Here is a 57,418-nt window from a genome sequence, read left to right as displayed (position 1 = left end):
TAGAACTGAAATTGGTGAAAGAGCATTGCCGACTGGAGCCTGATTTCAGTGCGGATGACACCCTGCTAGGCGCATATATTGGTGCGGCGAAAAAGCATGTGGAGAGGTACACCCGCCGCACGCTTTACGCCAGCGAATCCGACCCCGGTTACGATACCGACGAAGATCACCTGTTGCTGGAGGACGACGTGCGCACCGCGATGTTACTGCTTATCGGTCATTGGTACGCGAACCGTGAGGCCGTGATAGTTGGCGCGTCGGCATCAAAATTGCCGCTGGCTGTTGAGTCTTTACTCCAACCCTATCGGATTTATGGCTTATGAAATCATTACGCGCAGGTTCGCTGGAGTTTCGCATCAAGCTTCTGCGCCCCGTTACGATTCGCGATATGCAGACCGGCGCACCGGTCAAATCCTTTGAATTTGTCGCCGAGGTCTGGGCGGATGCGGAGCCGATCTCCAACCGAAAAATTCGCACGGGTGAACAGGGGCAGGTGGTGGAGACCATGCTGTTCACGCTGCGGCCACGGGACGAAATTACCGTTGATTGGCAGGTGGTCTTTCAACAGCGAACCTTTACCGTTCGTGCGCCTGACCGTTCGCAGCGAGACCGGCTGTTAATTACGGCGGAGGCTGATATTCGTCATGATCGAGTATGAAATCAAAGCGTCACTTGAGGCGCTAACGAGTCTGCCAGCATACCCGCTGCTATTGCCTGACCCGGAACAGGACGGCGTGACGTATCAGAAGGTCAGCAACCCGAAAGTTGATACCGGGCTAGCCAGCACGGCACTGATCCAGGGGCGCTTTCAGGTCGCGCTTTATGTCATCGGCGATTACGCGCGCCTCATTGAAATGGATAAGGCTATTTGCGCCGCCTGGGAGAGCATTCAGCACGGGCATATTGGGCGCTGGCCCGTTCAGACAGTGACACGCGGCACGATGCAACAGGGAGCAACCACCCTCACCAACAACAGCGTTCAGTACCGGCTGGTGCGTGATTACGTCATCTGTTACCCGGAGGACGCCACATGATCAGCATAAACGTTACGGGCCTTGATTCTCTGGAGCGCCAGCTAAAGGCGATGGGGGATGAAGCGGTCAAGGTATTGCGAGATGCCGGGCGAGCGGCACTGGAGCCGGTGCTGGAAGACATGAAACTGCATGCCGGTTTTGATGAGAGCAGCACCGGAGCGCACATGCGAGACGATATAAAAATCCGCAGTACGAGCCGCATGAACGATCCTCGTTATTTGACGGTAATGACATTCAAGGTCGGCCCGAGCAAGAAGCATCACATGAAGGCGCTGGCGCAGGAATTCGGCACGGTTAAGCAGGTTGCCGAACCGTTTATCCGCCCGGCACTCGATTACAACAAAACCCGCGTATTACGCATCCTGGCGGCAGAACTCCGCTACGGCATCGAAAACCGGTAGCGACCGCTGCCACAATCATTAAGTGAGGGAAATTATGGCTGATAAAACGTCGCCAGAGTACGCCATGCTTCCGGCTGGCACGGTTGTTAAGTGGGGCGCTGTCGGCGCAGCACCGACGGCCATGAAGGCGCTGGTTAACTGTAAGGCTGTGGGCGAGATGGGGCAGACCGGCAGTTTTGTCGATTGCACGACCCTTATCGACACCACAAAGCAATTTATCTCCGACCTGCCGGAAGGCGCGGAGAAGTCGATCGGGTTTATCGACGATCCATCCAATACCGATTTTGCGGCGTTCCTGACCGCAGCGGACAACCGCGAAACCGTTCAGTTCTATGTTGAGTTGCCGAACGGCCGCACCTCCACCTCGATCCTCTCGCTGTCCGGCTGGAAGATGAACGAAATCACCGCTCCGGCGAGTGAAGTCATTCAGATCACGGTGCAAGGCAAGCAGAACAGCAACACCTGGGGAGCTGTAGCCCCAAAGGTGTGATCAGCGTGACTACCCAGCCGAAGAGCGCTGATCTGGCAGTCGGGGGCAATTTGTCCCTGACTGTTGCGGCTACCTCCAGTAACGGCAAGCCCGTTAAATACCAATGGCAGAAAAACGGCACTGATATCAGCGGCGCAACCTCTGCCACCTATACCAAAAACTCAGTTGTGGCCGCCGATGCTGGCGCTTATCGCGTGGTGTTGTCTGCCGAGCGGTCAGACACTGTCAACAGCGCAACCGCAACCGTAACGATTAAATAAGGACATGGCATGACCCAGAAGAAAATCAACCTCAAAACCGCGCTGCTTCAACCCACCAATACGGCGGTGACGCACACACTGTTTGGCGTGCCGGTACATATCCGCCGCCTGACGGTATGTGAACTGATGGATTACGACGAAGGTCTTGGAAAGGCACAGGCAGATAGTGATCAAAAGGCAGCAACACTGCTCGGCGCTCAGTTGATCCTCTCTGCGCTGGTTGACGAGCAGGGTAAATCAGTACCTGCGTCTGATTTGCCTTCACCGGCAGAACTGCTTGCCGCTCATGATAACGCGGCGTTATTTGATGCAATCCGCGCTATCCAGAGCCACAGCTACGGCACGCTGGAGGAAGCCGAAAAAAACTGACCCACTCACCGTGGCTATGGCTGATCTATCAGTTGGCCGATCGCTTCGGTGAGCCTGACGTAAGAAAGATTGCAGCCCTCCCGGCCTCCATTATCCAGCACTGGGAGGCGTTCTATTCGCTGGTGGATAAGGCAACGTCCGATACTGCTACCCCACCCCCTGTCAATCTGTCAGCCCCTGTCGCATCTGATGTTGATGAACAGTGTGCTGCCGTTATGCGAGCGCTCATGTAATGGCCGATGTAGCTACTCTGACGGTAGCGCTGCACCTGAATTCCGCCAGTTTTAAATCTCAAATTGTCGATTCATTCAGAACGGCAGAAACCGCGTCAAAAAACTTCACGGGTAAGGCGCAGCAGGAAAGCCAGAAAACCACCGAAGCACTGACCCAGATAGGCAATCAGGCGAAGCGCACCGGCGGTCAGCTTAACTCGTTGAGTGGTGCGCTCAGCGCCAGTCAGGGCGGCTTCGAAGGGCTGCGAAGTGTGATCAGTGGCCTGGCCGGTGGGAGTAACATCGCAGTCAGCACGCTGGCCAATACGTTAATCCCGACGCTCGATCGCACTTTCATCGGCTTTAAGGGGCTGACCAGCGGCTGGGAAGCCCAACGCGAAGCGGCGAAAGCTGCTGCCCTTGAGTTTAACAAGGCGGCGCAGGGCCAGATTGAACAGGCGCAATCTGCACGCCAGCAAGCTCAGGCGCAGTTTGACGCGGCTAAGCGTACCCGTGAACAGGCTCAAGCATCCCGTGAGCAGGCTCAGGAAATGTCGCGCTTCTATGCGGCAAAAAATCAGGAAAACCAGCTCTACGGCCTTTCGGTCAGCTATCAAAAAGAGTATGCCGACATTCACCGCAAGGTGCGCGAGGCTGATCTTGCCGAGGTCAGCGCCAAGGAAAAAATGGCGCAGGCATCAAAAGCGGTGCTGGCGGCAGATATTGCCGAAGCCCAGGGCAAAACCAACCTGCTTTCCTCCCTGAACCAAATCAGCGCGGCCAACAAGGAGGTTTCCTTTACGGCGCGTGCGGCAGCGGTCAGCACTAACTTGATGAAAAGTGCGCTGGCTCTGCTGGGTGGCCCGGTAGGCTTAAGCATCATGGCGGCGGTTGCCGGTGCCACGGCATTGTATACCGCGTTCCAAAAAGGGGAGGCAGAGACCAAGGCATATACCGCAGCGCTTCAAAAGTCAGGGCTTCAGGCCATTATGACGGTGAATGATCTGCGCATGCTGACGATGACGCTCGGCGGAACAGAGAATGCGGTTAAGGCTGTCACCAGCGCCGCCGGCGCAGGATTCGGTGGCAATATGCTGTCGGACATCGCTGAAACTGGCACCCGGATGAACGAGCTGGGTATGTCATCCGATGATCTTGTTGCGACGCTATCAAGCCTGAGCGGTGAACCTCTAAAGGCAATGGAGGCGTTGACAAATCAGGGCGTTCAGCTCAACACCACGTTTATCGATCACATCGCCACGCTGTCCAGGCAGGGCAAAACCAGTGAAGCGACGGCGTTACTTCAGCAGAAATACCTTGATGATGTGAAAGCCAAAGTCACCGAGCAGGAGAACAGCGTCAGCGGTTTGGCGTCTATCTGGAAGTCGCTGAAAAATGAAGTGGCGTCCGCGTTCGATATCATCGGTCAGGCACACATGAAAACCGGCCAGGCGCAGGCACTGGCACAGGGCGTTAAGCTGGATATCAGCAACGATACCGCTAACGAGGTGAAGAAAACCAACGAAGAGCTGTACAAGCGGCGGCAGCAGGAACAGGAAGCCGCCCGGAAAGAGTTAAAGCTACAGAATGAAGTCTCCGCCGCGATTAAGGCGGGGGCTGATCCTAAAAAGGAACAGGCCCACCTAACGGGTATTGTGTCGGCGCAGTTTAAGGCCGGAAAACTGACGGCAGACGAATACGCGCAGGCGCTGAAAGGCATTAACAAGCAGTATGGCGCAAAGTCCAAAGGGGCTGCGTATAGCGATAGTGAAGGCGTAAGACGTCTGCAACAGTTGCAGCAACAATCCTCAGTGCTGCGCGCGCAGGCGCAAGATACCGACAAACTGACCGAATCGCAGAAAAAGCTGGTGGCCTTCGATCAGGAGATTGCAGGGCTTCAGGGTAAGAAGCTGACCGCCGGTCAAAAAAGCTTGTTGTCCATGCAAGACCAGATCAGGGCGCAATTAACCGAAAATGTGGCGCTGGAAAAGGCAAACCGCGAAAGGGAGATTGGCAAAAAACTGTTGGAACAAACCCGCAGTCTGGTGATGGAAACGGCCGCGAAACAGCAGGAGTACGCCAACCGTAATGCGCAGATGACCATGTCCACTGATGCCTACGATCAGATGGTGGCTGAGCAGCAAATCCGGCAGTCGTTCCAGCAACACCGCTTGCAGCTGGATAAGGAAGTGACGGACAAAACGTCCGAGCAGTACATGCAACAGACGGCCATTCTCGCCAGTGAGCAGCAACGCCAACTGGATATCGTGCGAAATGCCGCGCAGGAAAAAGCGGCTATCGAGGGCGATTACACCGCAGGGCTGAAAAAGGGAATGATGGACTGGTCAGCCAATGCCGGTAACGTTTATGGGCAGGTGAAAGACGCTACCACCCGAACATTTGACGGTATGACCGGCATGCTGACCAACTTCGTCACCACAGCCAAAGCCAGCTTTAACGACTTCGCCAAGTCTGTCCTGACCGATCTCGCCAGCATGATGATCAAGATGGCGATGTTCAACGCACTGAAAGCCGGAATGAACTTCTTTGCCCCCTCCGGCAATGACCCAGGGCAAGTACCGATGTTTGCCAACGCCAAAGGCGGCGTTTATTCGTCGCCGTCACTGAGTGCATACAGCGGGCAGATCGTCAGCAATCCCACCATGTTTGCGTTCGCCAAGGGTGCTGGCCTGATGGGCGAGGCTGGCCCAGAGGCGATCATGCCGCTCAAGCGTGGGGCAGACGGTTCGCTGGGTGTGCGGGCTAATGGGGTGATGGGTAACCAAACCCTGATCAACGTTGATATTACGCTTAACTCTGATGGTTCCAACCAGGTGCAGGCGACGAGCGGATTTGAATCTGCGGGTAATGATATCGCGAACTATGTCGATCAGCGCTTCCGTGTGTTGCTGAATAAGAGTCTGAGCCAGGGCGGAACACTTAACCGCGCAATCAAGGGGAGTCGATGAAATTAGAAACGTTCAATTTCCCGGCGCGGATTGGCACTACTGGTGAGATAGAGCCAGTGGTGAGAACGACGCAATTCGGAGACGGTTATGCGCAGAGTACCGGCGACGGTATCAACGCTGAGAAGGAAAGCTGGCCGCTTGTGTTTCTCGGCGTCTGGGATGAGATAAAGCCCATCGTTCAGTTTCTCCGCGAACATAAAGGATACCGTTCCTTTAAATGGAAAAACCCGATGTTTGAGCTTGGTCTCTATCAGGCTGGTAAATTCAGCGTGCAGGCCAGCGGCGCTTACTATTCCCTTTCCGTTACGTTTACCCGCGCCTACCATCCATAGGACAGAAAATGTCGATTATCACCGATCACCAGCGCCTTGAGCCTGGGAGTAAAGTGCGCCTGTTCGTCGTGGACGGCACAAAATTTAACGGGCCAGAGCTGTATTTCCACAGCCATACAATCCCCCACTCTGAAGATGAACTGGAAGCTGCCGGTGATGACCCCGGTAAGCTGCTGGCGAAGTCTATTTGGTGGCAGGGGCAGGAATACAAGCCGTGGCCTGTGAAGATAGAAGGGCTTGAGGTGACCAGCGACGGTTCAGCGCCAAGCCCTACACTGACCGTCAGTAATATCGACGGCACGATCGCCTCACTTTGCCTTTACTACCAGAACATGGCCAAGGCAAAGGTGACGATCCGGGACACCTACGCGCATTATCTTGATGCCCGTAATTTTCCCGAGGGCAACCCGGAAGCCGATCCTTCTCAGGAAGATATCGACGTTTGGTATATCGATCATAAGCTGAACGGCAACAACAAAGAAATTCAGTTTGCTCTGTCTTCACCCGCTGACCTTGAAGGGCTAATGATCCCGACGCGGCAAATCCACGGCCTCTGCACCTGGTGCATGCGTGGTCAGTATCGCGGTGCGTCGTGTGGGTACACCGGCAACAAATATTTTGATGCTGACGGCAATCCGACCGATGACCCGTCTAAGGATGAATGCTCTGGCCTGCTCTCTACGGGGTGCGAGCCGCGTTGGGGGAAAGGTAATCCGCTGCCGTTCGGCGGGTTTCCAGGCTCCGCATTGCTCAAGAGGTAATCATGCGAAAGCACATTATCAATGCGATCATGGCACACGCTGAAGCAGAGTATCCACGGGAATGCTGCGGGCTGGTGGTGCAGAACGGCAGGCGACAGCGTTATGTGCCGTGCCGTAATTTGGCCCCCGAGCCAACGGAACAATTCTGCATGGCACCTGAGGACTACGCCGAGGCAGAGGATAGCGGCGATATTGTCGCTATCGTTCATAGCCACCCGGATGCAACGACACAACCAAGCCACCTTGATCTTGCACAATGTGACTTGTCACAGCTGCCGTGGATTATCGCCAGCTGGCCGGAGGGCGATATTCGGCAGGTGATGCCCACGAATGGCATAAAACCGCTGTTGGGCCGCCCATTCGTGCATGGGTTCTGGGACTGTTACGCAATAGTGCGAGACTGGTATGCACTGGAGCGCAATATCTCACTCCCCAATTTTGAACGGGATGACGGCTGGTGGGAACGGGGTGAAAACCTCTACATGAAACATTACGGCGAGGCAGGGTTTGTACCGGCATCCGGTGAAATGCAGGTCGGCGACGTAATCATTATGCAGGTGCGCGCTGATGAACCGAATCACGCAGCGGTTTACCTGGGGGATGGCGTGATGATCCACCACATGTACGGACACATGAGCCAGCGCGTGCCGTATGGCGGTTACTGGCTGGCGCGGACGATCATCACTCTGCGGTACGATGGTAATCTGCTATCATCTTGAATCCTACATAAGAAGGGATTTCAAAATGCGGAAAATCATTTTAGCCATTGTTGCCACAGCTATTTTTTCTGGTTGTACAACTGGACAATTAGAAAATCAAAAACCTATCTTCTCATCGCATAGTAATAAGAGTCCAGAAAAATACACGAAATGCTTGGCACCCAAATGGCAGGATATAAACTCAACAGCCAGTGTAATAGAAACCGAAAATGGGTTTAGAATAACCACCCAAGGTTTAGGTGCATTATCTATGGCTACAATCGAGCCAGATGGTGCTGGCGGTTCAAATGTGAATGTATATGCGGTTTCCAGAGGGTTTAATAATCTTTGGGAAAGAGATGCCAAGGGGTGTTTGTAAAAAACGATAGCCCGCAGAACGCGGGTTATTATATTGCGGGGCTAACTATGCATAGTGAAAATAAGTATAGAACTGTAAGGCTGTACGGTGTGCTTGGCTCTAAATTTGGGCGTGTACATAGGCTGGTAATTGATACACCAAGAGAGGCGATAAAAGCGTTATCAGTTACCATTCCTGGCTTTGAGAGATTTTTACAAAGTGCAAGAGGCAGAGGGTTAACGTTTGCCGTATTTAATGGTAAAAGGAATATCGGCCTTGATGAAATTAAGTTCATAGGAAGTGAAGATATCCGAATAGCACCCGTGATTATAGGCAGTAAAAAAGCTGGTGTTTTCCAGACAATATTGGGAGCCGTATTAGTTGCTGTAGGGGCTATCGCGCAGTTTGGTTATGGGCAACCATGGGGAGCAAACGTAATGATGATGGGCGGAGCCATGATGCTGGGCGGTGTTGTCCAAATGCTTTCACCCATGCAAAACGGATTAGCCCGAAGGGAAGACCCGGACAATAAACCCAGCTACGCATTCGGAGGGCCGGTTAACACCATTGCTCAGGGAAACCCTGTTCCAATTGGCTACGGTAAGCGTCGCATTGGTGGTGCCATCATTTCAGCTGGTATCTATGCGGAGGATCAGCAATAATATGTCAGTAAATATAGTCATCTCATTATCAATGAATAATAAAACCATTGCCTTTTAAATTAGAAGGCAATGGCATTTTATTATTTTAAGAAAGGCTCTGCTTTATCTTGAGAGAAGATGACTTTAACAGGTGGCTGCATTAATTCATTTATGGCATATTTAATTGTTGGTTTTCCTCCCATTGTTATTTTATCTAGTTCGGAATTGATTTTTTCTCTTAATGCTTCGCTAAACTTCCCCTCTCCGCTTTGCTCGTCAAGCAACTCTACAATACTATGTAATAGGAAGTTAGCAGCAGTTTTTATCTTGTTGTTTTCTCTTTTTAACTCTTCAATCTGACGAGTCATGTTTTGTATTTGTCTTTCCAATTTAGTCTCCGCTCACAGAGTTAATCAGCCATCCCTCTGATTTAAAACGCTCATGCTTCTACATGGGCGGGCTGAGTCATTACAAGATAGTACCTTAAATTTATCAGTAAACCCTGATATTTGATCAGTGTATTCACTACGCCGCTTATCGCGGCTTTTTTTCATTGGTGCGATATGAGAAATGTAACGATAAAAGGTCGAAAAGGTGGAAGTAGCAACACTACAACCCCAACCGAATCGCCAGATTCCCTGCAATCCACCTCTTACGCAAAAATCCTTTTGGCGCTGGGTGAGGGGGAATGGGAGGGAGGACTGGACGGCACAAACATTTTTCTTGATGGCACGCCAATTGTTGCCGCTGATGGTACTCAAAACTTTCCAGGCGTGAAGTGGGAATTTCGCCCTGGCACACCCGATCAGGAATACATTCAAGGCATGCCTGATGTAGAGAATGAAATCACTGTCGGCACAGAGTTAACCAGTCAGACCCCGTGGGTTCGCTCATTGACGAACACCCAGCTGTCCGCTTTTCGTTTGCGCTTCTCATGGCAGCAGTTGCAGCAGCAGTTGGATAACGGTGATGTAGTAGGCTACCGGATCGAATATGCGATCGACGTTGCGACGGATGGCGGAGCGTATCAGGAGATGCTGAAGACCGCTATCGACGGCAAGACAACAACGAAGTATGAGCGCAGCCACCGCATCGACCTACCCAAAGCGATGACCGGCTGGCAGGTGCGTGTGCGGCGTCTGACCGCGAATAGCACCAGCAACCGCATCGCCGATAAAATGGTTACGGAGTCGATTACCGAGCTGATTGATGTGAAGTTGCGTTACCCAGAAACCGCATTGCTGTTTGTGCAGTTTGACGCAAAGCAGTTCCAGAACATCCCTGCGGTATCGTGTGAGCCAAAAATGGGCATCGTTCGGGTACCGACAACCTACGACCCGATCACCCGTTCATATACCGGCACATGGGACGGATCGTTCAAGTGGGCCTGGACAAATAACCCAGCGTGGGTTTTCTACGATCTTCTGATTAATGACCGATACAGCATCGGCGAGCGTATCAAAGCCGAAAATTTGGTGATGACGAAATTTGACTTGTACGCCATTGCTCAGTATTGCGATCAGTTGGTGCCTGATGGGCGAGGTGGTGATGGACTGGAGCCGCGTTTCTTGTGTGATGCCTATATCCAGTCGCAGGAAGAAGCCTGGACGGTTCTGCGTGATTTCGCCAACATCTTTCGTGGCATGACTTATTGGGCAAAGAACAGCATGAACGCGCTGGCCGATATGCCGCGCGATCTGGATTACACCTACACCCGCGCCAACGTGAAGGATGGGGAGTTTCGAGACTCCAGTGCCAGCGAGAAAACGCACTACAGCATGGCGATGGTCAGTTGGGCTGACCCCGCAAACGGCTATCAGGACGCAGTGGCGCCGGTGTTTGAAAATGCACTTATCCGCCGCTACAACATCAAGCAGGCTGACATTACGGCGATCGGTTGCACCCGCGAAACCGAAGCTATCCGCCGTGGCCGCTGGTTGCTGCTGACCAATGATAAAGATCGGGTGATTAATTTTACCGTAGGTATGGACGGTAACATTCCGTTGCCTGGTTATATCATCGGTGTGGCAGATGAAACGCTGGCTGGCAGACCGTTGGGCGGTCGCATCAGCGCTGTTTCTGGCCGCAATATTACCCTGGATCGGGAGTCATCGGCGGCAGTGGGTGAGCGCCTGATCGTTAACCTCCCATCGGGTAAGTCGCAAGCTCGCACGATTCAAGCGGTAAACGGGCGTATTGTTACGGTGACGACTGAATATAGCGAAGCGCCTGTGGCTGAATGCGTCTGGGCTGTTGATGCCTCCGATCTGGCGATTCAGCTATTCCGTGTTACCGGTGTTACAGAAAATGAAGATGGCGTGTCGTTTGATATTACAGCCATAGAGCATGACCCGAACAAATATGCGCGTATCGATACCGGCGCTCGCATCGAGGATCGCCCGATCACGGTCATCCCTCCGGGCGTGCAACCTCCGCCGAAGAATGTGGCAATCAGCAGCTTCTCAACTATCAACCAGAACATCGCGGTAACCACCCTGCGTGTAACCTGGGAACCGGCTGAGAGCGCTATTGCCTACGAGGCAGAATGGCGACGAGATAACGGAAATTGGATACCGGCAGCAAGAACATCAACGCAGGGGTTCGAAGTACCTGGCATTTATGCTGGCCGGTATCAGGCCCGCGTGCGCGCCATTAATGCGGCAGAGATTTCCAGTATCTGGGCGAATGCCCCGGAAACCTACCTGAAGGGGAAGGAAGGCAAGCCGCCGGTGCCGGTTGGCTTCAAGGCATCGCCTTTGTTATGGGGTATCCAGCTCGATTGGGGATTCCCTGACGGGGCCGAAGACACGCTGAAAACCGAAATTCAGTATGCGGACAACGCCGGCGGGAATAATGCGATGTTGCTGGCCGATATCCCATACCCTCTGCATACCCACACCATGACCGGCTTGAAGGCGGGACAGGAGTTCTGGTTCCGTGCCCGCCTGCAAGACCGCACCGGTAATCAGGGCGACTGGACAGGCTGGATTAAGGGACAATCCAACGCTAACGCCGGTGACTACCTAGAGAGCATCGGCGATGGTTTCCTGACGGATAAGGACGGTGACCGCCTCACTGGCGACATTGACACAAACATTGAGGCCATCATTCAGAACGCGCTGGCCAACAATGCGACGGTGGATCACCAGTATGCGCAGTTAGGCATGGTGCGTGCTGACATCCTCATCGTGAAAACCACGATAGCGGAAGTCGATCACGCCCTAGCAGAACTGTCCACGCAGGTACAGGCGCAGATTGACGACGTGACAGCGGTACTGGAGGACAAGCTGACGGCAACAGTTGATGCCGACGGCGCAACGGCAATCCACACGCTGAAAGCCGGTGTGAGGGTTAACGGCGTGTTCTACAACGCGGGCATGTCGATCGCCGTGCTGGCAGAAACCGGCAAACCCGTCATCACCCGTATCGGGTTCAACGCCAATCAGTTCGTGTTGATGAGCGGCAGCGGCGACACGCAATACTCGCCGTTTGCTGTGATTAACGGCCAGGTGTTTATCAGCGATGCGTTCATTCAGAACGCCTCTATCACGTCGGCAAAAATTGCGGATGCGGCAATCACAAACGCCAAAATCAGCGGCTTTATTCAGTCCGACAATTTCAGCGCAACTAGCGGCTGGCGGATGGATAAAAGCGGCGCAGGGGCTGGACAAATCCAGATTAACGGCGGCGACGGTAACGGGCGCATGGAGATACGCGGCGACCAGATCAATGTTTATGACGCTGGCGGTAATCTGCGGGTGAGAATGGGGAGGTTGTAGCGTGGCGTTTGGCCTATGGATGAATGGCAAAGAGCTGGCGGCGGTTAATAGCATTTCACTATTAGCCAACGATAAAGAACCCTGGGCGGATGGCAATAAACAAAAGATTTATACTCCGCCTGATTACGTCGCTGGGAACCCGGTATTTCTGGTTGGTCAGACCGGGTATATATTCGGCAGTCAGACAACCCCCCCGTCTTACGGTGGGGTTACTGGATGGCGAACCGATGGGAGTAGGATAATTGTTGATTTTACCAATGCAAATCAGCCGGCCTTCTTTACCGAGTTCAGCATATACCAGGTTCAACCGCCACAATCAGTTTCCGGCACGTATGGAATAATGATTCAAAACTCGGTGGACTGGATGAGCATTACCAGTTCGTCCAGGCTGGGTTTTGTTGCCTGGAAAGGGGAAGTGACGATTAACGGAAAATGGACATTGCCAGTCGTTCAAAATGATAACACCAAGGTTGTCTTTGTACGTTGCGATGACCCCGGCGTTTCTATTTACCATGCTGTGCAATATAACGAATTAACGGTATCGCGTGATAATGGTTCGGGGGAAGCGGTGTTAACCACTGCCAATGTGAAAGTGGTCATTATGAACAGCGGTTATTACCCACCGACACCACGCGGTTACGGAATGGTGATTAAGAACGCCGCCGGTAATAATACATTCACCAGCGATACAGAGCCGTTAGTCTGGGATGGTCGCTCGGTTAATGTCGGCAGGAACCCAGAGGATTTGGTCGATACGGGGATAGCCAGGCCAATGATCCCCCTGGCCGTTAATGCATTTATGCGCGGCGATTCTCAAGGTAGCGGCGGGGTTTATAACTACTACAGCTGCGGCTATCGGTTTAACGGCAGCGCCGTCCAATTCTGGCGTTCTGAATCAGGGAGAAAAATACAGACCCAGTGGAATACATCAAACCGATGGTACTCGTCACAGATGCCGCTCATGGTTATAAACGCAGACCATTACTTCTAACAACCGGCCACTGAGCCGGTTTTTTTATGCAACGATTTAGGAGAGCATCATGCCCGCAGGCACTCTTACCCTAACGAACAACTCCGCCGTAGTGAAAGGGACGGGGACGGCATTCAATACCGAGCTGAAAGCCGGTGATTTCATCGTGAGCGTTGTCGGCGGCGTCACCTATACGCTACCGGTGAAAATCGTTGATAGCGCCACACAGGCGACGCTGATTAAAGCCTATGACGGCCCAACGCAGGCGGGCGCGGCATGGTATGCCGTACCGCGCGACGCGATGAACACCATCACCGCTCAGCTGGCCGCAGAGACGGCGAAAGCGCTACGCGGATTGAACCTTGATAAAAACAACTGGCAACAGGTATTCAGCGGCACTGGAAACATTACGGTGACGTTACCTGACGGCAGCACGTTTACCGGCCCTGCATGGAACAGTTTCATATCTGAATTGAATTTGAAGGCGGATAAAACAGAGGTCAATAAAAAGGCCAATAAAAGCGACCTCGGTAACTCGGCTTCTCGTGATGTTGGCGTGAAGGAAGGAACTGTTGCTGCGGGAGACGACGCCCGGATTACTAAATCTCTAAAAGCAGGGGAGTTCAATAGTGTAGAGCTTTATAACCAAGGCGCCAGGTCGCAGCAGAATATCGATTTTTATCAGTGGAATGGTGCCGGTACATCGCTAAAATCACGAATAGGATTATCGTCTGATGCTACTGGCTTTACATATATGGCGTTTATGGCCAACCGACCTGTGGCCGGATCATCGATGGATATCGCATTTTCCATTAATGGGAACACAAAAGTTGTTACAACGGAAAGCGAATATACTCTGGCGGAACATGGCGCGCGAGTTTATTCCCCAAGAAATCCGGGCGGCTCTTGCGATATAAAGTTCAAGGAAAATGTTGTACCTGCCCCGGATAATTACGCACTTTCCATTGTGGAAAAAATGAATTTTGTAAGCTTTGAATATACGCAAGATGCTCCGAACGCGCCTGATAAAATGAGTTCAAGTTGTGGCCTTATTGCGCAAGAGTTGGAGTTAATCTCTGATGAGCTTACAAGAAAGACAATTGGCAGTGATTCATACAAATATCCAGATGTTCAAAATCTTTTGAATCTTGCACTTAAGGCTATTCAAGAGCAGGGGAGATTAATCTCCCGCCTTAAAGATGACTTGAGTTTACTGAAGGAGAAATAAATAATGGTATTAATCAGCGGCGTACTAAAGGGACCTTACGGCGATTCACGTTCTGGCGTAACGATTACGATGCGCTCAATGAAAACTTCTTCCACGGTGTTGAATTTAGCGAAGTCTCAATCTGTCACCGATGATACGGGCCGGTACTCATTAAATGTTGAACCAGGCTCCTATGAAGTCATTGTGTCAGTTTATGGCGCACAGCCTGAACGTGTAGGCACAATAGAGGTTTATACTGACTCCCTACCCGGTACACTCAATGATTTCCTGCGCCGTCCAGGTGAAAGTGATGTTACCCCTGAAATTGTTCAAACTGTCGATGCTATGCGTGTTGACGCAGCAAAGTCTGCGGCAGCAGCCAAGGTGAGCGAAGAGAATTCAGAACGAAATGTACTGCCTGTTACATCAGCAGGATTTGGTGTTGGTCCTCGCAGTGCAGATGACATTTTTTCACCCAAGAACATTTCATCCATCGGCCGGTTTACTGGGACGACAACTAACGCACCGTCTACAGTGCTAGGCTCATTCGTTGCACTACCAATGGACGGTGGCCCAACTTGCGGATATATCGGCCTCACATTGAATCGGGGGCTGTATGTTGGCCGTTCCAACAGCACATCAAACAAAACCATTGAATGGAAAAAAGTTTTCACTGAAGAGTACGGGCCAAAGGTTACAGATATTCCGACGTTGAAGGACTGGGGTATCAGCTTAGGTGGTACTGCTGCGAATAAAGGAAACTTCAATGCGCAAATGCAAAGTCGCAGGGGGTATGTTGCTACCGATCCGATCGGTAATCCCTTCCGAGATACCGGAACTTATTTTCTTGATACGCGCTCTTGGGCTGTAACGCAGACGGGCAGCGATGACAGCTATCGAACTGTGCAGACCTGTTACGGGTATGGGGCAAGTGGTGCGCAGGTAGGTAAAATTGCTGTTCGTAGTTGGAACGGCACGACGTTTACCCCTTGGTTTTGGATGTGGTCTGAGGCGAACACCACGGTAGACAGCAACGGTTTCATCAAAAAAGCCTCTCCGATCGCTAGGCTGTCCGGCACCCCAGAAGCGATGCAAGACGACTATTTGTCCGGTGGCTTTACTCCATCCGGATTTGTGGCTGTCAACGGTGAGGCGGAAGGAGTATCCGCTGATCGTATTTCAGTGGGCGTTTACAAAGTCACCGGCGCATTAGGTTTTGCGGAAGAGGGCTGGAACATCGAAGTACCCCAGGACGTGAACGGTAACCGCTTGTGCTTTGTCGCAGCTAACACCGGCAAGGATGGCACAATCTATGTGAAGGTCAGCAAGCGCCGCTTTGACATCGACACTGCCGCAATTGTGGCCGGGGAGCCGATGGATATTCCTGCAGGACGTTGGATCGATCTGCGCCTGGAAATGCCTGTGAGCGAGGTTGAAGAAGCGCCGGAAGCACTCGAGGAAACCGCGGCTCTTGAAAATGTGAACGTTGACCCTATCTAAAATTCGCTGCCCCGACGTCGGCCTCGTAGTGTTCAGTCAGGTTGAACATCGGCAGGGGCAGCACCTATCACTTGTAAAGCACATCAAAATTAAAAGCTATGGCCGCATCAACGGCTTTACCCTGAGTCTGAAACGGCACATCTGATACGAGCGGCCAGCGCCCTTTATGCCACACATAAAGCCAGTACTGGCCTTCCTCGTCTTCGCGAATTGCGAACATCGGAGGGCTGTTCTGCTGTGGTTCTGGGTATCTGTCGTTCTCATTGAGAACGAAAATCTGCCGCCCGGCTAGGGTGATGCTACCCATAGATGTCACCTCTATATCTGGGTACATATACAGAATTATCTGGATGGATTATGCGTTTTGGCAAGTTGGACAACACAATGATTAAGCGATTTTGTGTTGCGGGGTAGGTATCGATAGGAGGATGACGATAAAATTAAAGGAACGCAAACAATAACACATTAAAGCAACTTGCTGATTAACAAGAGAATTAAATCAATGCTCGCACATGTCGCAGTTGATGCATTTCTTGGTAATCAGCAGTGCCATTGTCAGTTATCTTTCCATCGGTGTGCTCGGGCTGGCGCGCAATCTATCATAGAATCGCCGCGCAACGGGCACTTTTTCGTCATCTTACCGCTTAGGGTAACTCAGGCGGATCGTCAGCCAACTGATCGAAATCAACCATTCTCTGCCCGTCAAACACCCAGCGTTTATCTGCATCTGCGATACGTATCGTAGGCATCACTTCGGGATGGGCAATCCGTATTCCCGCCTCTTGGGCAAACAACCCGATAAAATCGAACGCGCTTAAGGGATCATCAATGATCTGGTGCTGTTGGTCGCGATCGCTCAGCACCAGCAACGGCACCTGGTAATTCTGCCGGGTATCGCCGCTGTGGCGTAAAGAACGCCCACCGCCGATATCCTTGTGGGAAAGGCCGTGATCGGAGAAATAGAACAGTTTAAACGGTGTGCCGGTCTGTTTCAGGCTGTGATAAACCTGCTCGATAAAACGGTCGGTCTTGCGGTAGGTAGAGAGATAGCAGGCCAGTTCCTTATTCGGCGACTCGACGCTCGGCGGTTCGCCGTTAAGCCGCTCGCAAAAGTCGGCGTGCGAGCCCATCAGATGCAGCACATACAGATTGCCTTGTCCCTGGCGACGCAATAATGGGTCAAATATCGGCAGCAGCGCATCGTCATCGGTATTGCGCGATTGGAAGTCGCCTTTCTTCAGGAAATAATGGCTATCGCTGAACATGGCGATTTTTGATACCGGCGTATCGAATTGTCCGAACATGCCCTGATTGGACAGCCAGTGGGTTTTGAGACCGGCGGCTTTTGCCAGGGTGATGATATTATCTCCGATGGCAATGTTGTGGCCGTTGCTCAAAGCCAGCGTGCGAGGAAGCGATTCGAACGTATTTGGCGCAGTGGAAATATAATTGCTGTAAAATCGTCCATTGGCATTATCCAGAAACGGCGTAGTGGACACCGGATAATCAAATAAGGACATATGATCATTGCGCATACTTTCGCCGACGATAATGACATAGTTTTCATTCGTCGGTGCGCCTGCGGTTATTGACCAAGTATCTGGTGTTGTAGCACCGGCACTTAATTCATCAACCTGCTGTTGGTATTGATGGTAAGCCGAGTAGAGGGATAAAAAGAAGTCAGGCAATTTAAGATTCGCCACACCGCCATTGAAGGCTCTGGCGATAATGATAACCATCAGCAGGGCTAGTAAGGGAAGTATAGTTTTTTTTGAAATGGCTTGCCGCCAAATAAATAGGCCGAGAATGGCCAGCATAACCAGAATGGCGGCGGGCAGCAGATAACAACTGGCCGGCAGGGTCTGCAAAAACTCCCTCGCTTCTATGAGGTTGGTTTGCAACAGGGCGGACATCACGGCAGCGGAAGGGGTACCGTAAATGGCCCCGACCGGCGCATACAGCGCGCACAGCAGAATAAACGGAATAATCAGGCCGTATCGGGTAAGCGAATGGATAGATAATAATAGCAAAGTAAGCGCAATAAAAAGAATATCAATACCTTTTCCACCGCTGTATCCCATCGCCTTGATTAGAATCAATGCAGTAATGACATAGAGCAAAAAGGTACGCAGAATCGGATGCATCACGGAATGCCGTAACTTATCTAAAATAAAAGTGTGTGTATTCATAATGGTATCGTTAAATAATGCTGTCCATGCACGCCCAATTATTGATCGATAATTGAGTAGGTCATCGCCCGCACATTATTTTTCGAATGCAGAGAAGGGAAATAATTGAACTGGCGGCGTTTTATCGGCCGCCATTATACGCGTCAAACCAACTTTTTCATTAACTGTTCGCTGTGCTTGATGCGATCGCGGGCATGATCGAGATCGTGCTGGATCAATGCCATAAACAGCAGGTCGGTGAGGGCGAACTGGGCGGTGCTGGAGGAGATGGCCGCGCTGCGGGTATGGGGCTCTTCGGCGATGGTATAGAGACAGTGGTCCGCGCGCTGCTGCAGACCATTGGGCGAGAAGCTGGTCAGCGCCAACACCCTGGCGCCGGCCTGGCGCGCCTCTTCCGCTGCCAGATTGATTTCACGCCGTTCGCCGCTGAAGGAGATAGCCAGCAGCAGATCGCGTTTGTCCAGCGCCTGCACCGCCGCCAGCTGGACGTGCATGTCCGCTTCGGCCACCGCCATCACGCCGATTTTCAGCAGCTTGAAGGAAAAATCCTTGGCCACCAGCCCGGAGGCGCCGATGCCGATCAGCATCACCCGGCGCGCCTGGCGCAGCATGTCCAGCGCCTGATGCAGCCGTTCTTCGCTGTTGATGTCCAGCGTCGCGCGCAGCGCCGCCTGCTTTTCCGCCAATAGCTTTTCACCGACGGTTTTCAGCGTGTCGCTGCTGAGGATGTGGTTGTGGACGGTCACTACCGGTTCGGCCTGCGGCTGGGCCAGCGTTTCGCTCAGCGCCAGCTTCAGCGCCGGGAAACCTTTATAGCCCAGTTTTTGGGCGAACTTGACCACGCTCGACTGGCTGATGCCGGCCAACTGGGCCAGCTTTTGCGAGCTGAGATGGCGCGCCTGCTCGGCGTTATTCAGCAGAAAGTCCGCCAGCTTGCGGTCGTTTTGCGCCAGTGTCGGATACATCTGGCGAATGCGCAGAAGGGTACTCATTGTTCTTTCCCTGGAAACCAGCGGCCATTTTGCCATGCAGAGGGCGAAAACGCGCGGTGAAAATTTTTGTGAGCTCGTCGTTAAAATAGCAAATAGCGCTCGCTTTGTTGAATAAAATATTCAAATATTGATTTAATTTTGTGAATTAAAAATTCAAAGGTGAACAGATGAACTTAGGCGCACTGGTATCGGAAACCCGCAACCCGGCCACTATGGGGCTGGATGAGATGTCGACGTTGGACATGGTCCGCTGCTTTAACCAGGAAGACCGCAAGGTGCCGGAGGCGATTGAAAAAGTGCTGCCGGCGATTGCGCAGGCGGTCGATTTGGCCGCGGCGGCGCTGAAGGCCGGCGGCCGGCTGATTTATTTGGGCGCCGGCACCAGCGGCCGCCTGGGCGTATTGGATGCCTCCGAGTGCCCGCCGACCTTCGGCGTGCCGCACGGCGTGGTGGTGGGGCTGATCGCCGGCGGACCGGGCGCGCTGCTCAAAGCGGTGGAGGGGGCGGAAGACGACGAGGCCCTGGGCGAAGCCGATCTCCGGGCGCTGAACCTCACCGCCGTCGATATGGTGGTGGGGTTGGCGGCCTCGGGGCGCACGCCCTACGTGATCGGCGCCCTGCGCTATGCGCGCGGGCTGGGCTGCCCGACGGCGGCCATCTCCTGCAACCCGGATTCGCCGATTGCGCACGAAGCGCAGGTGGCGATTTCGCCGGTGGTGGGGCCAGAGGCGCTGACCGGTTCGACGCGCCTGAAATCCGGCACCGCGCAGAAACTGGTGCTCAACATGCTGTCGACCGGCGCGATGGTCAAGCTGGGTAAGGTCTACCAGAACCTGATGGTGGACGTGAAGGCCACCAACGTCAAACTGGTGGATCGCGCCTGCCGCATCGTGGTGGAGGCCACCGGTGCAGAACGCGCTCAGGCGGAGGCGGCGCTGGCGCAGACCGGCTTTGAGGTCAAACCGGCGATCCTGATGATTTTAGCCGGCGTCAGCGCCGATGAGGCGCAGCAGCGGCTGCAGCGGCACGACGGCTACCTGCGCGCGGCGTTGGCGCGTTAATTCACGGTGGGGGTGGCGATGGACAAGACAACGGCATTGGCGACACAGATCTTGGCGGGTGTGGGGGGCGAGGGCAATATCCTCAAACTGGAGAACTGCATGACGCGGGTGCGCGTTGAGGTCAGCGACGAGCAGCGTCTGGACCTGGCCGCCCTCAAGCAGCTGCCCGGCGTGAAAGGCTATATCAAACAGGGTGAGCAGCATCAGTTTATCGTCGGCCCGGGCGCCGCCGCCAAGGTGGTGGACGCCATGCGCGGGCTGTTGAGCGGCAATGCACAGCCCGCTGCCGCCGTCGGTGATGCGGCGCGCACCAAGGCGCAGGCTAAGCAAAAATACGCTGCGCCGATGAGCGGCGCGCTGAAAAAGCTGGCCGATGTCTTTATTCCGCTGATCCCGGCGTTTATCGCCTCGGGGCTGATCACCGGCATCATCAACCTGCTGAAACGGCCCGACATCGCCGGTCAGTTGGCCGTGGACTACCCGAACGTGCTGGGGCTGCTGGCGATATTCGGCAGCGCGGTATTCGCCATCATGAACATTCTGGTTGGGGTGAACGCCGCGCGGGTGTTCGGCGGCTCACAGGCGATGGGCGGCGTGATGGCCGGGATCCTCTCCAGCCCTGCGCTGGCGCAGATCACGTTGTTCGGCGAGGCGCTGCAGCCGGGGCGCGGCGGGGTGATCGCCGTGCTGCTGGTGGTGGCGTTGATGTGCTGGGTGGAGAAACGCCTGCGTACGCTGTTGCCGGAGTCGGTCGAACTGATCCTTAACCCACTGCTGACCACGCTGGTCACCGCCTCGTTGGCGATCCTGATCCTGCAGCCGGTCGGGGGGGTTATTTCCGATGCCATCGCCCACGGCGCCAATCTGGCGATCGACAAGGGCGGGCTGCTTGTCGGGGCGCTGCTCTCGGGGCTGTTCCTGCCGCTGGTGCTCTCCGGCCTGCATCAGGGGCTGGTGCCGATCCACGTCGAGCTGGTGCAGGCGCACGGTTCCAACCCGCTGCTGCCGATCCTGGCGATGGCCGGCGTCGGTCAGGTGGGGGCGGCGCTGGCGGTGCTGTTGAAAACCCGCAATGCGCGGCTGAAGAAGGTGATCAAAGGGGCGTTGCCGGTCGGCATTCTCGGCATCGGCGAGCCGCTGATCTTCGGGGTGACGCTGCCGCTGGGGCGGCCGTTTATCGGCGCCTGCCTCGGCGGTGCGGTCGGCGGCGCGCTGATCAGCTACTGGAAGGTGGCGACGGTCATCACCTTCGGCATTTCGGGGCTGCCTTTGGCGTTGACCATCGTCTCAGGTAAGGTGATGTTGTATCTGGCGGGGATGCTGATTACGATTATCGCCGGTTTTCTCTTCACCTGGATGATGGGGTTCAACGATCCCGAGGAGTAGCGTTTGAGCGACAAGCAGCAACCATCGGCCGCAGAAGGGCGCCGCGTGGTCTTTTTCGATCTGGACGGCACTCTGCATCAGGAGGATATGTTCGGCAGTTTCTTGCGCTTCCTGCTGCGCCGTTTACCGCTGAATCTGCTGCTGGTGATACCGCTGTTGCCATTGATTGGCCTGGCGCTGTTGCTGCTGGGGCGCGCCGCGCGCTGGCCGATGAGCCTGTTGCTGTGGGCGATCACCTTCGGGCGCTCCGAAGCGACGCTGAAGGCGTTGGAGCGGCAGTTTATCGAGGTTTTCCGCCAGAAGGTGACCGCGTTTCCGGTGGTGCAAATGCGCTTGCGGCAGTATTTGGATGAGCACGATGCCGAGGTGTGGCTGATTACCGGCTCGCCGGAGCAACTGGTGGCGCAGGTCTATCGGGATTCGGCGTTTCTGCCGCGGGTGCGATTGGTCGGCAGCCGCATCGCGCGCCGCTATGGCGGCTGGGTGCTGACCTTGCGCTGTCTGGGCGTACAAAAAGTGGTGCAGCTGGAGCAACGGCTCGGTGCGCCGCTGAAGCTGTACAGCGGTTACAGCGACAGCAAGCAGGATAACCCGCTGCTGTTTTTTTGCGAACACCGCTGGCGGGTAAGCAAGCAGGGCGAGCTGCAGCAGCTGGAATAAACAAAGGGCGGAGAATTCCGCCCTTTGCTGTTATCGCTACCGCGATCAGTCGTCGGTTACGTCGTGCGGTTTGCGCCCCAGTTGCCAAATCTTCTCCGCATAATGCCCCAACGCCCACAGGCTCAGGCCGAGCAGCGCGAAGAAAATCGCCTTCGGCATGCTGTCCCAGAAAAACTCGAACAGGCGGGTATAGAGGTTGATGCCGAGGAATGTCAGCCCGAAACCGCGCAGCATGGCGTCGTCATGCTTCAACCCCAGCCAGATGGCGGCGAGGGCGGCCAGCCCGAACAGCAGGCTCCAGTGGAACAGCTCAATCTGGCGCGCGCGGTACCAGCTGTCGAGATCGCCGTAGTTGCCAAAGATGGATAGCAGCCACAGCGCGATAAACAGGTACAGCAGGCCCATCGCCAGCGACACCCGCTGCAGGCCGCGCTGCGCCAACAGCGGCCGCAGCAGCAACGCGGCGGCGATCAGCACTGCACCAAAGGCGATAAAGCGAATCGGGTAGCTCATGCCGAGCCAGTAGGCCCCCCAACCGGACAGGTAACCGGTCTCGGCGCCGAAGGCGTTGCCGAGCGACAGCAGGGCGAACCACCACACCAGCCCGGAGCGGCTGAACCAGCCGATCGCGCCGTACAGCAGCGCGGCGAACAGCAGCAGCACGGAAACCCGGCCGCTGCCGTTATCCAGCCAGACCCCCAGCTGCCATAAGGCGCAGGCGGTAAGCAACACGGCGACAAACAGCGCCGCCTCGTTGCCGTAGCGTTTTTCCGGGTGGCGCCGGCGGCGACGCAGCGCCCAGACGTAGGCCAGCGCCGCCAGTACGCCGGCGATCGCCATGCGCACCGGCGCGTCGAAGCGGAACAGTCCGCTGAGCCATGCAAGCAGTTCGCTGTCGGCGAACAGGCTGGTGACGGCGATCAGCAGCGAGGCCAGCGCGGCGAGAAACGCATAGCGCGCCAGCCGCCGCCAGTCGAAAGGCTGCACGTCCACATGCTGCAGCAGTTGCTGCCGTTGTTCGGGCGTCAAGGCGCCTTCCCCAACCCAGCCGTCCAGCGCCTTGCGCACCACGGTGGCGTTCTTTTTACTGAGTTTCATGTTTCTTGTCCCTGAATCACACGCTGATTTGGCCAGTATAGCCATTGGCGGGCGGCTACGACAAAGGGAGGCTAGTGTGTATAATGCCCGCCGCAAAAGCGCACGAGGAATTATGCGATGACTGAATATAATGATGAGTACTGGATGCGTCAGGCATTGCAGCTGGCCCTGCGCGCGCAGGAAGAGGGCGAGGTGCCGGTGGGTGCGCTACTGGTGCTGGACAATCAGGTCATCGGCGAGGGCTGGAACCGCCCGATCGGCCGACACGATCCAACCGCGCACGCCGAGATCATGGCGCTGCGCCAGGGCGGCGCGGTGCTGCAAAACTACCGCTTGTTGAACGCCACGCTGTACGTCACGCTGGAGCCCTGCGTGATGTGCGCCGGTGCGATGGTGCACAGCCGTATCCGCCGGTTGGTGTATGGCGCCGCCGACGAGAAAACCGGCGCGGCCGGTTCGCTGGTGGACATTTTGCGCCATCCGGGCATGAACCATCAGGTGGAGATCGTCTCGGGCGTGCTGGCGGACGAATGCGCCGCCACCCTGAGCAATTTCTTCCGCCTGCGCCGCGAACAGAAAAAAGCGCTCAAGCTGGCGCAGCGGGCGGCGGATACGCCGGAATAATCAGTAGTTGAGCGCCAGTTCCGGCATCACCGTCGGATAGCCTTTCCCCAACGCTTCCTGCTCGGCGGCCGCTTGCGCCGCCTTTCTCTCTTTTTCCTGCAGATAACCCACCAGGCTGACCTGGTAGCGGCGGATGTTCTCTACATAGTTGTAGGCTTCTCGCCCACGCGCATAGCCGTAGGTCAGCTGCGGGTAGTAACGCTTTTGGCTGAGCATCGGCAGGCGCTGTTTGACGTCGACCCAGCTGTCCGGATTGCCTTTTTGCGTTTTGGTCAGCTTGCGTGCGTCCAGCATATGGCCCCAGCCCATGTTGTAGGCCGCCAGCGAGAACCAGATGCGCTCGTCTTCCGGCACGCTGTCCGGCACCTTGGCCATCAGTCGCTGCAGGTAGAGCGCGCCGCCCTGAATGCTCTCTTCCGGATCGAGGCGGTCGTTGACCCCCAGGCCGTCGGCGGTGGCGCGGGTCAGCATCATCAGGCCGCGCACGCCGGTGGGGGAGGTGGCCTGCGGATTCCAGTGCGATTCCTGGTAGGCGATGGCCGCCAGCAGCTTCCAGTCGATCTCGTTGGCGTGCTTCTCGAACAGCGGGCGGAAGTTGGGCAGCACCGAGTCGATGGCCGACAGGAAGGTTTTGGTGTCCACATAGTCGAAGCTGCCGACGTGGCCGAGGTATTTCTCCTCCAGCCGCGCCAGGGTGCCGTCGTCCACCATTTGACTGTAGAAATCCAGCATCGCTGCGTACAGGCTGTCGTCGCCGTCACGTTTGAGATACCAGGTGACCGGCTCTTCGTCGGTGACGTCGAACGCCACCGCCAGCTGCGGATGGATGCGCTGCAGCAGCGCGATGGTCACCGAATCGCCGAGGGTGTAGTCCAGCTTGCCGTCGGCAACCCGCTCCAGCAGCTCTTTGGAGGTGAGATCGCTGGAGGACTCCCAGGTGAGATCCGGGTATTTATCCTGCTTGAGCTGTTTTAGCGTGCTGACGTGCGCGGAACCGGAGGCGACCGCCAGCTTGCCTTTGATGTCGGCGAAGCCTTTCGGCCGCGGGGTGCCCAGTCGGTACACCAGCTGTTGGGAAACAGAGTAGTAGGCCGGGCCTGTGCGTGCGCGGCTCAGGCGTTCCTGGTTGTAGATAAGGCCTGCCGCCAGCAGGTCGGCGTCGTCGTCGTCCAGATCGTCGAACAGGTCATTGATGTTCTGATGGGGGATCACCACCAGCTTCACCCCGAGGTAGTTGGCGAAGCGCTTGGCCAGTTCGTAGTCGAGCCCACCCGGCCCTTGCTTGGTGTTGAAATAGGTCAGCGGGGAGTTCAGCGTGCTGATACGCAACTCGCCGCGGGAAATGATCTCCTGGAGTTGCCCGCCCTGGCCGCTGCGCCAGGTGATATTGGGCCACAGCGCGAGAGCCAGAAGCAGGGTGACAACGCCGATGAGGATGTAGTTTATTTTAAGACGTTTCAAATAGTTATCCAGTGGTGGCACAGGTACACCGGCGACGACAACCGCGACTTTTCTCATGGTTAAATCACCAGTGCGGGGGGCATTTTGCGCAACAAAACGCCAGTGTGCAACTTTATTGACACGTTATGACAATTCGTCGGTGTGGCACGCTTTTATCAATAATCCCTACGCAAACGGTTTCGTCGGCGGCGAGGATTCTCTATAATGACGCGCGTTTTCCCCTGTTGCGCCCAATGAAGCGTCTTATCCGTCGCTTCGAAGACGAGAGAACTTTGATTATGGAAATTCTGCGTGGTTCGCCCGCTTTATCGGCTTTTCGCATTACCAAACTGCTGTCCCGCTGCCAGGACGCTCACCTGCCCGTCAGTGATATCTACGCCGAGTACGTCCACTTTGCCGATGTTAGTGCACCGCTAAGTGCCGAAGAACACGCCAAGCTTCAGCGTCTGCTCAAGTACGGTCCTTCTCTCGCCGAACACGCTCCCGAAGGCCGGTTGCTGCTGGTTACGCCGCGTCCGGGCACCATTTCTCCCTGGTCTTCCAAAGCCACCGATATTGCCCACAACTGCGGTTTGCAACAGGTGCTGCGGTTGGAGCGCGGCCTGGCGTTCTACGTCAAGGCGCCCGAGCTGACGGAAACCCAGTGGCGCCAGCTCGCCGCGCTGCTGCACGATCGCATGATGGAAACCGTCTTCAGCGAGCTGCAACAGGCCGAACAGCTGTTCGCGCACCATCAGCCGGCGCCGTATCAGTCGGTCGATGTGCTGGGCGCAGGGCGCACCGCGCTGGAGCAGGCCAACGTCCGGCTCGGCCTGGCGCTGGCGCAGGACGAGATCGACTACCTGCTGAATGCCTTTACCGGTTTGGGGCGCAACCCGACGGATATCGAACTCTATATGTTCGCGCAGGCCAACTCCGAGCACTGCCGCCACAAGATTTTCAACGCCGACTGGATCATCGACGGCGAACAGCAGCCTAAATCGCTGTTCAAAATGATCAAAAACACCTATGAGCAGACGCCGGACTACGTGCTGTCGGCGTATAAAGACAACGCCGCCGTGATGGAAGGCTCGCAGGTCGGTCGCTTCTTCGCCGCGCCGGAGAACGGCACGTACGATTACCATCAGGAAGACGCGCACATCCTGATGAAGGTAGAAACCCACAACCACCCGACGGCGATCTCACCGTGGCCGGGCGCCGCGACCGGCTCCGGCGGCGAGATCCGCGACGAGGGCGCCACCGGCCGCGGCGCCAAGCCGAAGGCCGGCCTGGTGGGCTTCTCGGTGTCCAACCTGCGCATTCCCGGCTTTGAACAGCCGTGGGAGCAGGATTTCGGCAAGCCGGAACGCATCGTCACCGCGCTGGATATCATGACCGAAGGCCCGCTGGGCGGCGCGGCGTTCAACAATGAATTCGGTCGTCCGGCGCTGCTGGGCTACTTCCGTACCTATGAAGAGCGCGTCAACAGCCACAACGGCGTTGAGCTGCGCGGCTACCACAAACCGATCATGCTGGCGGGCGGCATCGGCAACATCCGTGCCGATCACGTGCAGAAAGGGGAAATCACCGTCGGCGCCAAGCTGGTGGTGCTGGGCGGCCCGGCGATGAATATCGGCCTGGGCGGCGGCGCGGCCTCGTCGATGGCGTCAGGCCAGTCCGATGCCGATCTGGACTTCGCTTCGGTGCAGCGCGACAACCCGGAAATGGAGCGCCGCTGTCAGGAAGTGATCGACCGCTGCTGGCAGCTGGGTGACCAGAACCCGATCCTGTTTATCCATGACGTCGGCGCTGGCGGCCTGTCCAACGCCATGCCGGAGCTGGTGAGCGACGGCGGCCGCGGCGGCCGCTTCGAGCTGCGCGATATCCTCAACGACGAGCCGGGCATGAGCCCGCTGGAAGTGTGGTGCAACGAATCGCAGGAACGTTACGTGATGGCGATTGCCCCGGCGCAGATGGCGCAGTTCGACGAGATTTGCCGCCGCGAGCGCGCACCTTATGCGGTGATCGGCGAAGCGACCGAAGAACAGCACCTGACGCTGAACGACCGCCACTTCGACAACCAGCCGATCGACATGCCGCTGGACGTGCTGCTCGGCAAGACGCCGAAAATGACCCGCGACGTTACCCGCCTGCAGGCGCATGGCGAGGCGGTGCAGCGTGAGAACATCACGCTGGCCGACGCGGTGAAACGCGTGCTGCATTTGCCGGCCGTTGCGGAGAAAACCTTCCTGATCACCATCGGCGATCGCACCGTTACCGGCATGGTGGCGCGTGACCAGATGGTCGGCCCGTGGCAGATCCCGGTAGCCGACTGCGCGGTGACCACCGCCAGCCTGGACAGCTACTACGGCGAAGCGATGTCGCTCGGCGAACGTGCGCCGGTGGCGCTGCTGGACTTCGCCGCCTCCGGCCGCCTGGCGGTTGGGGAAGCGCTGACCAACCTGGCCGCCACGGAAATCGGCAGCCTGAAGCGCGTGAAGCTGTCCGCCAACTGGATGGCCGCCGCCGGCCACCCGGGCGAAGACGCCGGCCTGTACGAAGCGGTGAAAGCGGTGGGCGAAGAGCTGTGCCCGGCGCTGGGCATCACCATTCCGGTGGGCAAAGACTCCATGTCGATGAAAACCCGCTGGCAGGAAGGCAATGAACAGCGTGAAATGACCTCGCCGCTGTCGCTGGTCATCACCGCCTTCGCCCGCGTGGAAGACGTGCGCCACACCGTGACGCCACAATTGCGCACCGATAAGGGCGACAGCGCGCTGCTGTTGATCGACCTGGGCAACGGCCATAACGCGCTGGGCGCCACCGCGCTGGCGCAGGTTTACCGCCAACTGGGCGACAAACCTGCCGACGTGCGCAACGTTGCGCAGCTGGCGGGCTTCTTCAACGCCATGCAGCAGCTGGTGGCCGATCGCGCGCTGCTGGCTTACCACGATCGCGCCGACGGCGGCCTGCTGGTGACGCTGGCGGAGATGGCCTTCGCCGGTCACTGCGGCGTAGAGGTTAACCTCGATGGCCTCGGCGACGATGCGCTGGCGGTACTGTTCAACGAAGAGCTGGGCGCGGTGATCCAGGTGAGCGCCGAACGCCTCGACGACGTGAAGCGAGCGTTCGCGCAGCACGGTCTGACCGACAACGTGCATCACATCGGCAGCGTGCAGGCCGGCGATCGTTTCGTCATCACCCAGCACGGCAAGGCGCTGTACAGCGAAAGCCGCAATACGCTGCGCACCTGGTGGGCGGAAACCACCTGGCAGATGCAGCGCCTGCGCGATAACCCGGCGTGCGCCGATCAGGAACATCAGGCCAAGCAGGATGAACAAGATCCTGGCCTGAACGTGAAACTGACCTTCGCACCCGAGGAAGACATCGCCGCGCCGTACATCGCCAAGGGCGCTCGCCCGAAAGTGGCGGTGCTGCGCGAGCAGGGGGTGAACTCCCACGTTGAAATGGCGGCGGCGTTCCACCGCGCCGGCTTTGACGCGGTGGACGTGCACATGAGCGATCTGCTGGCAGGGCGCCGCGATCTGCAGGACTTCCACACGCTGGTGGCCTGCGGCGGCTTCTCTTACGGCGACGTACTGGGCGCCGGCGAAGGCTGGGCGAAGTCTATCCTGTTCAACGAGCGGGTGCGTGACGAGTTTGAGGCGTTCTTCCACCGTCCGCAGACGCTGGCGCTGGGCGTATGCAACGGCTGCCAGATGATGTCCAACCTGCGCGAGCTGATCCCGGGCGCCGAACACTGGCCGCGCTTCGTGCGCAACCTGTCGGATCGCTTCGAGGCGCGCTTCAGCCTGGTGGAAGTGGCGGCCAGCCCGTCGCTGTTCATGCAAGGTATGACCGGTTCGCGCATGCCGATCGCCGTTTCCCACGGTGAAGGGCACGTCGAAGTGCGCGATGCGGCGCATCTGGCGGCGCTGGAAAGCCATGGTCTGGTGGCGCTGCGTTTCGTCAACAACGCCGGTAAGGTGACGGAAGCTTACCCGGCTAACCCGAACGGTTCGCCGAACGGCATTACCGCCGTAACCAGCGCCAACGGACGTGCCACGGTGATGATGCCGCACCCGGAACGCGTGTTCCGCACGGTGAGCAACTCCTGGCACCCGGAAGAGTGGGGCGAGGACAGCCCGTGGATGCGCATGTTCCGCAACGCCCGTAAGCAGCTGGGCTAAAAACGGCCACCACCGTACAGAGGGCGCAAGCAATTGCGCCCTTTTTTATGGCCGGCGTTCGCCGACTGGCGGCAGTGTCTGCATTTTGCGACAGGCGCCATTTTTCCTGTCGCTAAATGGAGACATTTAACTGTTTGATTTTATTGATGGTAAGCGGGTTTGGCTTTAGTTGTCTGCATTTGGCGACAGCGCGGCGTTTTTTTCATCACTCATCGAGGCGTGATGCGCAAAGAAATTTGCTGATATAATTTTATTTTTTAATAAAATCATGTTGTTATTATTTTTATTGCAAACTTGGCACGCAACGTGCATTATTCTCGTCAGTTGCTCATTCAACTTTTTATGACGGCGCCGTCATTAGACGGCAAATCGCCTCATAAGCCTCCGAATGATGCCAAAGAAATGGTGCCTATCGTCCAACTAAACCGATAACAGACCGTGCAAGCGGCTTTATCAAGCATCGGGCGACACGTGGAGTGAGGCACCGCCTGTATCCAACTGTGATGAAGGGTTCATCAATCCTGGATACTTACGGATGCTATTCGTCCTGTTCGATGCCAGCCGCTGCGCTACATCACCCTGGGGACGAGGTTCAAGGGCATCCACACTTTCCTTGCGTTGGGGCAAGTTTCTTGCCCCGATGTCAATTCTCAACGCTGCGCTTATCCCTGTTTCGTTGCCTATGCCCTCGAACGCAGACGCTCTCCCCACACTCTCGTTTTCGCACCGGTTGATATTACCGGGGCCGCATGCCGTCGGCAGGCCTATGGGTGCGGTTCACCAATCCCGTCGCTTTTTCCTTGTGCGTTCAGGATTCTCCCTTGCCGGGCTTTTTTCTTTCCGGCGAGTCAGTTAGCATCGTGACAGAGCTGAGAGAATGAGATGATTTCGTTGAAAAAATGGCGTTTATTTCCCCGTTCGCTGCGGCAATTGGTGCTGCTGGCCTTTCTGTTGGTGCTGCTGCCGCTGTTGGTGCTGGCCTATCAAGCCTACCAGAGCCTGGATCACCTCAGCGCGCAGGCGGCGGACATCAACCGCACCACGCTGGTGGACGCACGGCGCAGTGAGGCGATGACCAGCGTGGCGCTGGAGATGGAGCGCAGCTATCGTCAGTACTGCGTGCTGGTCGATCCTACGCTGCAGAAGCTGTACCAGAACCAGCGCAAGCAATATTCGCAGATGCTGGACGCCCACGCGCCGATTCTGCCGGACGAGCGCTACTACCAAACGCTGCGTCAGTTGCTGACCCAGCTGGCGGCGATCAAATGCCATAACAGCGGGCCGGACCAAGAGGCTTCGGCCTTGCTCGAATCGTTCTCCCGTTCCAACGCCGAAATGGTGCAGGCCACGCGCGCGGTGGTGTTCTCGCGCGGCCAGCAGCTGCAGCAGGCCATCGCCGAGCGTGGCCAGTTCTTCGGCTGGCAGGCGCTGCTGCTGTTCCTGGTCAGCGTGCTGCTGGTGGTGCTGTTTACCCGCATGATCATCGGGCCGGTCAAGGCCGTGGAACGGATGATCAACCGCCTGGGGGAAGGGCGCGCGCTGGGCAGCACTGCATCGTTCAAGGGGCCGCGCGAGCTGCGTTCGCTGGCGCAGCGCATCATCTGGCTGAGCGAGCGGCTGGCGTGGCTGGAATCGCAGCGCCACGAATTCTTGCGCCATATCTCGCACGAGTTGAAAACGCCGCTGGCCAGCATGCGCGAAGGCACCGAGCTGCTGGCCGACGAGGTGGCGGGGCCGCTGACTTCCGATCAGAAAGAGGTGGTGACGATCCTCGACAACAGCAGTCGCCACCTGCAGCAGCTGATTGAACAGCTGCTGGATTACAACCGCAAACTGGCCGATGGCCCGGCGGAACACGAGAACGTCGAGCTGCGCGAGATGGTCGATTTGGTGGTCGCCGCGCACAGTTTGCCGGCGCGGGCGAAGATGATTTCCACCGAAATCGTGCTGGAGGCGGAAATCTGCTGGGCAGAGCCTACGCTATTAATGCGCGTGCTGGATAATCTCTACTCCAATGCGGTGCACTACGGCAAGGAATCCGGTAACATTTGGATCCGCAGCCGTCAGGTTGGACAACGGGTGCAAATCGACGTCGCCAATACCGGCACGCCGATCCCCGAGGCTGAAAGAGCCATGATTTTCGAGCCTTTTTTCCAGGGTAGTCACCAGCGAAAAGGGGCGGTAAAAGGAAGCGGACTGGGGTTGAGCATCGCTCAGGACTGTATCCGTCGCATGCGCGGTGAGCTGCAACTGGCGACGGTCGCCGGTGCAGACGTCTGCTTCCGCATTGAACTGCCGTTAACCGCCGAGAATGAATAAATAATGTACACATGGTCTAAGCGCCTTCGTCTTTCACAGACCGAACGTTCACCGCGTGCCACGCACAGAGCGCCGCTCGGCAAACGCCCGATCAGCTGGTTGGGCGCCGTCTTCTTTATGCCGCTGTTGCTGGCGGGCTGCGTCGATCGCGCCGTCAGCGGCGGCCTGAACTCTCAGCAGCAAGAGGCGATCCCGGATACCAAGGTGATCGATTACCGCACCGCGGCTTGCGATACCCTGTGGCAGTTGGACGACAAGGATGCGCTGGATAATGCGCTCTACTGGCTGCGCGCGATGGACTGCGCCGATCGCATCGGGTCGACCCAGGCGCGCGCGCTGGCGAAAACGGTGCCGGGTGACAGCTGGTCCGGCGTTTTCAAACAGAGCATCCTGCTGGGTAGCGCACAGCCGACCTCCGGCGAACGCCGCCAGATGATCGACAGGATCAACAGCTACCGGATGGAGTTCCCCGGCTCGCTGCGTCCACTGACGCAGCTGTGGCGCCAGCAGCAGATGCTGCAGATCACGCTGTTCGATGAGAAAGCGCGCTATCAGCATCTGCAGGAGAGCAGCGACAGCCAGATCGATTCGCTGCGCCAGAGCCAGGCGCGTTTGCAATCGCAGCTGCAGGACACCTCGCGCAAGCTGGAAAACCTGACCGACATCGAGCGCCAGCTCTCTTCGCGCAAGCAGCTGCAAGGGGAAATCCCGGACAACGGCGCGGGCTCCCAAAAGGGCGAAGCCGCCGGTAAAAACGGCGCGGCCGCCAAAGGGGCTGAGCCGCAGGACGAGCCGGAAAAGGGCACCGCGCTGCCGGTTGAACCGGAAGACACCTATACGCCGCCCCCTGCCAATAAGGAGTCCCACGCGCAATGACCGCACGCAAACCGGCCAACCTGTTATTGGTTGACGACGATCCCAGCCTGCTGAAGCTGCTGGGCATGCGTCTGACCAGCGAAGGTTTTCACGTCACCACCGCCGAAAGCGGCCAGGAAGCGCTGCGCCTGCTGGCGCGCGAACAGATCGATCTGGTGATCAGCGATCTGCGTATGGACGAGATGGACGGCATGGCGCTGTTCGCCGAGATCCAAAAACATCAGCCGGGCATGCCGGTGATCATTCTCACCGCGCACGGTTCGATTCCCGATGCGGTGGCCGCCACCCAGCAAGGGGTGTTCAGCTTCCTCACCAAACCGGTGGATCGCGATGCGCTGTACAAGGCCATCGACGAGGCGCTCGCGCTGTCGGCCACCCCGGCCGGCGACGAGGCCTGGCGGGAAGACATCGTCACCCGCAGCCCGCTGATGCTGCGCCTGCTGGAGCAGGTGAAAATGGTGGCGCAGTCCGACGTCAGCGTGTTGATCAACGGCCAGAGCGGCACCGGCAAAGAGGTGGTGGCGCAGGCGATCCACGCCGCCAGCCCGCGCGCCGGCAAGGCATTCATCGCCATCAACTGCGGCGCGCTGCCGGAGCAGCTGCTGGAGTCCGAACTGTTCGGCCATGCCAAGGGCGCCTTTACCGGCGCGGTCAGCAGCCGCGAGGGGCTGTTCCAGGCGGCGGCGGGCGGCACGCTGTTCCTCGACGAAATCGGCGATATGCCGCTGTCGCTGCAGGTGAAGTTGCTGCGTGTGCTGCAGGAGCGCAAGGTGCGGCCGCTGGGCAGCAACCGCGATCTGGACATCGACGTGCGCATCATCTCCGCCACCCACCGCGATCTGCAAAAGGCGATGGCGAAGAACGAGTTCCGCGAGGATCTCTACTACCGCCTCAACGTGGTGAACCTGAAGATCCCGGCGCTCAACGAGCGCGCCGAAGACATTCCGCTGCTGGCCAACCACCTGTTGCGCGAAGCGGCTCAGCGGCACAAGCCGTTCGTGCGCAGCTTCTCGACCGACGCCATGAAGCGGCTGATGACCGCCAGCTGGCCGGGCAACGTGCGTCAGCTGGTCAACGTCATCGAGCAGTGCGTGGCGCTGACCTCGGCGCCGGTGATCAGCGAAGCCCTGGTGGAGCAAGCGCTGGAAGGGGAAAACACCGCGCTGCCGACCTTTGCCGAAGCGCGCAACCAGTTTGAGTTGCACTACCTGCGCAAGCTGCTGCAGATCACCAAGGGCAACGTGACCCAGGCCGCACGCATGGCGGGCCGCAACCGCACCGAGTTTTACAAATTGCTGTCGCGCCATGAGCTGGACGCCAACGATTTCAAAGAATGACAGATTCCCGCCGGTGCCTGCCACGCAGGTTCTCAACAAATCCGGCGGAATGATTTACACTCCGTTCTCTTTGCCGCGGCGCGCCCCGGCGTAGAGCACCATGGAACGTATTAAGCGGGATCGTACACAAATGAGCAGATCACTTTCCATCGCCCTGGCCCAGCTGAACCTGCTGGTCGGCGACATTGAAGGCAACACCGAACGCATGTTGCAAATCGTGCAGGAGCAGCAGAAGGCGGGAGCCGATCTGGTCATGTTCAGCGAACTGGCGCTGTCCGGCTACCCGCCGGAAGACCTGCTGTATCGCAATGATTTCTACCAGCGCTGCGACGCGCAGCTGCTGCGCCTGCAGCAGGCCTCCGCCGAGACGGCGATCCTGGTCGGCCACCCGTGGCGCGAAGGCGACAAGCTGTATAACGCGCTGTCGCTGTTTGCCGAAGGCCGCCTGCTGACCCGCTACTTCAAGCAGCAGCTGCCGAACTACGGCGTGTTTGATGAGAAGCGCTATTTCCACGCCGGCAACGACACCTGCGTGGTGGAGTTGAAAGGCTACCGTCTGGGGCTGCTGATTTGCGAAGATCTGTGGTTCCCTGAGCCGATCGACGCCGCCAAGGCGGCCGGCGCGGAGATTATCCTGTCGATCAATGCCTCGCCGTATAACCGCGAAAAACCATATATCCGTAAAACGCTGATGGCCGGCCACTGCCAGCGCACCCAGCTGCCGCTGGTGTACCTCAACCAGGTCGGCGGCCAGGATGAGCTGATCTTCGACGGCTGCTCCAAGGTATTCGACGCCGCCGGCACCATGACCCACCGTCTGGCGGCTTTCGACGAGCAGGTGACTCGTCTGGAATTCAACGAGCTGGCCGTGGTGCCGATGGCCGATCCGGCCGCTGAACTGCCGCAGCTGGCGCAGGTGTATCAGGCGCTGGTGCTGGCGGTGCGCGACTACGTGACCAAAAACGGCTTTAAAGGCGCGGTGCTGGGGCTGTCCGGCGGCATCGACTCGGCGCTGACGCTGGCGATCGCCGTGGATGCGTTGGGTAAAGACAAGGTGCAGGCGCTGATGATGCCGTTCCGCTATACCGCGGACATCAGCATCGCCGACGCCAAGGAAGAGGCGGAAATCCTCGGCGTGGAGTTCGATATCGTCTCCATCGAACCGATGTTCGACGCCTTTATGGGCCAGCTGTCGCCGATGTTCGCCGGCACCGAGCGTGACACCACCGAAGAAAACCTGCAGGCGCGTTGCCGCGGGGTGGTGCTGATGGCGCTGTCCAACAAACGCCGTAGCATCGTGCTGACCACCGGTAACAAGAGCGAAATGGCGGTGGGTTACGCCACGCTGTACGGCGATATGGCCGGCGGTTTCGACGTGCTGAAAGACGTGCCGAAAACGCTGGTGTTCAAGCTGTCCGAATACCGTAATACCGTCTCCTACGTGATCCCGCAGCGGGTGATCGATCGTCCGCCGTCCGCCGAGCTGGCGCCGGATCAGGTCGATCAGGACAGCCTGCCGCCGTACGATATCCTGGATGCGATCCTGGAAGGCTACGTTGAGCGCGACAAGTCGGTCGCCGATCTGGTGGCCGAAGGGTTCGACGAAGCGATCGTGCGCAAGGTGATCCGCCTGGTGGACATCAACGAATACAAGCGGCGTCAGGCCGCCGTCGGGCCGCGCATCACCGCCCGTAACTTCGGCAAAGACCGCCGCTACCCCATCACATCCGGTTTTGGCCGCAAAAATTGGTAAAAGGAAAGAAGATGAAAAAGATCGACGCGATTATCAAGCCGTTCAAACTGGATGACGTCCGCGAAGCGCTGGCCGAAGTGGGCATCACCGGCATGACGGTCACCGAAGTGAAAGGTTTCGGCCGCCAGAAGGGCCACACCGAGCTGTACCGCGGCGCCGAGTACATGGTCGACTTTTTGCCTAAGGTGAAGATCGAGATCGTGGTTGCCGACGACATCGTCGACACCTGCGTGGAAACCATCATGCAGACCGCGCAGACCGGCAAGATCGGCGACGGCAAGATCTTCGTCTTCGACGTGGCGCGCGTGGTGCGCATCCGTACCGGTGAGCAGGACGAAGAAGCGATCTGATCCTCCGCAGGATCATCGGCCATCAGGGCGCAGCGTGCTGCGCCCTTGTCATTTCTGTCCCCCGCGCATCATGCTTCTTCGCCTCGCCGTTTCCCCCTTTTTGCCTGTCAGCATTCTAAAAAAGCGAACGCTATCGCGTTTTTGATACTTTTCCCGATCGCTTTTCTCGCGGGATCTACAATCAATCTAACTATCTTGATTGAGGTGATCCCCAATGAATTTCAAGTTGCGGCTAGGCGGCAAGGGCGTGCATCCCCAGGAGCTTACTCAAGTAAGTGACTGGGGTAAGCGCACGCAGACAACAACGCAGCGGCTTGAAAGGCGATGGGGATGATGACGTTACGCCAAATCCGCCACTTCATCGCCGTGGCGGAAACCGGGTCGATCTCCGCCGGCGCCCAGGCGGTGTTTGTCTCCCAGTCTTCGCTGACGCTCGCTATCCAGCAGCTGGAAACCGAGATCGGCGTGCGGCTGTTCGATCGCCACGCCAAGGGCATGACGCTGACCCATCAGGGGCATCAGTTTTTGCGCCAGTCGTATCTGATCCTGGCGACGGTGGACAACGCCAAGCGCAGCCTGCAGATCGGCACCGAAAGCCTGACCGGCAAGCTGACCGTCGGCGTCACCAGCCTGGTGGCCGGCTACTTTCTGGTGGAGCTGCTCACGCGCTTTAAATCGGCCTATCCCAACGTCACCGTGCAGGTGGTAGAAGACGAACGCCCGTACATCGAGCATCTGCTGGTCAGCGGCGAGATCGACATCGGCGTGCTGATCCTGTCGAACATCGAAGACCGCGACGCGCTGCAGACCGAGGTGCTGATGCACTCGCCGTACCGCCTGTGGCTGCCGCCGCTGCACCCGCTGCTGGAGCACGAGAGCATCAGCCTGGCGGACGTGGCCAAACAGCCGCTGATCCAGCTCAACGCCGATGAAATGGACGTGCACGCGCGGCGCATTTGGTCGCGCGCCGGGCTGAAACCGGAAATCGCCATGAAGACCGCCTCGACTGAGGCGGTGCGCAGCCTGGTGGCGGCGGGGATGGGGGTGTCTATCCAGCCGGACATGGCGTACCGCGCCTGGTCGCTGGAGGGCAACATGATCGAGGCGCGCAAGCTGGACGATCTGCTGGAGCCGCTGGACATCGGGTTGGCGTGGCGGCGCGGCAGCGCACGGCCGGAGCTGGTGACGCCGTTCCTCACCATCGCGCGCGAGAACGGCAGCAAACACGCCGCCGGGCTTAAGCATTCGATTTAATCGAACGCGGCGTTCAGTATTTAGAATTTGTTGCCCGCCAGAGGCTCGCTTAGGCTGATTAAAACTAACTTATTCACATTTGGTTAACGTTTTTGTCACTTAGGGGCGTCAGGCGATGGCAGATGTGCAGTTTCTCTCGGGTTTGTCCTGTCAGCAGTTCATTAACGGTCAGCTTATCGACGGCGAAGGCCAGCAGGAATGCATCGTCAATCCGGCCAACGGCGAGACGCTGATCGCCCTGACCGAAGCCTCTTCGGCGCAGGTCGGCGGCGCGGTGAAAGCCGCGCAGCAGGCGTTCGGCCACTGGTCGCGCACCACGCCGGCCCAGCGCGCCGCTCTGTTGCTGCGCATCGCCGACGCCATCGAGCGGCAGGCGCCGCAGCTGGCGCAGCTGGAGGCCCTCAACTGCGGAAAACCGCTGCATCAGGCGCTCAATGACGATCTGCCGGCGGCGGTTGACGTGTTCCGCTTCTTCGCCGGCGCGGTGCGCACGCAGCAAGGGCAGCTGGCCGGCGAGTATGTGCCCGGCCACACCTCGATGATCCGCCGCGATCCCATTGGCGTGGTGGCCTCGATCGCCCCCTGGAACTATCCGCTGATGATGGCGGCGTGGAAAATCGCGCCGGCGCTGGCGGCGGGCAATACCGTGGTGTTTAAACCCTCCGAACATACGCCGCTGACCATTCTGGCGCTGGTGCCGGCGCTGCAGGAGATCCTGCCGCCGGGCGTGCTGAACATCGTCTACGGCGGCGGTGAAGGGGTCGGCAGCCAGCTGGTGGGGCACCCGCAGGTGCGGCTGGTGTCGGTCACCGGCGATATCGTCACCGGGCAAAAAATTCTTCAGGCGGCGGCCAAAAGCGTCAAGCGCACCCACCTGGAACTGGGGGGCAAGGCGCCGGTGATCGTCTGCGACGACGCCGATCTCGACGAGGTGGTCAACGGCATTCGCACCTACGGCTATTACAACGCCGGCCAGGACTGCACCGCCGCCTGCCGCATCTACGCGCAGGCGGGCATCTATCCCAAACTGGTGGACGCGCTGGGCGAGGCGGTCGCCAGCCTGCGCTTCGCCCGCAAGCGCGATCAGGACAACGAGATCGGCCCGTTGATAAGTAGCCGCCAGCGCGATCGCGTCGCCAGCTTCGTCGAGCGCGCGCTCAGCCAACCGCATATCGAATTGATCACCGGCGCCGCGGCCCACTCCGGGCCGGGGTTCTACTACCAGCCGACCCTGCTGGCGGGCTGCCTGCAAAGCGACGAAATCGTGCAGCGCGAGGTGTTTGGCCCGGTGGTCAGCGTCACGCGCTTCGAGCATCTGGCGCAGGCAGTCGAGTGGGCCAACGACTCGGAATACGGGCTGGCTTCGTCGGTGTGGACGCAAAATATCGATCGGGCGCTGCACATTGCCGCCCATCTGCAGTACGGCAGCACCTGGATCAACACCCATTTCACCTTGGCGAGCGAGATGCCGCACGGCGGCCTGAAACGCTCCGGCTACGGCAAGGATCTGTCCAGCGATTCGCTGCAGGATTACAGCGTTGTCAGACACGTAATGGCGAAGTTCAAAGCCAGCTTCTAGCGGTTCTATAAAGCAAAATCGGGCGGCAGCCGTTCCCTGCCGCACACAGATACGCAACACAGGGGTAATTACGATGAGAAAAACTACCGCAGTCACCACCACCGTCTCCGCGCTCTGTCTCACCGTGCTGTGCGGCCTGCCCCAGGCGGCCGATCTGCCGCAGTCACTGGGCAAAGGCGAAGGCCGGCTGGATATCATCGCCTGGCCCGGCTACATCGAACGCGGCCAGTCCGACAAAAACTACGACTGGGTCACCCAGTTTGAGAAGCAAACCGGCTGCGCGGTGAACGTGAAGACCGCCGCTACCTCCGATGAAATGGTCAGCCTGATGGCCAAAGGCGGCTACGATCTGGTGACCGCCTCCGGCGACGCCTCGCTGCGCCTGATCTTCGGCAAGCGGGTGCAGCCGATCAACACCGCGCTGATCCCGAACTGGAAGAACATCGATCCGCGCCTGCTGAACGGCGCCTGGTACACCGTGGACGGCAAAACCTACGGCACGCCGTACCAGTGGGGGCCAAACCTGCTGATGTACAACACCAAAACCTTCCCGACGCCGCCGGACAGCTGGGCGGTGATCTTCCAGCAGCAGAACCTGCCGGACGGCAAGAGCAACCAGGGGCGGGTGCAGGCTTACGACGGCCCGATCTACATCGCCGACGCGGCGCTGTTCCTGAAGGCCACCCAGCCGCAGCTCGGCATCAGCGATCCTTATCAGCTCAACGAAGAGCAGTATCAGGCGGCGCTGAAGCTGCTGCGCAGCCAGCACGCGCTGATCCACCGCTACTGGCACGATACCTCGGTGCAGATGAGCGACTTTAAAAACGAAGGCGTGGTGGCTTCCAGCGCCTGGCCGTATCAGGCCAACGCCCTGAAGGGCGAGGGGCAGCCGATCGCCACCGTGTTCCCGAAAGAGGGCGTGACCGGCTGGGCGGATACCACCATGTTGCACAGCGACGCCAAACACCCGAGCTGCGCCTACCAGTGGATGAACTGGTCGCTGGAGCCGAAGGTGCAGGGCGACGTGGCGGCCTGGTTCGGGTCGGTGCCGGCTTCGCCGGCGGGCTGCAAGGCCAGCGCGCTGCTGGGTGAGAAGGGCTGCGAAACCAACGGCTTCAACCAGTTCGACAAAATCGCCTTCTGGAAAACGCCGCAGGCGCAGGGCGGCAAGTTCGTGCCGTACAGCCGTTGGACCCAGGACTACATCGCCATCATGGGCGGCCGCTAAGCCGCGGGGCGCAGCCCGCTGCGCCCGAATCACATCCGTATGGAGCACAGAAAATGACCATTGCCGTGCAATTCATCGATGTTTCGCGGACTTTCGGCGATGTTCGCGCCGTGGATCGGGTATCCATCGATATTCAGGACGGGGAATTCTTCTCCATGCTCGGGCCGTCCGGCTCGGGCAAAACCACCTGCCTGCGCCTGATCGCCGGCTTTGAACAGCTCACTTCCGGCTCGATTCGCATCCACGGCCAGGAAGCCGCCAACCTGCCGCCGTACCAGCGCGACGTGAACACCGTGTTTCAGGATTACGCGCTGTTCCCGCACATGTCGGTGCTGGAAAACGTCGCCTACGGCCTGATGGTGAAGGGCGTCGCCAAACGCGAGCGGCTGGCGCGGGCGCAAGAGGCGCTGGAGAGCGTGGCGCTCGGTTTCGTCGCCGAACGCAAGCCGGCGCACCTGTCGGGCGGCCAGCGTCAGCGCGTGGCGTTGGCGCGCGCGCTGGTCAATCGGCCGCGGGTGCTGCTGCTGGACGAGCCGCTCGGCGCGCTGGATCTCAAGCTGCGCGAGCAGATGCAGGGCGAGCTGAAGAAGCTGCAGCGCCAGCTGGGCATCACCTTTATCTTCGTCACCCACGATCAAAGCGAAGCGCTGTCGATGTCCGATCGGGTGGCGGTGTTCAATAACGGCCGCATCGAACAGGTGGATACGCCGCGCGAGCTTTACATGCGGCCGAAGACGCCGTTCGTCGCCGAGTTCGTCGGCACCTCCAACGTGGTACGTAGCGAGCTGGCGCAGCGCCTGCTCGGCGAAAGTCGAACCTTCTCGATCCGGCCGGAACATATCCGCCTGCTGGAGCAAGGCGGCGCGGCGCAGGACGAGATCCAGGTGCAGGGCACGCTGCAGGAAATCCATTACCAGGGCGCGGCCACGCGGTATGAAATCGCGCTGAACGGCGGCGAAAAGCTGCTGGTCAGCCAGGCCAATCCGCAGTGGATCGCCGAAGGGCAACAGCGGCAGATCGGCCAGCCGATCGTCGCCTGCTGGCCGCGCGCGGCGATGGTGCCGCTGCTGGAGGAGAGGTGAGATGGACATGAGCATCGATTCCCCTTCGGCGCGCGGCGGCACCGTGCGCGCGCTGTCGACCTGGCTTTATCGCCGGCCGACGCTGTATCTGCTTTTGCTGCTGGTGCCGCCGCTGCTGTGGTTCGGCGCGGTGTACCTCGGTTCGCTGCTGACGCTGCTGTGGCAGGGGTTTTACACCTTCGACGATTTCACCATGGCGGTGACGCCGGACCTGACCTTCGCCAACCTGGCGGCGCTGTTCAACCCGGCCAACTACGACATCATCCTGCGCACGCTGACCATGGCGGTGCTGGTGTCGCTGGCCAGCGCGGTGCTGGCGTTCCCCATCGCCTATTATATGGCGCGCTACACCAGCGGCCGCGTCAAGGCGTTCTTTTATATCGCGGTGATGATGCCGATGTGGGCCAGCTATATCGTTAAAGCCTATGCCTGGACCCTGCTGCTGGCGAAAGACGGCGTGGCGCAGTGGTTCCTGCAGCACCTGGGGCTGGAGCCGCTGTTGGCTTCGCTGCTGACGGTGCCCGGCGTCGGCGGCAACACGCTGTCGACCTCGGGGCTGGGGCGTTTTCTGGTATTCGTCTATATCTGGCTGCCGTTCATGATCCTGCCGATCCAGGCGGCGCTGGAGCGCCTGCCGCCCTCGCTGCTGCATGCCTCAGCGGATCTGGGCGCGCGACCGGCGCAGACTTTCCGCCACGTTATTTTGCCGCTGGCGGTGCCGGGTATCGCCGCCGGATCGATCTTCACCTTCTCGCTGACGCTGGGCGACTTTATCGTGCCGCAGCTGGTGGGGCCGCCGGGCTATTTCATCGGCAGCATGGTGTACGCCCAGCAGGGCGCGATCGGCAATATGCCGATGGCCGCGGCCTTTACGCTGGTGCCGATCGTCCTGATCGCCATCTACCTTTCCATCGTCAAACGTCTGGGGGCTTTCGATGCACTCTGAACGCGCGCCCTTAGGGCTGAAGCTGGCCGCCTGGGGCGGACTTGTCTTCCTGCATTTCCCGTTGGCGATCATCGCCATCTATGCCTTCAACACCGAGGATGCGGCCTTCAGCTTCCCGCCGAAGGGCTTCACGCTGCACTGGTTTAACGTCGCCGCCGGGCGGCAGGACATCCTCGATGCGGTGCTGCTGTCGGCGCAGATCGCCTGCCTGGCGACCGCCATCGCGCTGGTGCTCGGCACCCTGGCGGCGGCGGCGCTGTATCGGCGCGATTTCTTCGGCAAGGACAGCATTTCGCTGCTGCTGCTGCTGCCGATCGCGCTGCCGGGGATCGTCACCGGCCTGGCGCTGCTGGCGGCGTTCAAGGCGCTGAACATCGAGCCGGGCATCCTGACCATCGTCGTCGGCCATGCGACGTTCTGCGTGGTGATCGTGTTCAACAACGTCATCGCCCGGTTCCGCCGCACCTCGTACAGCTTGATCGAAGCGTCGATGGATCTCGGCGCCGACGGCTGGCAAACCTTCCGTTACGTGATCTTGCCGAACCTCGGCTCGGCGCTGCTGGCCGGCGGCATGCTGGCGTTTGCGCTGTCGTTCGACGAAATCATCGTGACCACCTTTACCGCTGGCCACGAGCGCACGCTGCCGCTGTGGCTGCTGAACCAGCTCGGCCGCCCGCGCGACGTGCCGATCACCAACGTGGTGGCGCTGTCGGTGATGCTGTTGACCATGCTGCCGATCCTCGGCGCTTACTACCTGACCAAAGGTGGAGAAAGCGTCGCCGGCAGCGGCAAATAATTTCCTTACCCGACCTCTGATAAAAGGATAACCCTATGCAAAGCCAACTGTTGATTGACGGCCAACTGGTGAATGGCCAGGGCGCGACCCAGCCGGTGTATAACCCGGCGACCGGCGAAGTGATCGCGCAGGTGGCGGAGGCCAGCCCGGAGCAGGTCGATCGCGCGGTGCTGGCGGCGGATGCCGCGTTCGCCGCCTGGGGGCAAACCACGCCGAAGGAGCGCGCCGAGCATCTGCTCAAGCTGGCAGATCTGATCGACGAGCATGCCGAGACCTTCGCCAGGCTGGAGTCGCTCAACTGCGGCAAGCCTTATCACTGCGTATTGAATGACGAACTGCCGGCGGTGGCCGACGTGTTCCGCTTCTTCGCCGGGGCCAGCCGCTGCCTGACCGGCATGGCGGCCGGCGAGTATCTGGCCGGGCATACCTCGATGATCCGTCGCGATCCGCTCGGCGTGGTGGCCTCGATCGCGCCGTGGAACTACCCGCTGATGATGGCGGCCTGGAAACTGGCGCCGGCGTTGGCGGCGGGCAACTGCGTGGTGATTAAGCCGTCGGAGCAAACGCCGCTGACCACTTTCAAACTGGCCGAACTGGCCGCCGGGCTGTTCCCGCCGGGCGTGCTCAACGTGCTGTTCGGCCGCGGCGCCGGCGTCGGCGATCGACTGACCGGGCATGACAAGGTGCGCATGGTGTCGCTGACCGGCTCGATCGCCACCGGCGAGCACATCATCGCCCACACCGCCGCCGGCATTAAGCGTACCCATATGGAGCTGGGCGGCAAGGCGCCGGTGTTGGTGTTCGACGACGCCGATCTGCAGCAGGTGGTGGACGGCATTCGCGGCTTCGGTTTCTACAACGCCGGGCAGGATTGCACCGCCGCGTGCCGTATCTACGCGCAGAAAAGCATTTATCCCGAGCTGGTGAAGCGGCTGGGCGAGGCGGTGGCCAGCCTGAAGATCGGTGCGCCGGAGGACGAGAGCACCGAACTGGGGCCGTTGATTACCGCCCAGCATCTGAAGCGGGTCGCCGGTTTTGTCGAGCGCGCCAAAGCGTTGCCGCACGTGCAGGTGGTGACCGGCGGCGAGAAGGTGAAAGGGCCGGGTTACTATTTCCAGCCGACGCTGTTGGCCGGCGCGCGCCAGGAAGATGAGATCGTGCAGCGCGAAGTGTTCGGCCCGGTGGTGACGGTGACGCCGTTTGACGATGAAGAGCAGGTGCTGGCCTGGGCGAATGAATCCAACTACGGGCTGGCGTCGTCCGTGTGGACCCGCGACGTGGGCCGCGCGCATCGCTTAAGCGCCCGGCTGCAATATGGCTGCACTTGGGTGAACACCCACTTCATGCTGGTGAGCGAAATGCCGCACGGCGGCCAGAAACTGTCCGGTTACGGCAAGGATATGTCGATGTACGGGCTGGAGGATTACACGGCCATTCGTCATGTAATGTTCAAACATTGATTTTACAGTAATTATCCGCACAATAGCGCGGCCTTCGAGCCGGCTCCGGCCGGCTGATGATAATAAAAATTGAAAGGAAGCCTATATGGGTATCACCAGACGCGATTTTCTCAACGGGGTGGCGATCACCATCGCCGCCGGGTTGACGCCGCTGCAAATCTTGCGCGCGTCGCCGCAAACCGCCAATCAAACCCTGTACTACCCGCCGGCGCTGACCGGGCTGCGGGGTAACCATCCGGGCTCGTTCGAGCATGCGCATCAACTGGGGCGCGACGGCAAAACCTTTGATTTCGGCAGCGTACCCGCCGTTGAAGAGTTCGATCTGGTGGTGGTCGGTGCCGGCATCAGCGGGTTGGCGGCCGCCTGTTTCTGGCAGCAGCTGAAAGGCGAGCAGCAGCGCATTCTTTTGATCGACAACCATGACGACTTCGGCGGCCACGCCAAGCGCAACGAATTCAACACCGACGACGGCATGCTGCTCGGCTACGGCGGCAGTGAATCGCTGCAGTCGCCGCGCTCCAACTTCAGCCCGGTGGCGATGGGGCTGCTGCGCAAGCTCGGCGTCGATATCGACCAACTGGAGCAGGCGTTTGACACCACCTTCTACCCGGATCTGAACCTGAGCCGTGGGGTTTACTTCGATCGCAAGAACTTCGGCGTCGACAAGGTGGTGAGCGGCGATCCGGGCCGCACGGTGGCGGACGACATTCCGCGCGATCGCCTCAACGGCCGTTCGTATGAAGCGTTCATCGGCGATTTCCCGCTGCCGGAAAGCGATCGCCAGGCGCTGATCGCGCTGCATACGGTGGAGAAAGATTATCTGCCGGAGATGACGCTGGAGCAGAAGGTCGAGTGGCTCGATACCCACAGCTACACCCAGTTCCTGCGTGAAAAAGTGGGCCTGAGCGAGCTGGCGATCCGTTATTTCCAACAGACCACCAACGACTTCCAGGCGGTGGGCATCGACGGCACGTCGTGCAGCGATGCGCGCATCTGCGATCTGCCGGGCCTCGGCGGCATGAATCTGCCGCCGCTGGACGAAGAGTCGCAGGCGGATCTCGACGATCCTTACGTGTTCCACTTCCCGGACGGCAATGCCACGCTGACGCGCCTGATGGTGCGCAAGCTGATCCCGGCGGTGGCGCCGGCCGGCAAAGACATGAATGACGTGGTGCTGGCCAAATTCGACTACAGCCAGCTCGATCGGCCGGAGTCGCCGGTGAAGCTGCGTTTGAACAGCACCGGGCTGCATGCGGCCAACGTCGGCGACAAGGTGGAAGTCACCTATATGACCGGCGAGAAGATGACCAAGGTGCGCGCCGGGCAGGTGGTGATGGCCGGCTACAACATGATGATCCCATACCTGGTGCCGGAGATGTCGCACGAGCAGCAGGAGGCGCTGAAGCAGAACGTCAAGGCGCCGCTGGTGTACAGCAAGGTGGTGATCCGCAACTGGCAGCCGTTCATCAAGCTGGGCGTGCACGAAATTTATTCGCCGGCCGCGCCGTACAGCCGCGTGAAGCTGGACTACCCGGTGAGCATGGGCGGGTACCAGCACCCGCGCGATCCGGCTCGGCCAATCGGCCTGCATATGGTCTATGTGCCGACGCTGCCGGGCAGCGGCCTCAGCCCGCGCGAGCAGTCGCGCAAAGGGCGCGCGCTGCTGCTGGGCACGCCGTTCGAGGTGCACGAGCAGATGATCCGCGAACAGCTACAGGGCATGCTGGGCGAGGCCGGTTTCGACCATCAGCGCGACATTCAGGCGATCACCGTCAACCGCTGGTCGCACGGTTACTCCTACTTCCTCAACGGGCTGTTTGACGACGAAGACGAAGCCAAGAAAATCATCGAAACGGCGCGGCAGCCGATCGGCAAGATCGTTATCGCCAACTCCGATTCCGACTGGAGCCCGTACGCCAACTCGGCGATCGATCAGGCGTGGCGCGCGGTGAACGAACTGGCCTACGGCAAGGTTGCCGCCAAGGAGGGAGCATGAGTCTGCGTTCGCTGTACCTGTTGAGCCTGCTGGCGGCCGGCGGCTCGGCCCAGGCGATGTCGGCCGGGGAATACGTCGCCAAAGCCGGCGACTGCACCGCCTGCCACACCGCGTCGGGCGGCGCTGAACTGGCGGGCGGCATGAAGTTCCCGACGCCGCTCGGGGCTATCTACGCCACCAACATCACGCCGGACAAGCTGCACGGCATCGGCGCCTATTCGTTCGAGGAGTTCGATCGCGCCATGCGCCAGGGGGTAGCCAAAGACGGCCACCGGCTCTACCCGGCGATGCCGTACACCTCCTACGCCAAAATGAGCGCGGAAGACATGCGCGCGCTGTATGACTACCTGATGAATGAGGTGCCGGCGCAGAACGTCGCCAACCGGGACAGCGACATCAGCTGGCCGCTGTCGATGCGCTGGCCGCTGGCGGTGTGGAACTCGCTGTTCCACGACGACCAGCCGTATCAGGCAGATCCGCAGCAAAGCGCCGAGTGGAACCGCGGCGCCTATCTGGTGCAGGGCGCGGGCCATTGCGGCAGCTGCCACACGCCGCGCGGCTGGGCGATGCAGGAGAAGGGCCTGGATGGCAAGGAGCCGGTATTCCTGAGCGGCGCCGAGCTGGACGGCTGGTACGCCTCCAATCTGCGCGGCCTGCCGCCGGAAGAGGTGACGGCGCTGCTGAAAACCGGCCGCAGCCGCCATGCGGCAGTCGCCGGGCCGATGAGCGAGGTGGTAACCCACAGCACGCAGTATCTCAGCGACGGCGATCTGAACGCCATCGCGGTGTACCTGCGCAGCCTGGCGCCGGACGCCGCCGCCAAAGCCGCTGCGCCAGCCACGCAGGCGGATAACCCGGGCGGCAAGGCGACCTATGCGATGTACTGCTCGACCTGCCACGGCAATAAGGGGGAGGGCACTGACTTCGCCATTCCGGCGCTGGCGGGCAATGCCACGGTAACGGCGGACAATCCGCTGACCGCGCTGCGGGTGGTGCTGGAGGGGGCGCATACGCCGATCACGCAGCAGGCGATGGCGTTTGACATGCCGGCTTATGGCTGGGCGTTGAACGATCGGCAGGCGGCCGATCTGATGAGCTACCTGCGGGGAAGCTGGGGTAACCAGGCGGCGCCGGTGACGGTGCAGCAGGTGCAGGACGCGCGCCAACTGCAGGCGAAATGAAGAGGGAGCGCGGTCTGACGGCCGCGCTCCGCAAGCATTACAGCACCTTATGCGGGCCGAAGCATTCGTAGTGGATGCGTTCGGCCTCTACGCCCATCTCCAGCAGCTGTTTGCCCACGAACTGCATGAAGGCCACCGGGCCGCAGAAGTAATAGTGCATCTGCGGATCGGCCAGGCTGCCTTGCAGCGCGCTCAAATCCATCAATCCGCGGCTGTGGTAGTCGCGGCCTTCCACGTCATCGGCACCCGGCTCGCGGTACCACACATGGCGGCTCAGATTCGGCATACGCCCGGCAATATCCGCTACCTCATCGGCAAAGGCGTGCACGCTGCCGTTTTCCGCCGCGTGCAGCCAGTGGACCTGCGCCTGATGTTGGTTGTCGTGCAGGGTGTTGAGCATGCCGAGCATCGGGGTTTGGCCGACGCCGGCGGAGATCAGCGCCACCGGCGTGGTCGGCGCCACGTCGAGGAAGAAGTCGCCGTGCGGCGGGGCGATGTAGATCACGTCGCCTTCCTGCGCCTGCTGGTGCAGGTAGTTGGACACTTTCCCCTGATCTTCGCGCTTCACCGCGATGCGGTAGAACTCGCCGTTTGGCGAGGTGGTCAGCGAGTACTGGCGAATTTCCTGATGCTCCAGGCTGTCGTGCTTGATGTAGATCGCCAGGTATTGCCCCGGTTTGAAGTCCGCCACCCGGCCGCCGTCCACCGGCGCCAGCACGAAACTGCAGATCACGTCGCTCTGCGGCTGTTTCTTCAGGATGCGGAATGCGCGCAGATCGCGCCAGCCGCCGTTGTCGGTTTCGCTCTGCTGATAAATCTGCTCTTCACGCTGGATAAATACGTTGGCCAGCACGCCGTAGGCCTTGCCCCAGGCGTCCAGGGCTTCCTGGCCCGGGCTGAACATTTCGTCCAGGGTCGCCAGCAGGTGACCGCCGACGATGTTGTACTGCTCCGGCTGGATATTGAAGCTGGTGTGCTTCTGCGCGATGCGCTCCACCGCCGGCAGCAGCGCCGCCAGGTTCTCGATGTTGGCAGCATAGGCGCAGATGGCGTCGAACAGCGCCTGACGCTGATCGCCGTTGCGCTGGTTGCTCATGTTGAAAATGTCTTTCAATTCCGGGTTGTGCGCGAACATGCGATCGTAAAAGTGGGCGGTCAGCTTCGGCCCGGTCGCAGCCAGCAGGGGAATGGTGGATTTCACGGTGGCGATGGTTTGGCTATCCAGCATGGAAGCGCTCCTTGGGTTGGGATCTTGACGATAATTGTAATGATGTATTTTAAATGCATCTTATTGGGTTCCGCGTCGCTTGTAAATACCCTTGTTTTCGTTGCGGTGTTCTTCGGGCGTCGATCGCGCTCACAGAACATGAAAAAAGCGCATCGTTCGCATGAGGAAATGTCCGTTGATAAACGACGGCATTTAGCGGATCAAAGCCTTGCGCCACCTCATGCCAATCGTTTGCGTAAAAACCTCTGTCAAGACCTATCTTCGGTGGGGCGAAACGGTTTACACTGTGGCCCAGAACCCAAACGGGTAGTTATTTGGTGATTTTTTAGTTAGCTGATTTAAGTCAGGAGATGCCGGATGTTAAAGCGTGAAATGAACATTGCCGATTACGATGCGGAACTGTGGCGTGCCATGGAGCAGGAAGTGGTGCGTCAGGAAGAGCACATCGAGCTGATCGCGTCTGAGAACTACACCAGCCCGCGCGTGATGCAGGCTCAGGGTTCCCAGCTGACCAACAAATACGCTGAAGGCTATCCGGGCAAGCGTTACTACGGCGGCTGCGAATACGTGGATATCGTTGAGCAGCTGGCTATCGATCGTGCCAAAGAATTGTTCGGCGCCGATTACGCCAACGTGCAGCCGCACTCCGGCTCCCAGGCTAACTTCGCCGTGTACACCGCGCTGCTGCAGCCGGGCGACACCATTCTGGGCATGAACCTGGCGCACGGCGGCCACCTGACCCACGGTTCCCCGGTTAACCTGTCCGGCAAACTGTATAACGTGGTGCCTTACGGCATCGACGACAAAGGCCAAATCGACTATGACGATCTGGCCAAACAGGCGCAAACCCACAAGCCGAAAATGATCATCGGCGGCTTCTCCGCTTACTCCGGCGTGGTTGACTGGGCCAAAATGCGCGAAATCGCCGACAGCATCGGCGCTTACCTGTTCGTCGACATGGCGCACGTGGCGGGCCTGATCGCCGCCGGCGTGTACCCGAACCCGGTACCGCACGCGCACATCGTCACCACCACCACCCACAAAACCCTGGCGGGTCCGCGCGGCGGCCTGATCCTGGCGAAGGGCGGCGACGAAGAGCTGTACAAGAAGCTGAACTCCGCCGTGTTCCCTGGCGGCCAGGGCGGCCCGCTGATGCACGTGATCGCCGGCAAGGCGGTGGCGCTGAAAGAAGCGATGGAGCCTGAGTTCAAGGTTTACCAGCAGCAAGTGGCGGTCAACGCCAAGGCGATGGTGGACGTGTTCTTGCAGCGCGGTTACAAAGTGGTCTCCGGCGGCACCCATAACCACCTGTTCCTGCTGGATCTGGTCGATAAAAACCTGACCGGTAAAGAAGCGGACGCCGCCCTGGGCCGCGCCAACATCACCGTCAACAAAAACAGCGTGCCGAACGATCCGAAGAGCCCGTTCGTTACCTCCGGCGTGCGTATCGGCACCCCGGCCGTGACCCGTCGCGGCTTCAAAGAGGCTGACGTGCGCGAACTGGCCGGTTGGATCTGCGATGTGTTGGACAACATCAACGATGAAGCCACAATCGAACGCACCAAGAAGAAAGTACTGGATATCTGCGCCCGCCTGCCGGTTTACGCATAATCCCGCTTTTGCCTGATAAAACCCGCTGCGGCGGGTTTTTTTGTGGCTGCTCACGGTAAACTGTGAGCTGTCTGGCACTCTAACGCATTGAAGTGGAATGAAGATTGCGGGGCGGTGTGAGCTCTGTCAAAGTATTGCCCTCACTCCGGAGGGATCATGGTTCTGCAATCCACGCGTTGGCTCGCGCTCAGCTATTTCACCTACTTCTTTTCCTATGGCATCTTCTTACCGTTCTGGGGCGTGTGGCTGAAAGGCGAAGGCATCGCGCCGGAAACCATCGGCATATTGCTCGGCGCCGGTTTGGTGGCCCGCTTCCTCGGCAGTTTACTGATTGCACCCCGCGTTAAAGATCCCTCTCATTTAGTCTCCGCCCTGCGCCTGCTGGCGCTGCTGACACTGGCTTTCGCGGTTGGCTTCTGTTTCGGCAACGGTTGGGGCTGGCTGATGCTGGTGATAGCGGGGTTCAACCTGTTCTTCTCGCCGCTGGTGCCGCTGACCGACGCGCTGGCCGGCACCTGGCAAAAGCAGATCCGTATGGACTACGGCCGGGTAAGGCTGTGGGGCTCGCTGGCGTTCGTCATCGGCTCGGCGCTGACCGGGCAGCTGGTGGCGGTGTGGGGCCATAACGCCATTCTCTACAGCCTGATCTTCAGCGTGCTGGCGATGCTGCTGGGCATGTTGCTGAAGCCGAGCGTCATGCCGCAGGGCGAAGCACGCACGCACAGCGATACCGAACGTTCGCTGTGGGCACTGCTGAAAGAGGGGCCGGTCTGGCGCTTCCTGCTGTGCGTCACGCTGCTGCAGGGGGCGCACGCCGGCTACTACAGCTTCGGCTCCATTTACTGGCAGGAGGCGGGCTATTCGGCCTCGACCATCGGCTATCTGTGGTCGCTGGGCGTGGTGGCGGAGGTGATTATTTTCGCCAGCAGCAACGTGCTGTTCCGCCGCTGGAATGCGCGCAACCTGCTGTTGCTCTCCGCCTGCTGCGGCGTGTTGCGCTGGAGCCTGATGGCCTATAGCACCGAGCTGGGCTGGCTGCTGCTGATCCAGATCCTGCACTGCGGCACTTTCACCGTCTGCCATCTGGCGGCGATGCGCTTTATCGCCGCGCGCCAGGGACAAGAGGTGATCCGGCTGCAGGCGGTGTATTCGGCGCTGGCGATGGGCGGCGGTATCGCCGTCATGACGGTCATTGCCGGGTTCCTGTTCGAACATTGGCAGGGTGGGGTATTCTGGGTGATGGCGGCGGTCGCGGTGCCGGCCTTGTTCATCCGGCCGCCGGCGGTCAGCGTCAGCCGCTGATTAAGGCGCTTCCAGCAGCGCGCGGATGGCCTGGCGCTGCCGTGTTTCCAGCGGCAATTCGGTATAGATCAACGGCGGGTGCGGATCGCTGTGCACCGCCGCATAAGGGGTGATCACCAGCATGACGCCCTGCGGCGCTCCGCCGCGCAGATAGTCGCTCAACGGCAGATACTTGATGTTCAGCGGCAGCAGCGTGAGCTCGCGGATCTGGTATTCCACTTCCTCTTCCAACTGCGGGTTATCCAGCGTCAGCAGCAGCACCTGTTTTTCCTGCAGCGCGTTGTCCTGCATCAGCCAGGCGCCGAAGCTGATGGCCACCAGGCCCGCCTCCTCGTTGGAAAAATGCACGCCGTATTCCTGTTCCAGCGGTATCAGCGCTTCCTGCGTGGTGCGCATTAGCCGCGGGTATTTGCGCACCACTTCTTCCAGCAGCATATTGTCGATGCCGATGGCGAAACGGCAGCGCTCCAGCGCCGGCGCCAGGTGGGCGAACAGCTGGCTGACCAGCTCCGTCTTGCTGCTGAAGGCCATGCCGGAAAGCTGCTGGAAACGCTCGACCATGCTGTCGATCGCCGCCATCAATCTCTGCTCTTGCGCCGAGTCATTGCTGTGGTAGCTGTGATTTTTCAACATGGTGAAGGTCAGCGCCAAAAAATCGCGCTCGTCTGCCTGCGGCTGCTGGTTAAACAGTCGGTTGCAGGCCTGATGCAGCCAAGCGGCGGCCTGCTGCTCCGGCTTTTGCCGCAGCCAGTCGCGTTGAACGGCGTCGAAATGCGGATGGCGCTGCAGGCGATTTTGCCAGGCGCAGTAGAGCAGGTAATGCTCCAGGAATTGGCGGTCGCGCGCGTCAAAGTGGCGGCTGAGCAGTGGCTCGCAGGCGTCGATCGCTTGAGCCAGCGCAGACGCTGGGGCGGCATCTGCCGCCAGCGCGTGCCGCAGGCGCGGGGCGAAATCGTCTTCGACAAACTGCGGGCTGCAGCGCAGGGCCCGCCGCAGCCAATGGATCAGACACAGGCGCTGGTTGAGCGCGCTGCCCCGCAGGTGGTAGCCATGGTCGGGATCGACGGCGATCTCCAGGTGATGGAAACGCTGGATTTCACTGGCCACCTCGGCTATATCTTGCCGGGTTATCGGGGGGGCGACGCCGTTGATTCGGCTTAGGGTCTCCAGCTGTAACTCGGGCTCCGGCGTGTACAGCATCAGCAGCAGATGGCAGCGCCGTTGTTGTCCGGAGAGCGCGGGCACGGGAGTGGTGTCCAGGCTCATTATCACCTTCCGGCATAAAAGGTTGCGATTATGCCTAAGCATAGCAAAAGGCTTTGTGACGGCAGGGTTACCGCGCAGCTTTTACTTCGGCTTACAACTTTCGTCACAAATATCGCCGGGAGAGGCGGGCCGTTCGGCAGTTATTTGTGTTACGTTATAACAAATACAGGTAAGGCAGGATAATGATGAAGTTACGTCGTCTTTTGGCTGCTTTCGGCGCCGTGTTCAGCGCCGGTGCGATCGCGCATCCGCACAGCTTTATCGACATGAATACCACCTTCGTCGCCAAAGACCAGCGGCTGGTCGGCCTGAAAATGGTGTGGGTGATGGATGAAATCACCTCGGCGGATCTGCTTTACGATGCGAAAAACGCCAAGAGCGATTCGGAAGTGTGGAAAAAGCTGGCGGCGGAAGTGATGGCCAACGTGCTGGGGCAGCACTATTTCACCGATCTTTACCGCGACGGCAAGCCGGTGAAATATCTGAACTTGCCCAGCGAATATCACCTGTCGCGCCAGGGCAATCAGGCGGTGCTGGAGTTCGTGCTGCCGTTGGCCGAACCGCAGCCGCTGGCGGGCAAGCCGTTCGAACTTTCTACTTACGATCCGACTTATTTCGTGGATATGACCTATAAAGACCAAAATGCACTGCATCTGCCGCCGGAGATGGCGCAGCAGTGCAGCTACAAGCTGATGACGCCGCAGCCGAATGCGTCGCTGCAGGCCTATGCGCTGTCGCTCGACAAGAACGACTCGCCCGGCGAAGACCTGGCGCTGGGGCAACAGTTCGCCCAGCGGGTGACGCTGCAATGTCGTTAAATCTCTCGCAACCGACGACGAGCCGGCGTCACTGGGCCTTCGGCCTGTGGCCGCTGCTGCCGTTCACACTGGTGCTGGCGGCCGCCGCGCTGCTGGCGTGGCACTATTGGCCGCAGCTGCTGATGCAGAGCGTGGTGTGGCAAAAAGCGCTGCACCAGCAGATGGCGGGGCTGTTGCAGCAGGTGAAGGCCGCGCCGCAGCAGGCCGGGTTGGCGCTGATGCTGTTCAGCCTCGGCTATGGCGTCTTGCATGCGCTCGGCCCCGGCCACGGCAAAGTGGTGATCGCCACCTATCTGGCTACCCATCCGGCGCGGCTGAAAAGCAGCCTGAAGCTGACCTTCGCGGCTTCGCTGGTGCAGGGCGGGGTGGCGATCGCGCTGGTCACGCTGATGCTGGTGGTGTTACAGCTCTCTTCGCGCCAGCTGCACCAAAGCAGTTTCTGGCTGGAGAAGGGCAGCTTTATTCTGGTGATGCTGCTTGGCGTGCTGCTGAGTTGGCGCGCGCTGAAACGCCTGTTTGCGGCGATCAAGGCGATGCGCCCGGCGCCGGCGCTGCGCATCAACAGCCTGACGCCATTGGCGGCGGATCATGTGCACAGCGCCAATTGCGGCTGCGGCCACCGGCATCTGCCGAGCGACAGCGAGCTGCAGGCGGGAAGCGACTGGCGCACTCAGGCCGCCATCGTGCTGGCGATGGGCATGCGTCCCTGTTCGGGGGCGATTTTAGTGCTGCTGTTCTCCAAGGTGATCGGCGTGTTCGGTTGGGGAGTGATCTCCGCGCTGGCGATGGCGTTCGGCACCTCGTTGACCATCTCCATGCTGGCGCTGCTGGTGCATTACAGCCGCCGGCTGGCGGTGCGCCTCAGCCGTTCGCGCGCGCCCGCCGCCTGGAGCGCGGTGGCCTGGGGCTCGCTGGCGCTGGCAGGCGGTCTGATTCTGTTGGCCGCCGGGCTGTTGCTGTACGTCAGCGCGCAGCCGGAATTCGGCGGCGGCATCCGCCCCTTCTCCCGCTAACGGGCATAAAAAAAGCGCTGCATCGGCAGCGCTTTTTTTCGATTCGCTTCTGGCGATTAACGCTTCAGCGCTTCGCTCAGTTCTTCACGCATGGTGGCCAGCATGGCTTTCACCACGCGCGGGTTACCTGCGACCAGGTTACCTGAGCTGAAGTGGTTGTGGCCGCCGACGAAGTCGGTCACCAGGCCGCCGGCCTCACGCACCAGCAGCTCGCCCGCGGCGAAGTCCCACGGCTTCAGGCCGATCTCGAAGAAACCGTCTACGCGGCCGGCGGCCACATAGGCCAGATCCAGCGCGGCGGAACCGGTGCGACGGAAGTCTGCGCACTGGGTGAACAGCTTGCCGACGATGTTGATGTAAGGCGTTGCGTGCTGTTTGACTTTGAACGGGAAGCCGGTCGCCAGGATGGTGCCATCCAGATCTTTGGCGTTGGTACCGCGCAGGCGGTAGCCGTTGAGCTGAGCGCCCTGACCGCGAGTGGCGGTGAACAGTTCGTTGCGCATCGGATCGTAAACCACGGCCACTTCAGTACGGCCTTTGATGCGTACGGCGATGGAAACGGAGAAATGAGGGAAACGTTTGATGAAGTTTGCAGTGCCATCCAGTGGATCGATCACCCATTGCACATCGCGATCTTCGCCGATCAGCTCACCGCGTTCTTCGCTCACGATACTGTGTTGCGGATAAGACTTGCGGATGACGTCGATGATCAGATGCTCTGCATCGCGATCGACGTTGGTGACGAAGTCATTGGTCCCTTTCTGGCTCGCTTCTACAGCGTCCGGGGTTTCGTAGTTTTTGGCAATCAGGTTACCGGCCTTGCGCGCAGCGCGCACGGCGATAGTCAGCATCGGATGCATGGGTATCTTCCAACTAGGATGTTAAAGAACAGGAAACGGCGCGAAGTATAGCAGCTGTTCGGCAAATTGCCTACGGCTGTGTTAAGATGCTGCGATTTTCCGCCACGCTCAGAGTTTGTATGCTGCACAATATCCGCATTGTTCTGGTAGAGACTTCACATACCGGCAACATGGGCTCGACCGCCAGAGCCATGAAAACCATGGGGTTAACCAACCTTTATCTGGTTAATCCGCTGATCAAACCCGATTCTCAGGCCATCGCCCTGGCTGCCGGCGCCAGCGACGTGATCGGCAACGCCACCATCGTCGATACCCTCGATGACGCCATCGCCGGCTGTAGCTTGGTGGTGGGCACCAGCGCACGTTCTCGCACCTTGCCGTGGCCGATGCTGGAGCCGCGTGAATGCGGCGTGCGCGCGGTGCACGAGGGCGAGCACGCGCCGGTGGCGCTGGTGTTCGGCCGCGAACGCGTCGGGCTGACCAACGATGAATTGCAGAAGTGCCACTACCACGTCGCCATTCCGGCCAACCCGGACTACAGCTCGCTGAACCTGGCGATGGCGGTGCAGATCCTGGCGTATGAAGTGCGCGTGGCTTACCTCGATCGCCAACAGGCGGGCGCGCCGCAGCTGGAAGAGACGCCGTATCCGCTGGTGGATGACCTCGAGCGTTTCTATCAGCACCTGGAGCAGACGCTGCAGCGCACCGGCTTTATTCGCCCGTCCCATCCGGGCCAGGTGATGAGCCGCCTGCGCCGGCTGTTCACCCGCGCGCGCCCGGAAGGGCAGGAGCTGAATATCCTGCGCGGCATGCTAACCTCGATCGAGAAACAGGATAAACATCAAGGTAATTAATTGATGTGGCATAACGGTGGGCGACAATAGTATTAGTTATCCAAAGGTTATAACATGTATTTTATATACCTTTGTTCTTGCTAAGTTCAAAACGTGCTAATACTTGAGTTAATTACTAGGTTAAATAGTTGACTGTTTTACTCAGGAATGTCAGACTTTCGGCCATATTTGACCAACAGGTAACCATTGAGCTATGAGACTGACATCCAAAGGCCGTTATGCCGTAACCGCTATGCTTGACGTAGCGCTGCATTCCCAGGAAGGGCCGGTGCCACTGGCGGACATTTCCGAACGCCAGGGTATTTCGCTCTCTTATCTGGAACAATTATTCTCCCGTCTGCGCAAGAATGGCCTGGTGGCCAGCGTGCGCGGTCCGGGCGGTGGTTATCTGCTGGGTAAAGACGCGGGTGAGATCGCCGTTGGCGCTGTCATCACTGCCGTCGATGAATCGGTAGATGCAACCCGTTGCCAGGGCAAAGAAGGCTGTCAGGGCGGCGATCGCTGCTTGACCCACGCCCTGTGGCGCGATCTGAGCGAGCGCATCAGCGGGTTCCTGAACAACATTACGCTGGCAGAACTGGTCAATAACCAGGAAGTGCTGGTGGTGGCGGATCGTCAAAACAACGATACGCGCCGCACGGCCAACGGTCGTCCGCAAGAAACTATCAACGTTAATCTGCGCGCATAA

At 59.0% G+C, this 57,418-nt stretch carries 51 protein-coding genes (1 of these 51 running past the window's edge); 42 read left to right on the top strand and 9 right to left on the bottom strand.

What is annotated here, in order from left to right:
* The 13 genes from FOT55_RS24575 to FOT55_RS24510 all read left to right on the top strand — a co-directional run.
* Positions 1-323 carry the 3' portion of a head-tail connector protein gene (locus FOT55_RS24575; RefSeq protein WP_147824154.1) on the top strand. 4 nt of this gene lie to the left of the window's left edge, so only the last 323 of its 327 coding nucleotides appear in the window; the start codon falls outside the window, past its left edge; its stop codon occupies positions 321-323.
* Positions 320-658 carry a phage head closure protein gene (locus tag FOT55_RS24570; protein WP_147824153.1) on the top strand — a complete coding sequence of 113 codons (339 nt, stop codon included), beginning with the start codon at positions 320-322 and terminating at the stop codon, positions 656-658. Before FOT55_RS24575 ends, FOT55_RS24570 begins: the two co-directional genes overlap by 4 nt.
* A complete protein-coding gene (locus tag FOT55_RS24565; RefSeq protein ID WP_147824152.1) occupies positions 645-1,034 on the top strand; it encodes a hypothetical protein in 390 nt (129 codons plus the stop codon). The genes FOT55_RS24570 and FOT55_RS24565 overlap by 14 nt, the downstream gene beginning before the upstream one ends.
* The gene (locus tag FOT55_RS24560) at positions 1,031-1,435 is read left to right on the top strand and encodes an HK97-gp10 family putative phage morphogenesis protein (RefSeq protein WP_147824151.1); all 405 of its coding nucleotides are present in this window, start codon (positions 1,031-1,033) and stop codon (positions 1,433-1,435) included. Before FOT55_RS24565 ends, FOT55_RS24560 begins: the two co-directional genes overlap by 4 nt.
* 34 nt (positions 1,436-1,469) lie before the next feature.
* Positions 1,470-1,925 (top strand): hypothetical protein, encoded by a 456-nt coding sequence (locus FOT55_RS24555; RefSeq protein WP_033655098.1) that lies wholly within the window; start codon positions 1,470-1,472, stop codon positions 1,923-1,925.
* A 5-nt stretch (positions 1,926-1,930) separates the two neighbouring features.
* The gene (locus FOT55_RS24550) at positions 1,931-2,185 is read left to right on the top strand and encodes an immunoglobulin domain-containing protein (RefSeq protein WP_229601730.1); all 255 of its coding nucleotides are present in this window, start codon (positions 1,931-1,933) and stop codon (positions 2,183-2,185) included.
* Between the two features lie 9 nt (positions 2,186-2,194).
* Positions 2,195-2,554 (top strand): phage tail protein, encoded by a 360-nt coding sequence (locus tag FOT55_RS24545; RefSeq protein WP_147824150.1) that lies wholly within the window; start codon positions 2,195-2,197, stop codon positions 2,552-2,554.
* Positions 2,555-2,786: 232 nt separating this feature from the next.
* Positions 2,787-5,735: a phage tail tape measure protein gene (locus tag FOT55_RS24535; protein ID WP_147824149.1), complete on the top strand. Its 2,949-nt coding sequence runs from the start codon at positions 2,787-2,789 to the stop codon at positions 5,733-5,735.
* Positions 5,732-6,067, top strand: coding sequence for a phage tail protein (locus FOT55_RS24530; protein ID WP_060437584.1), 336 nt, complete (start codon positions 5,732-5,734; stop codon positions 6,065-6,067). The genes FOT55_RS24535 and FOT55_RS24530 overlap by 4 nt, the downstream gene beginning before the upstream one ends.
* 8 nt (positions 6,068-6,075) lie before the next feature.
* Positions 6,076-6,828: a phage minor tail protein L gene (locus FOT55_RS24525; RefSeq protein WP_049301621.1), complete on the top strand. Its 753-nt coding sequence runs from the start codon at positions 6,076-6,078 to the stop codon at positions 6,826-6,828.
* Positions 6,829-6,830: 2 nt separating this feature from the next.
* Positions 6,831-7,547 (top strand): C40 family peptidase, encoded by a 717-nt coding sequence (locus tag FOT55_RS24520; RefSeq protein WP_147824148.1) that lies wholly within the window; start codon positions 6,831-6,833, stop codon positions 7,545-7,547.
* 25 nt (positions 7,548-7,572) lie between these two features.
* Positions 7,573-7,905 (top strand): membrane lipoprotein lipid attachment site-containing protein, encoded by a 333-nt coding sequence (locus FOT55_RS24515; RefSeq protein ID WP_147824147.1) that lies wholly within the window; start codon positions 7,573-7,575, stop codon positions 7,903-7,905.
* Positions 7,906-7,952: 47 nt separating this feature from the next.
* The gene (locus tag FOT55_RS24510) at positions 7,953-8,546 is read left to right on the top strand and encodes a tail assembly protein (RefSeq protein WP_147824237.1); all 594 of its coding nucleotides are present in this window, start codon (positions 7,953-7,955) and stop codon (positions 8,544-8,546) included.
* A gap of 80 nt (positions 8,547-8,626) precedes the next feature.
* On the opposite strand, the gene FOT55_RS24505 is transcribed toward FOT55_RS24510, so the two are convergent.
* Positions 8,627-8,893, bottom strand: coding sequence for a hypothetical protein (locus tag FOT55_RS24505; protein WP_238476130.1), 267 nt, complete (start codon positions 8,891-8,893; stop codon positions 8,627-8,629).
* A gap of 195 nt (positions 8,894-9,088) precedes the next feature.
* Between FOT55_RS24505 and FOT55_RS24500 the strand changes: the two genes are divergently transcribed.
* Genes FOT55_RS24500 through FOT55_RS24485 form a run of 4 tightly spaced genes read left to right on the top strand, consistent with a single transcriptional unit; the run spans position 9,089 to position 15,981 of the window.
* The gene (locus FOT55_RS24500) at positions 9,089-12,304 is read left to right on the top strand and encodes a TipJ family phage tail tip protein (RefSeq protein WP_147824146.1); all 3,216 of its coding nucleotides are present in this window, start codon (positions 9,089-9,091) and stop codon (positions 12,302-12,304) included.
* A 1-nt stretch (position 12,305) separates the two neighbouring features.
* A complete protein-coding gene (locus FOT55_RS24495) occupies positions 12,306-13,295 on the top strand; it encodes a DUF6453 family protein (protein ID WP_147824145.1) in 990 nt (329 codons plus the stop codon).
* A gap of 49 nt (positions 13,296-13,344) precedes the next feature.
* Complete coding sequence (locus FOT55_RS24490) at positions 13,345-14,502, top strand: tail fiber domain-containing protein (protein WP_147824144.1); 1,158 nt, start codon at positions 13,345-13,347, stop codon at positions 14,500-14,502.
* Positions 14,503-14,505: 3 nt separating this feature from the next.
* Complete coding sequence (locus FOT55_RS24485) at positions 14,506-15,981, top strand: phage tail fiber protein (protein ID WP_147824143.1); 1,476 nt, start codon at positions 14,506-14,508, stop codon at positions 15,979-15,981.
* Positions 15,982-16,048: 67 nt separating this feature from the next.
* Here the strand turns inward: FOT55_RS24485 and FOT55_RS24480 are convergent, their stop codons facing one another.
* The 3 genes from FOT55_RS24480 to FOT55_RS24470 form a co-directional block, all read right to left on the bottom strand.
* A complete protein-coding gene (locus FOT55_RS24480; RefSeq protein ID WP_043138150.1) occupies positions 16,049-16,288 on the bottom strand; it encodes a hypothetical protein in 240 nt (79 codons plus the stop codon).
* A 337-nt stretch (positions 16,289-16,625) separates the two neighbouring features.
* Entirely contained in the window at positions 16,626-18,170 is a 1,545-nt protein-coding gene (locus FOT55_RS24475; RefSeq protein ID WP_222706561.1) for a phosphoethanolamine transferase, read from the bottom strand.
* A gap of 143 nt (positions 18,171-18,313) precedes the next feature.
* On the bottom strand, positions 18,314-19,162 hold the full coding sequence (locus FOT55_RS24470; RefSeq protein ID WP_016929788.1) for a MurR/RpiR family transcriptional regulator: 849 nt from the start codon (positions 19,160-19,162) through the stop codon (positions 18,314-18,316).
* 167 nt (positions 19,163-19,329) lie between these two features.
* Between FOT55_RS24470 and murQ the strand changes: the two genes are divergently transcribed.
* From murQ to yfhb, 3 genes are read left to right on the top strand one after another with little or no spacing between them, the layout of a single operon-like run.
* Entirely contained in the window at positions 19,330-20,223 is an 894-nt protein-coding gene (gene murQ / locus FOT55_RS24465; RefSeq protein ID WP_147824142.1) for an N-acetylmuramic acid 6-phosphate etherase, read from the top strand.
* 18 nt (positions 20,224-20,241) lie between these two features.
* Positions 20,242-21,609, top strand: a complete 1,368-nt coding sequence (locus FOT55_RS24460) for a PTS transporter subunit EIIC (RefSeq protein ID WP_025303939.1) — start codon at positions 20,242-20,244, stop codon at positions 21,607-21,609.
* A gap of 3 nt (positions 21,610-21,612) precedes the next feature.
* Complete coding sequence (gene yfhb / locus FOT55_RS24455) at positions 21,613-22,269, top strand: phosphatidylglycerophosphatase C (protein ID WP_043138142.1); 657 nt, start codon at positions 21,613-21,615, stop codon at positions 22,267-22,269.
* Between the two features lie 45 nt (positions 22,270-22,314).
* Here yfhb and FOT55_RS24450 read toward each other — a convergent pair whose 3' ends face one another.
* The gene (locus FOT55_RS24450; RefSeq protein ID WP_060434335.1) at positions 22,315-23,367 is read right to left on the bottom strand and encodes a DUF2157 domain-containing protein; all 1,053 of its coding nucleotides are present in this window, start codon (positions 23,365-23,367) and stop codon (positions 22,315-22,317) included.
* 117 nt (positions 23,368-23,484) lie between these two features.
* On the opposite strand from FOT55_RS24450, the gene tadA reads away from it, so the two are divergent.
* Positions 23,485-23,991, top strand: a complete 507-nt coding sequence (gene tadA, locus FOT55_RS24445) for a tRNA adenosine(34) deaminase TadA (RefSeq protein ID WP_049204917.1) — start codon at positions 23,485-23,487, stop codon at positions 23,989-23,991.
* Here the strand turns inward: tadA and mltF are convergent, their stop codons facing one another.
* The gene (gene mltF / locus FOT55_RS24440; RefSeq protein ID WP_049209562.1) at positions 23,992-25,452 is read right to left on the bottom strand and encodes a membrane-bound lytic murein transglycosylase MltF; all 1,461 of its coding nucleotides are present in this window, start codon (positions 25,450-25,452) and stop codon (positions 23,992-23,994) included. It lies immediately after the preceding gene.
* A gap of 275 nt (positions 25,453-25,727) precedes the next feature.
* Here mltF and purL point away from each other — a divergent pair, with 275 nt between their 5' ends.
* The 15 genes from purL to FOT55_RS24365 all read left to right on the top strand — a co-directional run bounded on the left by purL (position 25,728) and on the right by FOT55_RS24365 (position 47,778).
* Entirely contained in the window at positions 25,728-29,621 is a 3,894-nt protein-coding gene (gene purL / locus FOT55_RS24435; protein WP_187181975.1) for a phosphoribosylformylglycinamidine synthase, read from the top strand.
* Positions 29,622-30,503: 882 nt separating this feature from the next.
* Complete coding sequence (locus tag FOT55_RS24430) at positions 30,504-31,940, top strand: sensor histidine kinase (RefSeq protein WP_025303933.1); 1,437 nt, start codon at positions 30,504-30,506, stop codon at positions 31,938-31,940.
* Positions 31,941-31,943: 3 nt separating this feature from the next.
* Positions 31,944-32,816 carry a two-component system QseEF-associated lipoprotein QseG gene (gene qseG / locus FOT55_RS24425; protein WP_050505132.1) on the top strand — a complete coding sequence of 291 codons (873 nt, stop codon included), beginning with the start codon at positions 31,944-31,946 and terminating at the stop codon, positions 32,814-32,816.
* Positions 32,813-34,153 carry a two-component system response regulator GlrR gene (glrR, locus tag FOT55_RS24420; RefSeq protein ID WP_025303931.1) on the top strand — a complete coding sequence of 447 codons (1,341 nt, stop codon included), beginning with the start codon at positions 32,813-32,815 and terminating at the stop codon, positions 34,151-34,153. The genes qseG and glrR overlap by 4 nt, the downstream gene beginning before the upstream one ends.
* A gap of 130 nt (positions 34,154-34,283) precedes the next feature.
* Positions 34,284-35,906: an NAD+ synthase gene (locus FOT55_RS24415; RefSeq protein ID WP_025303930.1), complete on the top strand. Its 1,623-nt coding sequence runs from the start codon at positions 34,284-34,286 to the stop codon at positions 35,904-35,906.
* A gap of 11 nt (positions 35,907-35,917) precedes the next feature.
* Positions 35,918-36,256, top strand: a complete 339-nt coding sequence (gene glnB, locus FOT55_RS24410; RefSeq protein ID WP_004847623.1) for a nitrogen regulatory protein P-II — start codon at positions 35,918-35,920, stop codon at positions 36,254-36,256.
* 330 nt (positions 36,257-36,586) lie between these two features.
* Entirely contained in the window at positions 36,587-37,510 is a 924-nt protein-coding gene (locus FOT55_RS24405; RefSeq protein ID WP_038874511.1) for a LysR substrate-binding domain-containing protein, read from the top strand.
* Between the two features lie 115 nt (positions 37,511-37,625).
* Complete coding sequence (locus FOT55_RS24400; protein WP_147824140.1) at positions 37,626-39,089, top strand: gamma-aminobutyraldehyde dehydrogenase; 1,464 nt, start codon at positions 37,626-37,628, stop codon at positions 39,087-39,089.
* Positions 39,090-39,162: 73 nt separating this feature from the next.
* A complete protein-coding gene (gene ydcS, locus FOT55_RS24395) occupies positions 39,163-40,317 on the top strand; it encodes a putative ABC transporter substrate-binding protein YdcS (protein WP_147824139.1) in 1,155 nt (384 codons plus the stop codon).
* Between the two features lie 53 nt (positions 40,318-40,370).
* The gene (locus tag FOT55_RS24390) at positions 40,371-41,399 is read left to right on the top strand and encodes an ABC transporter ATP-binding protein (RefSeq protein WP_015378790.1); all 1,029 of its coding nucleotides are present in this window, start codon (positions 40,371-40,373) and stop codon (positions 41,397-41,399) included.
* Position 41,400: 1 nt separating this feature from the next.
* A complete protein-coding gene (locus tag FOT55_RS24385) occupies positions 41,401-42,345 on the top strand; it encodes an ABC transporter permease (protein ID WP_025303927.1) in 945 nt (314 codons plus the stop codon).
* A complete protein-coding gene (locus tag FOT55_RS24380) occupies positions 42,335-43,141 on the top strand; it encodes an ABC transporter permease (protein WP_004941378.1) in 807 nt (268 codons plus the stop codon). The genes FOT55_RS24385 and FOT55_RS24380 overlap by 11 nt, the downstream gene beginning before the upstream one ends.
* A gap of 35 nt (positions 43,142-43,176) precedes the next feature.
* Positions 43,177-44,601 carry an aminobutyraldehyde dehydrogenase gene (gene patD / locus FOT55_RS24375; protein ID WP_147824138.1) on the top strand — a complete coding sequence of 475 codons (1,425 nt, stop codon included), beginning with the start codon at positions 43,177-43,179 and terminating at the stop codon, positions 44,599-44,601.
* An 85-nt stretch (positions 44,602-44,686) separates the two neighbouring features.
* Complete coding sequence (locus tag FOT55_RS24370) at positions 44,687-46,597, top strand: NAD(P)/FAD-dependent oxidoreductase (RefSeq protein WP_049204908.1); 1,911 nt, start codon at positions 44,687-44,689, stop codon at positions 46,595-46,597.
* Positions 46,594-47,778, top strand: coding sequence for a c-type cytochrome (locus FOT55_RS24365; protein WP_147824137.1), 1,185 nt, complete (start codon positions 46,594-46,596; stop codon positions 47,776-47,778). The genes FOT55_RS24370 and FOT55_RS24365 overlap by 4 nt, the downstream gene beginning before the upstream one ends.
* A 37-nt stretch (positions 47,779-47,815) precedes the next feature.
* Here FOT55_RS24365 and hmpA read toward each other — a convergent pair whose 3' ends face one another.
* Positions 47,816-49,006 (bottom strand): NO-inducible flavohemoprotein, encoded by a 1,191-nt coding sequence (hmpA, locus tag FOT55_RS24360; protein ID WP_147824136.1) that lies wholly within the window; start codon positions 49,004-49,006, stop codon positions 47,816-47,818.
* 357 nt (positions 49,007-49,363) lie between these two features.
* On the opposite strand from hmpA, the gene glyA reads away from it, so the two are divergent.
* Positions 49,364-50,617: a serine hydroxymethyltransferase gene (gene glyA, locus FOT55_RS24355; RefSeq protein WP_025303922.1), complete on the top strand. Its 1,254-nt coding sequence runs from the start codon at positions 49,364-49,366 to the stop codon at positions 50,615-50,617.
* Positions 50,618-50,773: 156 nt separating this feature from the next.
* A complete protein-coding gene (locus FOT55_RS24350; RefSeq protein WP_141967200.1) occupies positions 50,774-51,919 on the top strand; it encodes a 3-phenylpropionate MFS transporter in 1,146 nt (381 codons plus the stop codon).
* Here the strand turns inward: FOT55_RS24350 and csiE are convergent, their stop codons facing one another.
* Positions 51,920-53,185: a stationary phase inducible protein CsiE gene (csiE, locus tag FOT55_RS24345; protein WP_060434356.1), complete on the bottom strand. Its 1,266-nt coding sequence runs from the start codon at positions 53,183-53,185 to the stop codon at positions 51,920-51,922.
* Between the two features lie 182 nt (positions 53,186-53,367).
* Between csiE and FOT55_RS24340 the strand changes: the two genes are divergently transcribed.
* On the top strand, positions 53,368-54,003 hold the full coding sequence (locus tag FOT55_RS24340; RefSeq protein WP_028127507.1) for a DUF1007 family protein: 636 nt from the start codon (positions 53,368-53,370) through the stop codon (positions 54,001-54,003).
* Complete coding sequence (locus tag FOT55_RS24335; protein ID WP_025303918.1) at positions 53,994-55,016, top strand: nickel/cobalt transporter; 1,023 nt, start codon at positions 53,994-53,996, stop codon at positions 55,014-55,016. Before FOT55_RS24340 ends, FOT55_RS24335 begins: the two co-directional genes overlap by 10 nt.
* 56 nt (positions 55,017-55,072) lie before the next feature.
* Here FOT55_RS24335 and suhB read toward each other — a convergent pair whose 3' ends face one another.
* Entirely contained in the window at positions 55,073-55,876 is an 804-nt protein-coding gene (gene suhB, locus FOT55_RS24330) for an inositol-1-monophosphatase (protein WP_025303917.1), read from the bottom strand.
* Between the two features lie 119 nt (positions 55,877-55,995).
* Between suhB and trmJ the strand changes: the two genes are divergently transcribed.
* A complete protein-coding gene (gene trmJ, locus FOT55_RS24325) occupies positions 55,996-56,730 on the top strand; it encodes a tRNA (cytosine(32)/uridine(32)-2'-O)-methyltransferase TrmJ (protein WP_025303916.1) in 735 nt (244 codons plus the stop codon).
* A 193-nt stretch (positions 56,731-56,923) separates the two neighbouring features.
* Positions 56,924-57,418, top strand: a complete 495-nt coding sequence (gene iscR, locus FOT55_RS24320; RefSeq protein WP_004941404.1) for a Fe-S cluster assembly transcriptional regulator IscR — start codon at positions 56,924-56,926, stop codon at positions 57,416-57,418.

Origin of the sequence: Serratia bockelmannii (genome assembly GCF_008011855.1) — a bacterium.
Lineage (GTDB): Bacteria > Pseudomonadota > Gammaproteobacteria > Enterobacterales > Enterobacteriaceae > Serratia > Serratia bockelmannii.
The sequence above is the reverse complement of the archived record's forward strand: the minus strand, read 5'-3'. Positions and strand labels throughout refer to the sequence as shown.

What these genes read in the sequence shown, in the direction of transcription:
- FOT55_RS24570 (WP_147824153.1), top strand. Translation starts at nt 320, where the DNA reads ATGAAATCATTACGCGCAGGTTCGCTGGAGTTTCGCATCAAGCTTCTG.
- FOT55_RS24565 (WP_147824152.1), top strand. Translation starts at nt 645, where the DNA reads ATGATCGAGTATGAAATCAAAGCGTCACTTGAGGCGCTAACGAGTCTG.
- FOT55_RS24560 (WP_147824151.1), top strand. Translation starts at nt 1,031, where the DNA reads ATGATCAGCATAAACGTTACGGGCCTTGATTCTCTGGAGCGCCAGCTA.
- FOT55_RS24555 (WP_033655098.1), top strand. Translation starts at nt 1,470, where the DNA reads ATGGCTGATAAAACGTCGCCAGAGTACGCCATGCTTCCGGCTGGCACG.
- FOT55_RS24545 (WP_147824150.1), top strand. Translation starts at nt 2,195, where the DNA reads ATGACCCAGAAGAAAATCAACCTCAAAACCGCGCTGCTTCAACCCACC.
- FOT55_RS24535 (WP_147824149.1), top strand. Translation starts at nt 2,787, where the DNA reads ATGGCCGATGTAGCTACTCTGACGGTAGCGCTGCACCTGAATTCCGCC.
- FOT55_RS24530 (WP_060437584.1), top strand. Translation starts at nt 5,732, where the DNA reads ATGAAATTAGAAACGTTCAATTTCCCGGCGCGGATTGGCACTACTGGT.
- FOT55_RS24525 (WP_049301621.1), top strand. Translation starts at nt 6,076, where the DNA reads ATGTCGATTATCACCGATCACCAGCGCCTTGAGCCTGGGAGTAAAGTG.
- FOT55_RS24520 (WP_147824148.1), top strand. Translation starts at nt 6,831, where the DNA reads ATGCGAAAGCACATTATCAATGCGATCATGGCACACGCTGAAGCAGAG.
- FOT55_RS24515 (WP_147824147.1), top strand. Translation starts at nt 7,573, where the DNA reads ATGCGGAAAATCATTTTAGCCATTGTTGCCACAGCTATTTTTTCTGGT.
- FOT55_RS24510 (WP_147824237.1), top strand. Translation starts at nt 7,953, where the DNA reads ATGCATAGTGAAAATAAGTATAGAACTGTAAGGCTGTACGGTGTGCTT.
- FOT55_RS24505 (WP_238476130.1), bottom strand. Translation starts at nt 8,893, where the DNA reads ATGACTCGTCAGATTGAAGAGTTAAAAAGAGAAAACAACAAGATAAAA.
- FOT55_RS24500 (WP_147824146.1), top strand. Translation starts at nt 9,089, where the DNA reads ATGAGAAATGTAACGATAAAAGGTCGAAAAGGTGGAAGTAGCAACACT.
- FOT55_RS24490 (WP_147824144.1), top strand. Translation starts at nt 13,345, where the DNA reads ATGCCCGCAGGCACTCTTACCCTAACGAACAACTCCGCCGTAGTGAAA.
- FOT55_RS24485 (WP_147824143.1), top strand. Translation starts at nt 14,506, where the DNA reads ATGGTATTAATCAGCGGCGTACTAAAGGGACCTTACGGCGATTCACGT.
- FOT55_RS24480 (WP_043138150.1), bottom strand. Translation starts at nt 16,288, where the DNA reads ATGGGTAGCATCACCCTAGCCGGGCGGCAGATTTTCGTTCTCAATGAG.
- FOT55_RS24475 (WP_222706561.1), bottom strand. Translation starts at nt 18,170, where the DNA reads ATGAATACACACACTTTTATTTTAGATAAGTTACGGCATTCCGTGATG.
- FOT55_RS24470 (WP_016929788.1), bottom strand. Translation starts at nt 19,162, where the DNA reads ATGAGTACCCTTCTGCGCATTCGCCAGATGTATCCGACACTGGCGCAA.
- murQ (WP_147824142.1), top strand. Translation starts at nt 19,330, where the DNA reads ATGAACTTAGGCGCACTGGTATCGGAAACCCGCAACCCGGCCACTATG.
- FOT55_RS24460 (WP_025303939.1), top strand. Translation starts at nt 20,242, where the DNA reads ATGGACAAGACAACGGCATTGGCGACACAGATCTTGGCGGGTGTGGGG.
- FOT55_RS24450 (WP_060434335.1), bottom strand. Translation starts at nt 23,367, where the DNA reads ATGAAACTCAGTAAAAAGAACGCCACCGTGGTGCGCAAGGCGCTGGAC.
- tadA (WP_049204917.1), top strand. Translation starts at nt 23,485, where the DNA reads ATGACTGAATATAATGATGAGTACTGGATGCGTCAGGCATTGCAGCTG.
- FOT55_RS24430 (WP_025303933.1), top strand. Translation starts at nt 30,504, where the DNA reads ATGATTTCGTTGAAAAAATGGCGTTTATTTCCCCGTTCGCTGCGGCAA.
- qseG (WP_050505132.1), top strand. Translation starts at nt 31,944, where the DNA reads ATGTACACATGGTCTAAGCGCCTTCGTCTTTCACAGACCGAACGTTCA.
- glrR (WP_025303931.1), top strand. Translation starts at nt 32,813, where the DNA reads ATGACCGCACGCAAACCGGCCAACCTGTTATTGGTTGACGACGATCCC.
- FOT55_RS24415 (WP_025303930.1), top strand. Translation starts at nt 34,284, where the DNA reads ATGAGCAGATCACTTTCCATCGCCCTGGCCCAGCTGAACCTGCTGGTC.
- glnB (WP_004847623.1), top strand. Translation starts at nt 35,918, where the DNA reads ATGAAAAAGATCGACGCGATTATCAAGCCGTTCAAACTGGATGACGTC.
- FOT55_RS24405 (WP_038874511.1), top strand. Translation starts at nt 36,587, where the DNA reads ATGATGACGTTACGCCAAATCCGCCACTTCATCGCCGTGGCGGAAACC.
- FOT55_RS24400 (WP_147824140.1), top strand. Translation starts at nt 37,626, where the DNA reads ATGGCAGATGTGCAGTTTCTCTCGGGTTTGTCCTGTCAGCAGTTCATT.
- ydcS (WP_147824139.1), top strand. Translation starts at nt 39,163, where the DNA reads ATGAGAAAAACTACCGCAGTCACCACCACCGTCTCCGCGCTCTGTCTC.
- FOT55_RS24390 (WP_015378790.1), top strand. Translation starts at nt 40,371, where the DNA reads ATGACCATTGCCGTGCAATTCATCGATGTTTCGCGGACTTTCGGCGAT.
- FOT55_RS24385 (WP_025303927.1), top strand. Translation starts at nt 41,401, where the DNA reads ATGGACATGAGCATCGATTCCCCTTCGGCGCGCGGCGGCACCGTGCGC.
- FOT55_RS24380 (WP_004941378.1), top strand. Translation starts at nt 42,335, where the DNA reads ATGCACTCTGAACGCGCGCCCTTAGGGCTGAAGCTGGCCGCCTGGGGC.
- patD (WP_147824138.1), top strand. Translation starts at nt 43,177, where the DNA reads ATGCAAAGCCAACTGTTGATTGACGGCCAACTGGTGAATGGCCAGGGC.
- FOT55_RS24370 (WP_049204908.1), top strand. Translation starts at nt 44,687, where the DNA reads ATGGGTATCACCAGACGCGATTTTCTCAACGGGGTGGCGATCACCATC.
- FOT55_RS24365 (WP_147824137.1), top strand. Translation starts at nt 46,594, where the DNA reads ATGAGTCTGCGTTCGCTGTACCTGTTGAGCCTGCTGGCGGCCGGCGGC.
- hmpA (WP_147824136.1), bottom strand. Translation starts at nt 49,006, where the DNA reads ATGCTGGATAGCCAAACCATCGCCACCGTGAAATCCACCATTCCCCTG.
- glyA (WP_025303922.1), top strand. Translation starts at nt 49,364, where the DNA reads ATGTTAAAGCGTGAAATGAACATTGCCGATTACGATGCGGAACTGTGG.
- FOT55_RS24350 (WP_141967200.1), top strand. Translation starts at nt 50,774, where the DNA reads ATGGTTCTGCAATCCACGCGTTGGCTCGCGCTCAGCTATTTCACCTAC.
- csiE (WP_060434356.1), bottom strand. Translation starts at nt 53,185, where the DNA reads ATGAGCCTGGACACCACTCCCGTGCCCGCGCTCTCCGGACAACAACGG.
- FOT55_RS24340 (WP_028127507.1), top strand. Translation starts at nt 53,368, where the DNA reads ATGATGAAGTTACGTCGTCTTTTGGCTGCTTTCGGCGCCGTGTTCAGC.
- FOT55_RS24335 (WP_025303918.1), top strand. Translation starts at nt 53,994, where the DNA reads ATGTCGTTAAATCTCTCGCAACCGACGACGAGCCGGCGTCACTGGGCC.
- suhB (WP_025303917.1), bottom strand. Translation starts at nt 55,876, where the DNA reads ATGCATCCGATGCTGACTATCGCCGTGCGCGCTGCGCGCAAGGCCGGT.
- trmJ (WP_025303916.1), top strand. Translation starts at nt 55,996, where the DNA reads ATGCTGCACAATATCCGCATTGTTCTGGTAGAGACTTCACATACCGGC.
- iscR (WP_004941404.1), top strand. Translation starts at nt 56,924, where the DNA reads ATGAGACTGACATCCAAAGGCCGTTATGCCGTAACCGCTATGCTTGAC.